Below are 57,671 nucleotides of genomic sequence, written 5' to 3'. Positions count from 1 at the left end.
TGGAACTCGTCTCGAAGGTTCCGGCGGAATTCACGCTCAACGCGCGCAACCCCGAGCGCACCGTGCGCGTCGGCGGCAAGAACTCGATCTTCGTGCCGATGTATGGCGCGCCCTATATCCGCGACCTCGACAACAAGCGCCGTTACGGCACGCTCGCCGACCTCAACAATTTCCACAAGATGGCCTACATGGCGCCGGCGCTGCATTCGTCGAGCTCGGTCATCTGCGAGCCGATGGAAATCGCCGTGCCGAAGCGGCATCTGCACATCATCAATTCGGCCCTGAAACATTCCGACAAGCCGTTCATGGGCATCGTGACGTCGAAGGAACGCGCCGAGGACACGATGGCGATGGCTGGCATCGTCTTCGGCGAGGACTTCGTGCGCGACAACCCTGTGCTGGTGGCGATCACCAACTGCAATTCGCCGCTGGTGTGGGACGCCACCATGATCGACGCCATGCGGGTCTATGCCAGCCACAATCAGCCGCTGATCCTGGCGCCCTTCGCGCTGTGCGGCGCGTCGACCTCGGCCTCCGCCGTCGGGGCTGTGGCGCAAGTCAACGCCGAGGCGCTTGCCGGCGTGGCCCTGACCCAGCTCATCCGCCCGGGCTCGCCGCAGATCTACGGCCAGTTCATGGTCACCGTCGACATGAAGACCGGCGCTCCGATGGGCGGCACGCCAGAGGCGGCCCAGATGATGTATCTGATGGGCGCGCTGGCCAGGAAATACAAATTGCCCTGGCGCACCTCCGGCTTCCATGTCGGCTCCAAGCTCAACGACGCGCAGGCCGGCTATGAGGCGAACATGCTGATGCATGCCGCGATCCTGTCCGGCGCCAATTACATCTGGCATTCCGCCGGCTGGCTGGAAGCGGGCCTCACCTGCGGCTATTCGAAATTCGCCACCGACTGCGAGCAGCTCGTCGGCTGGTATAAATATGCCGGCGGCGTGCCTTTCGACGATTTCAAGGAAGCGATGGCGGCGATCCGCGAGGTCGGTCCGCAAGGGCATTTCCTCGGCACGCAGCACACGCTCGAGCATTTCGAGAGCGCCTTCTTCATGCCGAACATCATGGACTTCAACTCCTTCGAGCAATGGAACGCCGAAGGGGCGAAGGACCATGACACGCGCGGTCGCGAAAAGGCGCGCGCCATGCTCGCCGACTACCAGGAACCGAAGCTCGACGAGGGCATCGCCGAGGGTCTCGCGGATTTGATCGCGCGGCGTGAGGAAAAGCTGCCGGACAGCGTTAGTTGATGGATAGCAGCGTTAGTTGACACCAACCGGGCGAAGACCTGAAGAAATCAATGGGAGAATGAGAATGACACTTTTCAGAAGCAATGGTGACCGGGTCCCGGCCGCTATCGAAGCGATGGCAGAGGAAGCGCGGGCGGGTCGTGTCGACCGGCGCGAATTCCTGGCTCTGGCGAGCGCCTTCGGCGCGTCGACGGCTTTCGCCTATGGCATGCTCGGCCTTGCCGCGCCGACCAAGGCACTCGCCGATGAGCCCAAGAAGGGCGGAACGCTGCATGTCGCGATGTCGGTCAAGGCGCAGAAGGACCCGCGCACCTATGACTGGACGGAGATGGCGAACATCACCCGCACCTGGCTGGAGCCGCTGGTGCGCTACACGCACCAATTCACCTTCGAGCCGGTGCTGCTCGAAAGCTGGGACGTCAATGACGACGCCACCGAATACACGCTGCATCTGCGCAAGGGCGTCACCTGGAACAATGGCGATGCCTTCAACGCCGACGACGTGGTCGCCAATCTGAACCGCTGGTGCGAGAAGGGGGCGTCCGGCAATTCCATGGCCGCCCGTGTCGGCGCGCTGATCGACGCCAAGACCGGCAAGGCCAAGGATGGCGCGATCACCAAGGTCGACGACCACACGGTCAAGTTGAAGCTCAACGAAGCCGATATCGCCATCATCCCGGGCCTCACCGACTATCCGGCCCTGGTCGTCCACCGCGACTTCGACAAGGATGGCGCCGATCCGATCAAGAAGCCGATCGGCACCGGAGCCTTCGAGCTGGTGTCTTATTCGGTGGGGTCGAAAGCGGTCGTCAAGCGCCGCGAGAACGGCAAGTGGTGGGGCGGGGAAGCACCGCTCGACGGGGTCGAGTTCATCGACTACGGCACCGACTTCAACGCCACGCTGAATGCCTTCGATTCCGGCGAGATCGATCTCGATTTCGAGACGCCGGCCGACTTCATCGACCCGCTCGACAAGATGGATCTGGTGAAATCGGAGGTGGCGACGGCAACCACGCTCGTTGCCCGCACCAACGTCACGCACAAGCCCTATGACGACAAGCGGGTGCGCAACGCGCTGCAAATGGCGGTCGACAACAACCAGGTGATGCAGCTCGGCTACAATGGGCGCGGCACGGTCGGCGAGAACCACCACGTCAGCCCGATCCATCCCGAATACTACCCGCTGCCCAAGAAGGAGCGCGATGCCGCCGGCGCCAAGAAGCTGATGGCCGACGCTGGCCAGGCCGACTTCGAGCATGAGCTGATCACGGTCGAGGACGAATGGCAGAAGAACACCGGCGACGCGATCGCCGGCCAGTTGCGCGACGCCGGCATCAAGGTGAAGCGCACGGTGCTGCCGGGCTCGACCTTCTGGAACGACTGGACGAAATATCCTTATTCCATGACCATCTGGTACATGCGCCCGCTGGGCGTCCAGGTGCTGGCGCTCGGCTACCGCACCGGCGAGGCTTGGAACGAAACGGCTTATTCCAACCCGGATTTCGACGCCAAGCTCAAGGAGGCGCTGTCGCTCATCGATGTCGCCAAGCGCAAGGAGGTGATGAAGGACGTCGAGACGATCCTGCAGGACTCCGGCGTCATCGTCCAGCCCTTCTGGCAGAAGCTCTACTGCCATATGAACAAGAAGGTGAAGAACTACACGATGCACCAGACCTACGAAATGGACTTCCAGAACGTCTGGCTGGATGCCTGAGCGCGCCTGGACTTCATGAGCCGCAAAAAAGCCGATATGCAGGATGCGTGGTGGCGATCTTGCCACCACGCCGCCGAACCTCCGGAGATCCTGCATGAAGCCGATAGTGCTTGCCGCTGCCATGTCGATTGCGTTGCCCGGCGCCGCGCTTGCCGGGCCGGCATCCAACGCCGTGAAGTTCTTCTACGTGCCGGAAGTGAAGTTCGAGGCGGACGCCAAATATCGCGACCGCTTCACCGAGCCGGTCACCAGGCTGTTCGAAGCCAACGACAAGGCGCAGAAGGAGAAGCCCGACGAGGTGTCCTGCATCGATTTCGACCCGGGCCTCGACGCCCAGGATTTCGATCAGAAGACCCTGTCGAAGACGCTGAAGCTCGCCGAGACCGTCAATGGCGACACCGCCGAGGTGACGGCGAACTTCAATCTTTTCCCGGAAGGCGATGACTCCAAACGCGAAATGGTGTGGTCGCTGAAGAAAGTGGACGGCAAGTGGAAGATCGCCGACATCACCTCCAAGACCAGCGGCTGGAAGCTCAGCGCGCTGGAATGCGGCGCCTCGACGGAGTAATGCCGTGCTTCGTCGTCTCGTCCTTGCGCTGTCGAGCTTGTCGATGCTGGCCGCGGGGCTGAACGGCGGCGCCTGTGCGCAGGGGCTCTTCGGCGCGCCGCCGCCGAGCGCGTCCTCGGGCGACAATGCGCCGGCGGATAACACTTCGCCTCCGGCGGTCGACAAGTCGCCGCCTGCGGTCGATACCTCGCCGCCCGCCGCAACCCAGGCGCCGGAAAGCAAGCCGGTCGAACTGCCGCCGCCCGCGCCTGTCCTGCCTGGATCGCCGACGGCGGTGGTCAAGCCCTTCTACGAACATCTCGGGCTCGAGCTCGATCCGGTCCAGCGCAAGAACTTCGTAGATCCGGCGAAAACCGTGCTCGACAAGAGCGACGCGCTGCGCGCCTCGGGGCAGGGCGAATGCCTGGATCCCAACATGGCGCTCGACAATGCAGATTATGACAAGCTCGCCATCGACAAGAGCCTGCGCACCATCGAGGCCGTCAACGGCGATCAGGCCAAGGTGGTCGTCGCCTTCGTCGTCGAAGGCCATCAGCATCGCCTCGAATGGAAGCTGAAGAAGATCGGCAGCGGCTGGAAGATCTCCGATCTTCTGTCGGTGACCGGCGAATGGGCGCTCAGTCAGTACCAGTGCGAGTGATGGCGATTAAAGATCAGCGCCGGCAATCCTTCGCGCCCCCCTCCGTCCTGCACAGAGAGGGGCGCTGTACTGCCGGCTTCTCGCAACAAATTTCAGCCCCTTCCGCGATAAGACGCGACGCCGGTATCCGGCAGCCATACGTCCTTGGGCGGCGCGCCGGTCTGCCAGAAGACATCGATGGGGATGCCGCCGCGCGGGAACCAGTAGCCGCCGACGCGCAGCCAGAGCGGCTTCGTCGCCTCGACGATGCGGCGGCCGATCATCACCGTGCATTCCTCATGGAAGGCGCCGTGGTTGCGGAACGAGGTCATGAACAACTTCAGCGACTTCGATTCCACCAGCGTCCGGTCGGGTGCGTAGTCGATAACGATGTGGGCGAAGTCGGGCTGGCCGGTGACCGGACAGAGCGAGGTGAATTCCGGGCAAGTGAAACGCACGATCGCCGGCGGGCCGTCGCCGCGCTGGAACGGCACGGTCTCCAGGACCGCCTGTTCGGGGCTCTGTGGCGTCTCGACGTGCTTGCCGAGCTGGGTGAGGTTCTTGGCGTCGGTCATGGGCAACTCCTTGCTGCCGCCGACGGTTCGACGGGCGGCAGCGCGATCATCTGGCGCCGCGTTCAATCGGGCGCGGCGCGCTCATTAGCACAATTTGATTTTGAAACGGCAGGAAGAAGATGACCAGCAGCGACCCGCTTCTCCAACCTTACCAACTCAAGCACCTGACGCTGAAGAACCGGGTGATGTCGACCAGCCATGAGCCGGCCTATTCCGAGGACGGCATGCCGAAGGAGCGCTACCGGCTCTACCACGCCGAAAAGGCCAAGGGCGGCATGGCGCTGACCATGACAGCGGGCTCGGCGATCGTTTCGCGCGACAGCCCGGCCGCCTTCGGCAATCTGCATGTCTATGACGACCGCATCGTGCCGTGGCTGGCTGAGCTCGCGGATGCCTGCCATGAGCATGACTGCAAGGTGATGATCCAGATCACCCATCTCGGTCGCCGCACGGGCTGGAACAAGGCCGATTGGCTGCCGGTGCTGTCAGCCTCGCCGGTGCGCGAGCCGGCGCATCGCGCCTTCCCGAAGACCATCGAGGAGTGGGACATCGAGCGCATCGTCGCCGACTATGCTTCGGCCGCGCAGCGCTGCCAGGCGGCCGGCCTCGACGGCATCGAATTCGAATCCTACGGCCATCTGATGGACGGCTTCTGGTCGCCGCTCACCAACCATCGCGACGACGAGTTCGGCGGCTCGCTCGACAATCGGCTGCGCTTCACTGACATGGTGCTCGACGCCGTGCGCGCCGCGGTCGGTAAAGAATTCATCGTCGGCATCCGCATGGTCGCCGACGAGGATATCGAAAAGGGCATCTCGAAGGAAGTTGGCGTCGAGATCGCCAGGCGCTTGGCCTCATCCGGCAAGGTCGATTTTCTCAACATCATCCGCGGCACGATCGAGACCGATGCGTCGCTGACCAAGGTCATCCCGGTGGCCGGCATGCGATCCTCGCCGCATCTCGATTTCGCCGGCGAGGTGAGGGCGGCGACGAAATTCCCGACCTTCCATGCAGCGCGCATTTCCGATGTCGCCACGGCTCGCCACGCCATCGCCACCGGCAAGCTCGACATGGTCGGCATGACCCGCGCCCATATCGCCGATCCGCATATCATCCGCAAAGTGATGGAAGGCCGCGAGCACGAGATCCGCCCCTGCGTCGGCGCCACCTATTGTCTCGACCGCATCTATGAGGGCGGCGAGGCGCTGTGCGTCCACAACGCCGCGACCGGCCGCGAGGCGACCATTCCGCACGTCATCGCCAAGAGCGAGGGACCGAAGAAGAAAGTCGTGGTGGTGGGCGCTGGCGCCGGCGGCCTGGAGGCCGCCCGCGTGGCGGCCGAACGCGGTCATCAGGTGACGGTGCTGGAAGCCTCAAGCCAGGCCGGCGGCCAGGTGAGGCTCGCAACCCAGAACCCGCGTCGCAAGGAACTGATCGGCATCATCGACTGGCGGCTCGCCGAATTGGATAGGCTCGGCGTCGAGATCCGCTACGATACCTGGGCCGAGAGGGACGATGTGCTGGCGCTGGCGCCGGATGTGGTGATCGTCGCCACCGGCGGCCTGCCGCAGAACCCGCCGCTGACGGCCGGCGACAATCTCGTCACCTCGAGCTGGGACATCATGGCCGGCAGCGTCAAGCCGGCCGAGAACGTGCTGCTTTACGACGACAATGGCGGCCATCAGGGCATGGGCGCCGCCGAGCTCATCGCCAACAGCGGCTCCAGGCTGGAGCTTGTGTCGCCCGAGCGCTTCTTCGCGCCGGAAATGGGTGGCCTGAACCACGTGCCCTACATGCGCGCCTTCCATGAAAAGGGCGTCACCGTCACCATCAACACGCGCCTGCGCTCGGTGCGGCGCGAGGGCAACCAACTCATCGCCGAGCTGGCATCGGACTTCGCCGATGGCTGGCGCGGCGAGCGGCGCGTCGACCAGGTGGTGGTCGAGCATGGCACCGCACCGCTCGACGATCTTTATCTGTCGCTCAAGCCCCTGTCGAAGAATGGCGGTGCGGTCGACTATGAGCGGCTGGTGAGCGGCAGCGACATCTTCCCCGCGCGCAATGCCGAAGGCGGCTTCGTGATGTTTCGCATCGGCGACGCGGTCGCCTCGCGCAACATCCACGCCGCCATCTATGACGGCATCCGCTTCGGGATCCGGATCTGATTGGCCGGGGCATGATCCCCGAGATCATGCTCAAAAACAGGCGCGCAACGGACCTTTGCAAGGAGAGCCACCTGCCGCTTCGGTCCGTTGCGCGCCGCGCCCGGTCGGTTTCGCCGGCCGTGCGATTTCAAAATAGCTTGGCAGTCGCCATGCAAAACACGGTGATGACCAGCAGCCCGCCGGCGATGCGTTCGCCTCTGGTCATTTTCGCCCGCAACTGGGTCTGCGTGGCTTGATCGGCCCCAGCCAGCTGCCTGCTGGCGGAGGCAACAAGCGCGCCCTGCACGCCGGCGGCGATCAGCGCCGTCAAAATGCCGAGCGCCAGCACCTTCTCCATCGGGCCGAACGCGCCCTCATGGAAGAAATACCAGAGCAGTATGCCGGTCAGGAAAACTATGCCGGAGGCGCCGAGCTGCGGCCGGATGAAACGCTCCGCTTTGATCTCCGGATCGCGGGCGACAGCGATGGTCGTGCCGGCCCAGAACACGCCGGCCATCACGTGCAGGCCGATGGTGACGATATAGACATATTGCATGACCGCATTCCTCTCTGCCGGCCGCCGCGCCGCAGCTATGTCACGGCGCCATCAGTAAGACAAAGTTAGATATCTAACGATTAGATGTCAACGCATGAAGCCGAGTTCCACCTTGCCATTGCGTGCTCTACTGTCAGGTCATGACACCGTTTGACCGTCCGCCCGTCGGCATGAATCTCGCCCGCACCTCGAAAGTGGTGGCGCAGGCTTTTGATGCCGCGATGGTCGAGGCCGGCGGCACGCTGCCGATCTGGGTGACCCTGCTCTCGGTCAAGTCGAAGGAACTGGCGAACCAGCGCGAGCTTGCCGGGATGATCGGCATCCAGGGCGCGACGCTTACCCATCACCTCAACGGCATGGAGGCGCAAGGGTTGCTGACACGCCGCCGCGATCCGGAAAACCGCAGGGTCCACCAGGTGGCGTTGACGGAAGCCGGCGAAGCGCTGTTCGAAAAGTTGCGCCTCGCGGCGGTCGCCTTCGACAAGCGTCTGCGGGCTGGTATCCCCGATGACAAGCTCGCCGAATTCACGGAGGTGCTTGCGGCACTTAGGCGCAACGCTGAGCCGTCTCAGTCGTAACCCGTTATCGCGCCGAAGGCGTAGTGGCGCAGCTTGAGCGCCGCGATCAACGCCGTCAGCTTCGCCTTGCCGTCGAAGGTGTCCTGGAACATCTCGTCATGCCACGTCACTCAGGAATGCTTCGGCCGGCGAAGGCCGGAAGCGCAGGAAGCCGCCATTTGCAGGCCGGCCTCACCTGAATATCGGCGCATCTCAAGCCAAGCTGCCTTGCAGCACTTTCAGCTTCGCCTTTTTCGGGCTGCGCGCCAAAAGCCATTCGCGCGCCTTGTCCTGCGGCATCGGGAAGGCGATCGAATAGCCCTGCACCTGATCGCAGCCGATCGCCATCAGCGAGTCGAGCTCGGCTTCAGTCTCCGCACCCTCGGCGACGATCGAGATGCCGAGCCCGCGAGCAAGCTCGGTGATGGCGCGCACGATCTTGGAATTGTCGCCGTTCTCGTTGATGTTCTGGACGAAGCGGCGGTCGATCTTCAGCCGGTCGATCTCGTTCGGGTTGACGTGGCTGAGCGAGGCATAGCCGGTGCCGAAATCGTCAAGTTCGAGATGCACGCCCGCGGCGCGGATGTGGCGGAGCTTCGCGGCGATGCCGGTCTTCTCGTCGTCGAGGATGACGGATTCGACAATTTCCAGCGCCAGCTTCTGCGGCCGCAGCCCGGCACGCTCCAGCGTGCCGAACAGGAAGGTGTCGAAATCGGACTCGCGCAGCTCCGTGCCCGAGACATTGACGGCGATGCGCCCGAAATCGATGCCGGCGCGGTCCCATTCGGCGGCTTCCTCGATCGCCTTGCCGATGACGATGCGGCCGATATCCGGCATGAAGCCGCATTTCTCGGCGACCGGAATGAACTCGCCAGGCGAGATCATGCCGCGCGTCTCGTGCTTCCAGCGCACCAACGCTTCGATGCCGCTGATCTTGCCGCTGGTCAGCGACACCTGCGGCTGGAAATAGACCTCGAAGCTCCTGTTGGCGATCGCCGTACGGATGTCCTGTTCGAGCTGCTTGCGATAGTCGAGTTCGCGGCGCAGTTCCTCGGAGAAGAAGGAGAAATTGCCGCCGCCGAGCTTTTTGGCGGAATAGAGCGCGAGATCGGCATGGACGAGCAGATCCTGCGCGTTGTCGGCGTCGACCGGATAGACCGCTATGCCGGCGCTGGCTCCGGGCATGATGGTCGTGCCCTGGAACGTGATCGGCTCGTTGATCTCATCGAGGATGCGTTTGGCCAGCGCATGGATGTCCTCGGTGGTGCCGGCGCCGTTGAGGATCATGACGAACTCGTCGCCGCCAAGCCGTGCGCAGAGATCCGACGCGCGGCAGGAATCGCGCATGCGCTGCGCCGTCACCACCAGCACATAGTCACCGGCGGCATGGCCAAGCGTGTCGTTGATCTGCTTGAAGCGGTCGAGATCGAGCTGGATCACCGCAAGGCGCTCGCGGCGGCGGTGCGCTCCCTTGATCAGCGTTTCGAAATGGTCGGTGAGGAAGGTACGGTTGTGCAGCCCTGTCAGGCCGTCATGCACGGCGATGAAGGCCATCGAGTTGCGGGCATCGACCAGCTCGCGCGTCTTGCGCAGGATGGCGTTGGACATCGGCCGGAAGATGAACAGCGCCACCAGCACGATGACGCCGAGCGTGGCGAAGAACAGCGTGCGATGCAGGTCGAGGATGTTGCTGGATTTTTCGTCGGCGAAGGCGCTGATGCGCTGGCCGAGCGCGGCATAGCCGGACATCGTCGCGTTGGCGACGGAGGCGTCGAGGCCGACGCGTTCGCCGCTGCCCTTGTAGCCGTCGTTCTGCATGCCAAGCTGCGACGCGAAGGACGAGACCAGCCTGTCGCCATTGGCGACGAGGCCGATCGAGAAGTAATCGAGGTGGAAAGGCTTGCTGAAGAGGACGTATTCGATCGACTTCGGGTCGTTGCGCGCCGGCGAGAGCGGGTCGGCGCCGGTCTCCTTGAGCAGCCGGTCGTAGTTGGTCTCGAACTCGCCCGTCGCCTGCTTGAGCGCGGTGACCAGTGCCGGCTGCTTGTCGCGCGAGGCGGCGCCGGTGGCGCTGGCCAGGAAGACGATGCGCTGCGACAGCGCCTTCTGCGTCGAGACGATATCGAGCAGCGCATGATTGTGCTGCTGCTGCGCCATCAATTGCTGCAGAAGAACGAAGGAGGCCACCACCATGGCGGCGATGATCGCCAGCGCCAGCCAGTAGCCGGTCTTGATGAGCAGGATCAGCTTGCGCGAAACGCTATGCACTGGCTGCTGCGACATAACTGGGTGACCCCTCCGGTCGACGGGTTTCTGCCTGGATTCGTGGCGGGAAAACGCTTGCCTTGAAAGGGTTAACAGGTCGGCAAGGGACGCTGGCGGCATGCGCGGCGGTGCGGCAAAGCTCGCAAGATGGTTATCATGTCCTTTCCCGCTCACCCCATTTTTGATCGTATCGCCGCCGCGCCTTCGCAAAGAATTGCGACCGGGCTTTCGCGGCGCCACCGAAGCGGTCGCTTTTGCGATGGATTTTTTGCAGCCATGGCGCGACAGTCCGGCCTCGAACCGAACAGGGCCGGACCATGAGCAAAGCATTCCTTTCCCACATCGACAGCGAGCTCCAGGGCCTCAAATCGGCCGGGCTCTACAAGTCCGAGCGGGTGATTTCCTCGATGCAGTCCGCCGAGATCGAGGTCGGCGGCGAAAAGGTGCTGAACTTCTGCGCCAACAACTATCTCGGCCTCGCCGATAGCCCGGATTTGCGCGACGCGGCAAAGCACGCGCTCGACCGCTACGGCTATGGCATGGCCTCGGTGCGCTTCATCTGCGGAACGCAGGAGGAGCACAAGCAGCTCGAGGCGACGATCTCGTCTTTCCTCGGCATGGACGACACCATCCTCTACTCCTCCTGTTTCGACGCCAATAGCGGCCTGTTCGAGACGCTGCTCGGCGAGGAGGACGCCATCATTTCGGACGCGCTGAACCACGCCTCGATCATCGACGGTGTCCGGCTCTCCAAGGCCAAGCGCTTCCGTTACGCCAACAACGACATGGCCGACCTCGAAGTGCGGCTGAAGGAGGCGAAGGACTGCCGCTTCCGGCTGATCGCCACCGACGGCGTGTTCTCGATGGACGGCATCATCGCGAATTTGCACGGCGTCTGCGACCTCGCCGAGAAATACGACGCCATGGTCATGGTCGACGACAGCCATGCGGTCGGCTTCGTCGGCAAGAACGGCCGCGGCTCGGCCGAGCATTGCGGCGTCGAGGGCAGGGTGGACATCATCACCGGGACGCTCGGAAAAGCGCTGGGCGGCGCCTCCGGCGGCTACACGTCGGGCAAGAGCGAGGTGGTCGACTGGCTGCGCCAGCGCTCCCGACCCTATCTCTTCTCCAACACGCTGATGCCGGCGATCGCCGGCGCCTCGATCAGGGTGTTCGACCTGATCCGTCATGGCGACGCGCTGCGCCAGCGCCTATATGCCAATGCGGACCGGTTCCGCTCCAAGATGGGCAAGCTCGGCTTCACGCTGGCCGGCGCCGATCATCCGATCATCCCGGTGATGCTGGGCGACGCCGCACTGGCGCAGGAGATGGCCGCGCGCATGCTGAAGCGCGGCATCTACGTCATCGGCTTCGCCTTCCCGGTGGTGCCGAAGGGCCAGGCCCGCATCCGCACGCAGATGTCGGCCGCCCATTCCAGCGCCGATATCGACAGGGCGGTCGCGGCCTTCGGCGACGTGGGAAAAGAACTGGGTGTAATCGCTTGACCCACGCCGAGGAAAACAGAAGTCGGCCATGACGATCGATGTCACGAGCAGGATCGAGATCGCCAGGCCACGCGCGGTCGTCGCCGCCTTTTCCGCCGATCCGGACAACGTGCCCCGCTGGTACGTCAATATCAAATCGGTCGAATGGAAGACGCCCCGACCCGCGCAGGTAGGATCGAGAATTGCATTCGTGGCGCAGTTCCTCGGACGGCGGCTTGTTTACACCTACGAAATTGTAGATCTCGTGCAGGGCGAGCGGCTGGTGATGCGAACTGCCGAAGGACCGTTTCCCATGGAAACGAGTTATGCATGGCGCGATACCCGAGAAGGCGCTACCCATATGGCGCTCCGGAACCGCGGCATCCCGACAGGCTTTTCCCGTCTCGTGGCACCGTTTATCGCCCTAGCCGTTCGGCGTTCGACCGATCGAGACTTGCTCCGGCTGAAGAACATTCTGGAGGCGGCGCACTGATGAAACCGATCCATCGAGACAGGCAAGATTTTTGAGGAGCGTCTGATGTCCAACATGATGAAGGCGCTGGTGAAAGCCAAGGCCGAGCCGGGCATCTGGATGGAAGAGGTGCCGGTGCCGGAGATCGGCCCCAACGATGTGCTGATCAAGGTCAAGAAGACCGCGATCTGCGGCACCGACGTCCATATCTACAATTGGGACCAGTGGGCGCAGAAGACGGTGCCGGTGCCGATGGTGACGGGCCACGAATTCGTCGGCACCGTTGCCGACTACGGCGCCGCGGTCACCGAATATAAGGTCGGCCAACGCGTCTCGGGCGAAGGCCATATCGTCTGCGGCCATTGCCGCAACTGCCGCGCGGGCAGGGGGCATCTCTGCCGCAACACGCTGGGCGTCGGCGTCAACCGCCCCGGCGCCTTCGGCGAGTATCTGGCCATCCCGCAGCACAATGTCGTGCCGATCCCCGACGACGTGCCGGACGAGATCGCGGCGATCTTCGATCCGCTCGGCAATGCGGTACACACCGCATTATCCTTCGATCTCGTCGGCGAGGACGTGCTGGTCACCGGCGCCGGGCCGATCGGCATCATGGGCGCGCTGGTCGCGCAATGCGTCGGCGCGCGCAAGGTCGTCATCACCGATATCAACCCGGTGCGGTTGGATCTGGCGCGAAAACTCGGCGTCCAGCACGTCGTCGACGCCTCGAAGGAAAAGCTACGCGACATCATGCCGTCGATCGGCATGACCGAAGGTTTCGACGTCGGGTTGGAGATGTCGGGTGCCGCGCCTGCCTTCCGCGACATGATCGACACCATGAACAATGGCGGCAAGATCGCCATCCTTGGCATCGCGCCCACCGGCTTCGAGATCGACTGGAACAAGGTGATCTTCAAGATGCTGCATCTGAAAGGCATCTACGGCCGCGAGATGTTCGAGACCTGGTACAAGATGATCGCCCTGGTGCAAGGCCCGCTGGATGTCTCGGGGCTGATCACCCATCGTATCGGCATCGACGACTATCAGGCCGGGTTCGATGCGATGCGCAGCGGCAGTTCGGGCAAGGTGGTTATGGATTGGTAGGGGCCTGTGGAGAGATGTCGAGTTCCTTCGCCCCCCTCTCTGTCCTGCCGGACAGAGAGGGGGGCCTCGCGCTAGCGTCTATTTCCATTCAGATGCCAGACTGGTCTCCAGCGCAGCCACGCCCCTCACAATCGCCGTCCGCTCCTCCTCGCTCAGCTTCCCCAGCAACTCCCTTTCAAACGCCTTCGCCAGCGGCACCATCTCGCGATAGACGGCGAGCCCAGCCCTGGTCAGCGCTAGATGCTCGACGCGGCGGTCGTTCTCGTCCGGCGTTCGCGTCAGCCAACGCCGTCGCTCCAACTCGGCCACCGCGCGCGACACCTTGGTCTTGTGCATGGCCGACTGCTCGCCGAGCTCCGTCGCCGTCATCGTGCCGCGCTGGCCGAGGCCTGACAGCGTGCGCCATTCCGGCCGGGTCAGCCCATGGCGTTCCTTGTAGACGCGCGAGAATTCGCGGCTGACGGTGTCGGCCAGCCGGTAGAGCCGGTAGGGCAGGAAGCTTTCCAGCTCGAGGATTTCGCGGTCGTTGGCCGCGTCGCTTCCGTTTATCATGTCCCGCGTCTCAGCGTTGCCATTGATAGTTACATTTTCAATGGTTACAAATGAAACCAGTTTGGTCAATCCGGGAGGAACCGATGGCCTTTTCCTACATGCCGGGCTTCGGCAACGACTTCGAAACCGAGACGCTGCCCGGATCGCTGCCGCAGGGTCGCAACTCGCCGCAGCGGCCGGCCTACGGCCTCTATGCGGAGCAGCTTTCGGGCTCTCCGTTCACCGCTCCGCGCGGCACCAACGAGCGCTCCTGGCTCTACCGCATCCGTCCGAGTGTGAAACACACCGGCCGCTTCAAGGGGGCGAGCTATCCCTTATGGAAGACCGGGCCGAATATCGGCGACCACGAGCTGGCGCTCGGCCAATATAGATGGAATCCGACGCCGATGCCCGGCGAACCGACGGACTTCATCTCCGGCATGCGCACCTTCACCACGGCCGGCGACGCGGTCGGCCAGTCAGGCATGGCCGCGCATGTCTATGTCGCCAACCGCTCGATGGAGGACGACCATTTCTTCAACGCCGACGGCGAATTGCTGGTCGTGCCGCAGCTCGGCGCGCTGCGCTTCGTCACCGAAATGGGCGTGATCGAGCTTCGGCCCGGCGAGATCGCCGTGCTGCCGCGTGGCCTCGTCTTCAAGGTCGAGCTCGCCGATAAGGAAGCGCGCGGCTATGTCTGCGAGAATTACGGCGCCAAGTTCACCATGCCCGACCGCGGCCCGATCGGCGCCAATTGCCTGGCCAATCCGCGCGACTTCAAGACGCCCTGCGCCTGGTTCGAGGAGAAGGAGACGCCCTGCCGGCTGATCGTCAAATGGTGTGGCTCTTTCCATGTCACCGAGCTCGGCCATTCGCCGCTCGACGTCGTCGCCTGGCACGGCAACTATGCGCCCTACAAATATGATCTGGCGACGTTTTCGCCGGTCGGCGCCATCCTGTTCGACCATCCCGACCCGTCGATCTTCACGGTGCTGACGGCGCCGAGCGGCGAGGAGGGCACGGCTAATGTCGACTTCGTCATCTTCCCGCCGCGGTGGCTGGTGGCGGAAAACACGTTTCGGCCGCCCTGGTACCACCGCAACATCATGAGCGAGTTCATGGGCCTGATCCACGGCCAGTACGACGCCAAGGAGGAAGGTTTTGTCCCCGGCGGCATCAGCCTGCACAACCAGATGCTGGCGCACGGGCCGGACGCCTTCGGCTTCGAGAAAGCGACGCGAGCGGACTTGAAACCGGTCAAGCTCGACAACACCATGGCCTTCATGTTCGAGACACGCTTTCCGCAGATGCTGACGCGCTACGCTGCGGAACTCGGCACCTTGCAGGAGAACTACATCGACTGCTGGGCCGACCTGAAGAAGCGTTTTAACGGCACGCCCCAGGGCGACTGGTCTTGAGTACCGAAAAGCTTGATCGGCTGGTCGTGCTTGGCTCAAAGGGCGGCCCAGCGGTCCGGCCGGGCGGACCTTGGCCGAGTTCGTCGCTGGTGGAGATCGGCGGGCGCAATATCGTCGTCGATTGCGGGCTGGGCGTCACGCGCGGCCTGGTCGACGCCGGCATGAGCCTCAAGGCGCTCGACCTGATCTTCATCACGCATCTCCATTCCGACCATCTTCTTGAGCTCGGGCCGCTGATCCACACCGCATGGACGGCGGGTTTGGCGACACCGGTGACGGTCTACGGGCCGTCAGGCACCCACGACCACTGGCTGCATTTCTGCCGGGCGATGGAGTTCGACATCGAGATCCGCATCGTCGACGAGGGGCGGCCAGATATTCGCGAACTGGTCTCCGTCAAGGAATTTGGCGAGGGGACCATCCTGGCGGAGGGTGGCCTGACGGTGACGGCGCTGCGCGTCGACCATCCGCCGGTGATCGACTGTTTCGCGCTGCGTTTCGAGCATGGCGGCAGAAGCGTGGTGTTTTCCGCCGACACGGCGTTCTTTCCGCCGCTGGCTGACTTTGCCAAAGGGGCCGATGTCCTCGTCCACGAGGCCATGTTGGAGGAAGGTTTGGAAAGGCTGGTCGCTAGGACCGGCAATGGCGCTCGGCTGAAAGAGCACCTTTTCGCCAGCCACAGCCTCGCCGAGGAAGCGGGTCACATCGCCAGCGATGCCGGCGTGAAGCGACTGGTGCTCAACCACCTCATTCCAGCCGACGATCCCGCGATCGGCGAGGCCGACTGGGTCGCCGCTGCTAGGAAATCGTGGGCCGGTGACTTGACGATTGCCCGAGACGGCCTTGTTGTGGAGTTAAGCGGTCAGAAGGCCGCGTCAGGAGAGGAAACCGCATGAAGCTTGCCACATTGAAGAACGGGACGCGCGATGGAAAACTGGTCGTCGTCTCGCGCGATCTGACCCGGTTCACCGACGCTTCGTTCCTGGTGCCGACGCTGCAGGCCGCGCTCGACGATTGGCGCCGCATCGCCCCGCATCTGGCGGCGATGGCGGAATCGCTCGAGACCAATGCGGTGCCGTCGGCGCGCTTCCACGAGCATGACGCGCATTCGCCATTGCCGCGCGCCTATCAATGGGCGGACAGCTCGGCCTATGTGAACCATGTCGAACTGGTGCGCAAAGCGCGCGGCGCCGAGATGCCGGCAAGCTTCTGGACCGATCCGCTGATCTACCAGGGTGGCTCCGACTCCTTTATCGCGCCGCGCGACCCGATCCGTATGGCCGAGGAAGCCTTCGGCATCGATATGGAGGCGGAGATCGCCGTCATCGTCGACGACGTGCCGATGGGCGCCGGGCTGGACGCGGCAAGAGAGGCGATCCGGCTGGTGATGCTGGTCAACGATGTCACGCTGCGCGCCATCACCGGACCGGAACTGGCCAAAGGCTTCGGCTTCTTCCAGTCGAAGCCATCTTCGGCCTTCTCGCCGGTCGCGGTCACGCCGGACGAATTGGGCGACGCCTGGGACGGCGGTAAGGTCAGCCTGCCGCTGCTCACCGATCTCAACGGCAAGCCATTCGGCCGCGCCAATGCCGGCATCGACATGACTTTCGATTTCCCGGCGCTGATCGTGCATGCCGCCAAGACGCGGCCGCTCGCCGCCGGCACCATCATCGGCTCGGGTACCGTCTCCAACAAGCTCGATGGCGGCCCGGGGAAACCGGTTTCGGCGGGAGGCGCCGGCTATTCCTGCATCGCCGAGCTGCGCATGATCGAGACCATCGAGGGCGGCGAGCCCAAGACGCCTTTCCTGCATTTCGGCGACACGGTGCGCATCGAGATGAAGGACAAAGCCGGACATTCGATCTTCGGCGCCATCGAGCAGAAGGTCGAGAAATACGAAAGGTAACCGATGCCTGGCGAAGCGCTCTATGTGCTGTTCGGGCACTGGGCGCTGGCCATGCTGGTGGTCTTCGTCCAGGCGACGCGGCTGAGCTACCGCATCGAGGCGCGTTCGCGCCTCGACAGCGATGTGGTCGCCTGCTTCCGTGCCGGCGGACCGGGCTGCCAGAGCCGGATAAACGAGATTCTGCGGAAGGCCGCCGGCCTTTAGGATAGCCGGCGGTTTGGTCCTTCGGCTGGCTATGCCGCCTTGCCGTCCAGCTTGATCACGCCACGCTTGATCTGGTCCTGCTCGATCGACTCGAACAGCGCGCGGAAATTGCCTTCGCCAAAGCCTTCGTCGCCCTTCCTCTGGATGAACTCGAAGAAGATCGGCCCGATGACGGTCTTGGAGAAGATCTGCAGCAGGATCTTGGTCGTGCCGCCGTCGACGACGCCTTCGCCGTCGATGAGGATGCCGTGCTTCTTCATGCGCTCGATCGGCTCGTCGTGGCCGTTCACGCGGTCATGCGACATCTCGTAATAGGTGTCGGGTGGGCCGGGCATGAACTTCAGCCCGTTGGCGGCGAGCTTGTCGGTGGCCTCGTAGATGGCGTCGGTGCCAACCGCGATGTGCTGGATGCCCTCGCCATTGTACTTCTTGAGATACTCGGCGATCTGGCTGGTCTCGTCCTTGGACTCGTTCAGCGGAATGCGGATCTTGCCGCAGGGCGAGGTGATGGCGCGGCTGACCAGGCCGGTGATCTTGCCGTCGATGTCGAAGAAATGGATCTGCTTGAAGCCGAACAGGTCGCGGTAGAAATCCCACCACTTGTCCATGTTGCCGCGATAGACATTGTGGGTGAGGTGGTCGAGGAAATAGAAGCCGACGCCTTCGGGCTTCGGGTCGCGCTCGGCCAGCCATTCGAACTCGGCGTCATAGGCCGAGCCCTTCTCGCCATAGGCCTCGATGAAATAGAGCAGCGAGCCGCCGATGCCGACGATTGCCGGTACGTCCAACGCCTTGTCGGCGCCTTCATAGGGTGTGGCGCCCTTCGACACGGCGTGGTCGAAAGCATGCTTGGCATCGACCACGCGCCAGGCCATCGAGGCGGCGCAGGGGCCGTGCTTTTCGACGAACTTCATCGCGTGCGAGCCGGGCTCGGCATTGACGACGTAGTTGATGTCGCCCTGGCGCCAGACGGTGATGTCCTTGCTGCGATGCTTGGCCACCGCGACATAGCCCATTCGGGTGAAAAGCTCGGCGAGTTTTTCGGGCTCCGAATGCGCGAACTCGACGAATTCGAAACCGTCTGTGCCGGCGGGGTTTTGCTTGTTGATCTTGGCGGGTGGGGCGTCGTGCGGGAAGGGGCCCATGGCAGTCCTCCGAAAGCTGTTGCGACCGTGCTTGGCCAACTTTCACGATGATAGCGCGGAGCGTCCGCACGGTGCTTGCATTCAACCGCTTGAAATGCTCATCATGCGCGCAAATTGTGCATGATTGGAGAAAAATCCATGGATGATGCGCGCCTTGACCAATTTGACCGCAAGATATTGGCGCTTTTGCAGGATGATGCGCGATTCACCAACAACGATCTGGCAGAGCGGGTGAACCTCTCGCCATCGCAATGCTCGCGCCGCCGCCTGCGGCTGGAGGACGATGGCTATATCAAGGGCTACCGCGCCGTGCTCGACCGCGATCGCCTGGGCTTTTCGCTGGTCAACGTCATCTCGGTGACTTTGGCCACCCACAACCGCGACAACGCGCGGCGCTTCGGCGAACTGGTGGCGCGCCTGCCCGAAGTGCAGGAGGCGCACGCGCTGACCGGCGAGATGGATTACATCCTGAAGGTGGTGACGCCCGACCTCAAATCATTGTCCGAGTTCGTCAACGGCGTGCTCCTGCCGCACGAATCGGTACAGCACGTGAAGACGGCGATCGTGCTGGAGACGCTGAAGGAAACCGGCGCGCTGCCGATATAGGAAAGCGGATTTCGCGGATTGGCATCGTGCCAACGCGCTAAGCCTCAGTCTCTCTGCTGCTGGATCAGCCCGTAAAGGTTGGTGCAGCGCGCCCCTGAACGGCAATAGGCGAACACCGGGCCTTCGAGTTCGTCGAGCGCCTGGGCCTGGTCCTCGACATTGTCCATGGTGATCTGGCCGCTGATCACCGGGATATAGCGGAAGCCGAGCCCGGCTGCCTCGGCCGCCGCCTGGACGCTCCCGGCGGAAGGCTGGCCGGGCTGCTCGTCGTCCGGCCGATTGCAGATCACGCTTTTGAAGCCGGCGTCCTTGATGGCGGCAATGTCCTGCGGCTGGATCTGGCCGGAGACTGAATAGTCGTCGCTGATCTGGCGGTATTCCATGGTGTCGTCCTCGCAATCTCTTTGGCCGCAGTCTTGCCACTCCGGGTGAGGGGCGGCAATCCGCGTTGAAGGAATTCCCTGCCAAATAGACATAGCCGGCTGGAAAATCCAACTAGGCCAATTTTGACCCGGTTGGGAACGCGCCTGGATCCGCAGCAGAGCGTGGCATGCCGGGCTATTGGCACAACTCAATCTTCTTGCGCGCCGCATGGATTTGGCGACCCGGCCTTGCCCGGAGTTGGAAGCGACTTTAAACAGGCGCGACCCTCAAACGAAGGAACCTCCAATGAGCATTCGTCGCATCGATGTCGGCCCGCGCATGAGCCAGATCGTCATTCATGGCAACACCGTCTATCTGGCCGGCCAGGTCGGCGAACCCGGCGGCAACGTCGCATCGCAGACCCGCGACATCCTGAAGACCATCGACGAATTGCTGGCCAAGGCCGGCACCGACAAGACCAAGATCGTCCAGGCGATCATCTGGCTGGACGACATGAAGACCTTCGCCGAGATGAACGCGGAATGGGACAAGTGGGTGCCGCAGGGCCACACGCCCGCCCGCGCCACCGGCGAAGCCAAGCTCGCCACCCCGGAATATCTGGTCGAAATTATAGTGACGGCGGCGCTGTAAGGGCGCGGCGCCGGAACTGCCAATCTCCCCCTTGTGGAGAGATGCCCGGCAGGGCAGAGGGGGGCGCTGTCCCGCCACGCCACCGCGATCGTCATCCTCGGGCTTGACCCGAGGATCCATGCCGTGACCTCTGACGTGGGGCGCAATGGTGCAGAATTCTGTAAACGTTGCAAAGCCTTAGCGTCACGGCATGGATTCTAGGTTCTGCGCGCGTCGCTTCGCTCCTTGCTTCGCCCTAGAATGACGACAGCGATGGGCGGGGATCACTCACCCCTGCGACGGCGTGAACCGCGCCACCAGCGTGTGGCTCTCGGCCGGATAGACAAAGCGCACATGCGTCACCGGGTGCTCGGCGCTCCAGGTCCGGCGTTCGACCACCAGGCAGGGCGCGCCCGGGTCGATGTCGAGCGCGTCGGCGATTGTCTCGTCGGCGGCCATGGCGCGGATGCGGTGCTCGGCCTCGCTCCACGGCACGCGGCCGATCAGCCAGGGGCCCGGCGCGATCTCGAGAAATTCCTCCTCGCTGGCTTCGGCCACGGCTGAGAGATTGATCAGCCGCTGCTCGAGCGCGAATGGCCGCTCGCCGGCGAAATGCAGACCTTCCAGCGCCAGCACCTGACCTGATGCGGAAAGCCCGAGCAGCGCGCGGTCCTCGGCGCTGCTGCGCCGCTTGAGGCGTTCCAGCCGCTCATAGCGATAGGGCAGGCCGAGCGCCTCGACCTCGATCCGGATATCGTGCAGTTCCAGCACCGCTGCCTGTGACTGCGGCTGGCGCACGAAGCTGCCGGAGCGGCGGCGGCGCTCGATCAGCCCGGCCTTGGCGAGTTGCGACAGCGCCTTGTTCACCGTCATGCGCGAGCAATTATAGTGAGCCGTCAGCTCATGCTCGAAGGGGATGCGATGGCCCGGCGCCCAGGCGCCCGAGAGGATCTTTTCGCGGATGTCGGACAGGATGCGCTGATGCAGCGAGAGGATCTCGCCGCCCTCGACATCATCCGTTTCGACAACGCTCATCGGATGTTTCCTGTTCAGCTCTGCGAGAGCGCGGTCATGACATCGCGGAACCGCTTGGCAACCGCCTCGCGCCTCGCATGCTTGCCGCCGCTGACCTGCTTTTTGCCATGCACCCAGACGCAATCGACATTGCTGCCATTGGCAAAGATCCAGGCGTCGAGGATCGCGTCGCCCGCCTTGCCGGCCAGCGATGGATGGTTTTGGTCAAGCGAAACGAGATCGGCAGGGCCGCCGGCGGCAATTCGCGACGGGCCGGCGCCAAGCGCCTGGCTGCCGCCGTCGAGCGAAGCGTCGAACAGCGCGCGTCCCGTGGATCCGCCGGCGCGGGCCAGCACATTGCGGGCACGGTGGACGAGGCGCTGCGAATATTCGAGCTGCCTCAACTCGTCCGGCAGACCGATCAGCACATTGGAATCGGAGCCGACGCCGAAGCGGCCGCCATGCTCGATGAACAGCGGCGCGGCAAATGTGCCATCACCGAGATTGGCCTCGGTGATAGGGCAGAGCCCGGCGATGGCGCCGCTTTTGGCCATGGCGATCGTTTCGGTCTCGGTCATATGCGTGGCGTGGATCAGGCACCAGCGTTTGTCCACCGTGGCGTTGGTAAGCAGGAATTCGACCGGACGCTTGCCCGACCAGGTAACGCAGTCCTCGACTTCCTTCACCTGCTCGGCGACATGGATATGGATCGGCCCGTTCGGCGCCATCGCCGCGACGGCATTGAGCTCGTCCGGCGTTGCGGCGCGCAGGCTGTGCGGCGCGACTCCGACGACAGCCTGCTCCAATGGGCGAACGCCCTCGCGAGCTTTCTCAAGCAATCGCCCAAAGCGCTCGACATCATTGATGAATCGCCGCTGGCCTTCGTTTGGTGCGGCGCCGCCGAAGGCTGAATGAGCATAGAAGACCGGCAGCAGCGTCAGCCCGATGCCGGTGTCGGCGGCCGCGGCGGCGATCCGCTCCGCCATCTCCGCGATATTGGCGTAAGGCTGTCCGTCGCGGTCGTGATGCAGGTAATGAAATTCGCCAACGCGCGAGAAGCCGGCCTCCAGCATTTCGACATAAAGCTGTGACGCGACCGCCTCGACCTGGTCCGGCGTCATCGACAGCGCGAAGCGGTACATCACCTCGCGCCAGCTCCAGAAACTGTCGGCCGAAGGGCCGCGCAGTTCGGCAAGACCCGCCATGCCGCGCTGGAAGGCGTGGCTGTGCAGGTTGGGCATGCCGGGCAGGACGATGGCATGACGCTCGTCGCCGGCTTGCGCAAAAGCGCCGGCCTCGACCGTGGAGATGCGGCCGCCGTTGAAAGCGATCCTCACATTGCCCTGCCAACGGCCGGGCAGCAGCGCCTGTTCCGCAAAGATCGCCGTCACCTTTATCTCCGAATCTCGATGCGAGAGCGACATTACCACTTGCGCCGCTTTTCAATATGTATATACATAATCGTCATCCAAGCAAACGGAAAAGATGATGGGTGGAGCAAACGGAAAGAGCGGCCATCGGGTCTGGCGCAATGCGCGCCTGGCGACCATGGCTGAGGGGGCGGCCGGGCTCGGCATCGTCGAGAAAGGCGCGGTCGCCGCGCGTGATGGGCTCATCGTCTATGCCGGCCCTGAGGCCGATATGCCGGCCGCTGCCGGGCAGGGCGCCGAGACCGTCGATTGCCATGGCCGCTGGATCACGCCCGGCCTGATCGACTGTCATACACATCTTGTCTATGCCGGAAACCGCGCCAACGAGTTCGAGATGCGGCTGGCCGGCGCCACGTATGAAGAAGTGGCGCGCGCTGGGGGCGGCATCGTTTCCTCGGTCAAGTCGCTGCGCGCCGCCAGCGAGGACGAACTCGTCGCTGAGACGCTGCCGCGCCTCGACGCGCTGATGGCCGAAGGCGTCACCACCGTCGAGGTGAAATCGGGCTACGGCCTCGACCTCGAGAACGAGAAGAAGTCGCTGCGCGCCGCCCGCCGGCTGGGCAATGAGCGCCCTGTCACGGTCCGCACGACTTGTCTTGCCGCGCACGCGCTGCCGCCCGAAGCCAAGGGCGACAAGGACGCTTTCATCGATCTCGTCTCCGGCACGATCCTGCCGGAAGTCGCCGCCGAAAACCTCGCCGACGCCGTCGACGGTTTTTGCGAGGGCATAGCTTTCTCGCCGGAGCAGATGGCGCGCGTCTTCGACAAGGCCAAGGCGCTTGGCCTGCCTGTAAAACTGCACGCCGACCAGCTTTCCAACCTGCATGGCGCGGCCCTTGCCGCCCGCTATGGCGCGTTGTCGGCCGACCATCTCGAATATACGGACGAGGAGGGAGCCGTGGCGATGGCCAAGGCCGGCACCGTGGCGACGATCCTGCCCGGCGCCTACTACTTCATCCGCGAGACCAAGAAGCCGCCTGTCGACCTGTTCCGCCGGCACGGCGTGAAGATGGCTGTCGCCACCGATTCCAATCCCGGCACCTCGCCGCTCACCTCGCTGCTGCTCACCATGAACATGGCCGCGACACTGTTCGGCATGACTGTCGACGAATGCCTCGCCGGCGTCACCCGCGAGGCCGCGCGTGCTTTGGGCTTGCTTGAAAAGACCGGTACTTTGGAAACCGGCAAATCGGCCGATCTCGCCATCTGGGATATCGAGCGCCCGGCCGAACTCGTCTACCGCATGGGCTTCAATCCGCTCCATGCCCGTATCTGGAGAGGACAATGACCGAACTGACCCTGATGCCCGGCAACGCGACACTTGCCGACTGGCGCGCCATCTATCGCGGCGCCGTGCCGAAGCTTGACGCCGCTTGCCGGCCGAAGATCAAGGCCAGCGCCGAGGCGGTCGCCCGCATCGTCGCCAAGGGCGAGCCCGTCTATGGCATCAACACCGGCTTCGGCAAGCTCGCGAGCGTCCGCATCCCGGCCGACGATCTCGAAACGCTCCAGCGCAACATCGTGCTTTCGCATGCCGCCGGCGTCGGCGAGCCGATGCCCGTCGCCGTTGTGCGGCTGATGATGGCGCTGAAACTCGCCAGCCTGGCCCAGGGCGCCTCCGGCGTGCGGCCTCAGACCATCGAATTGCTGGAAGCCATGCTCGCCAACGACGTCATCCCCGTCGTGCCCGCGCAAGGCTCGGTCGGCGCGTCCGGCGACCTCGCGCCGCTTTCCCACATGACGGCCGTCATGATCGGCGTCGGCGAATGTTTCACGCCGCATGGCCGTTTCCCGGCCAAGGTCGCCTTCGTCTCGCATGGGCTGGAGCCGGTGACATTAGGCGCCAAGGAAGGCCTGGCGCTGCTCAACGGTACCCAGTTCTCGACCGCCTATGCTTTGGCTAGCCTGTTCGAGGCCGAGGTTCTCTATCAGTCGGCGCTGGTCGCCGGCGCGCTGTCGACCGATGCGGCACGAGGCTCCGACGCGCCTTTCGATCCGCGCATCCATCTTTTGAGAAAGCATCGCGGCCAGATCGAAACGGCGGACGCGTTGCGCAATCTGATGGCCGGCAGCGCCATCCGTGAATCGCACCGCGTCGGCGACGAGCGCGTGCAGGACCCGTACTGCCTGCGCTGCCAGCCGCAGGTGATGGGCGCCGCGCTCGACGTGCTGCGCAAGGCCGCCGACACGCTTGAGACCGAAGCCAATGGCGTCACCGACAATCCGCTGATCTTCGCTGAGGACGACACCGCGCTTTCGGGCGGCAACTTCCACGCCGAGCCGGTGGCCTTTGCCGCCGACATGATCGCGCTTGCCGTCTGTGAAATCGGCTCGTTGTCGGAGCGGCGCATCGCCATGCTGGTCGATCCGGCGCTGTCCGGCATGCCGGCCTTCCTGACGCCCAAGCCCGGCCTGAACTCGGGTTTCATGATCCCGCAGGTGACGGCCGCGGCGCTTGTCTCGGAAAACAAACAGAAGGCCTATCCGGCAAGCGTCGATTCGATCCCGACCTCGGCCAACCAGGAAGACCATGTCTCGATGGCCGCGCACGGCGCGCGCCGGCTGCTCGGCATGATCGAGAACGCCACCGCCGTCATCGGCATCGAGCTGCTGGCCGCGGCGCAAGGTTGCGACTTCCATCAGCCGCTTGCGTCCAGCGAAGCGCTGGAAGCGGTGCGCAAGCTGGTCCGGGCCGAGGTGCCGCATCTCGACAATGACCGGCATTTCCATCCCGACATGGAAAAGGCCATCGCCATGGTGCGCAGCGGCGCCGCCGTGAAGGCGGCGAGCGCTGTCGCGCTGCCTTCGATTGCGGGAGCCGCATGATGGCGACGCCGTCCTGGCTCACCGTCACTCAAGGCACCGCGCCGCTGTTGGTCTCGATCCCGCACACCGGCATCGATCTTGCCGGCCTCGACAACCGGCTGGTCTCGACGTGGCTCGGCCAACGCGACTGCGATTGGTGGATCGACAAGCTCTATGATTTTGCGATCGATCTCGGCGCGACCGTCGTGCACACCGCGATCTCGCGCACCGTCATCGACGTCAACCGCGATCCGTCGGGCGTTTCGCTCTATCCCGGGCAGGCGACGACCACCCTTTGCCCCACGAATACCTTCGATGGCGATCCGCTCTACCGCATGGGCGAGGAGCCGACGCCGTCCGAGATCGACCAGCGCCGCGAGGCTTATTTCAAGCCTTATCACGCCGCCCTGCAGGCCGAGATCGATCGGCTGCGCGGCATGCACGACAAGATCGTGCTCTACGACTGCCATTCGATCCGCTCGGTGCTGCCGCGGCTGTTCGAAGGCACGCTGCCGGTCTTCAACCTCGGCACCAATGACGGCAAGAGCACCGATCCTGTGCTGCAGCAAAAGGTTGCCGCCATCCTCGCCGCGACCGGCGAGACCTGGGTTGTCAACGGCCGCTTCAAGGGCGGCTGGATCACCAGAAGCTTCGGCCGGCCCGAAAATGGCGTGCACGCGCTGCAGATGGAGCTCTCCAACCGCGGTTACATGCGTGAGCCGTCAGAAAGGGGTTCGCCGGAAAATTGGCCGGTGCCTTACGACGCCACCTACGCAGCGCCGATCCGCGCCACGCTGAAAACTATCCTCGAAACCGCCATTGAATGGGCCGGGCGCTGACGCGCCGCCTTACTCGAAAGGGACAATGATGAACGATCCCCGCCACAACATCCGCGAAGTGCGCAGCCCCCGCGGCGACAAGCTCAACGCCCGCTACTGGACGACCGAGGCGCCGCTGCGCATGCTGATGAACAACCTCGACCCGGAGGTCGCCGAGAATCCGAACGAGCTCGTCGTCTATGGCGGCATCGGCCGGGCGGCGCGCACCTGGAACGACTTTGACCGCATCGTCGCGTCGCTGAAGACGCTGGGCGAGGACGAGACGCTGCTGGTGCAGTCCGGCAAGCCGGTCGGCGTCTTCAAGACCCATTCCAATGCGCCGCGCGTGCTCATCGCCAACTCCAACATCGTGCCGCATTGGGCAACCTGGGAGAAGTTCAACGAGCTCGATAGGAAGGGCCTGATGATGTACGGCCAGATGACGGCCGGCTCCTGGATCTATATCGGCACGCAAGGCATCGTTCAGGGCACCTACGAAACCTTCGTCGAGGCCGGCCGCCAGCACTACAACGGCAACCTCAAGGGCAAGTGGATCCTGACCGGCGGCCTTGGCGGCATGGGCGGCGCCCAGCCTCTGGCCGCCGTCATGGCCGGCGCCTCCTGCCTTGCCATCGAATGCAACCCCGACTCGATCGATTTCCGCCTGCGCACCCGCTATCTCGACGAGAAGGCCGAGACGCTCGACGAGGCGATGGAAATGATCGACCGCTGGACCAAGGCCGGTGAGGCGAAGTCGGTCGGGCTGCTCGGCAACGCCGCCGAGATCGTGCCGGAAATGTTCAGGCGCGGCATCCGTCCCGATATGGTCACCGACCAGACCTCGGCGCACGACCCCATCAACGGCTATCTGCCCAAGGGCTGGACCATGGCCGAATGGCGCGAGAAGCGCGTCAGCGATCCGAAGGCTGTCGAGAAGGCCGCCCGCGCGTCAATGCGCGAGCATGTCGAGGCGATGGTGGCGTTCTGGAACGCCGGCGTGCCGACGCTCGACTACGGCAACAACATCCGCCAGGTCGCCAAGGACGAGGGTTTCGAGAACGCCTTCGCTTTCCCGGGCTTCGTGCCGGCCTATATCCGCCCGCTGTTCTGCCGCGGCATCGGTCCGTTCCGCTGGGCGGCACTCTCCGGCGATCCGGAAGACATCTACAAGACCGACGCCAAGGTGCGTGAGCTCACCCCCGGCAACACCCATCTGCACAACTGGCTGGACATGGCGCGCGAGCGCATCTCCTTCCAGGGCCTGCCGGCGCGCATCTGCTGGGTCGGCCTTGGCGACCGCCACCGGCTCGGCCTCGCCTTCAACGAGATGGTGGCCAAGGGCGAGCTCAAGGCGCCGGTCGTCATCGGCCGCGACCATCTCGATTCCGGCTCGGTCGCCTCGCCGAACCGCGAGACCGAAGCGATGAAGGACGGCTCGGACGCCGTTTCCGACTGGCCGCTGCTCAACGCGCTGCTCAACACCGCGTCGGGCGCCACCTGGGTGTCGCTGCACCATGGCGGCGGCGTCGGCATGGGCTTCTCGCAGCATGCCGGCATGGTGATCGTCGCCGACGGCACGGCGGATGCCGCCAAGCGCTTGGAGCGCGTGCTGTGGAACGACCCGGCGACCGGCGTCATGCGTCATGCCGATGCCGGCTACGACATCGCCATTGAGTGCGCCAAGGAGCACCAGCTCAACCTGCCGGGCATCCTGGGCTAGAGCATGATGCCGAAAAGTGTGAAGCGGTTTTCGGACAACATTATGCTCCCAACCAAAAAGACAGAGCCGGATGATTTCAGGTCGAATCGACTTGAAATCGTCCGGGGCTAGGCCGATGCGCATCCTTCGTGCCGCCGATTACCGCGTCATGCCGTGGAAGAATCGCGGCGGCACGACGATCGAAATCGCCGTTTCCCCGGCCGACGCCGGGCTCGAGGATTTCGACTGGCGCATCTCCATGGCCCGCGTCGAGACCAGCGGGCCGTTCTCCAGCTTCGCCGGCATTGACCGCACATTGTCGGTGCTGGAGGGCGAGGGGGTTATCCTCGACATCGCCGGCCAGCCGCCGGCGCGGCTGACCACGGCTTCAGTGCCGCTCGCCTTTCCGGGCGATGTGCCGACCGGGGCAGCGCTGATTGGCGGTCCGATTACCGATCTCAACGTCATGACCCGGCGTGGTCGCATGGCCCACAAGGTCGAGTGTCGGCCGCTTGCCAGTGAGATTCGCATCACGCCGCGCGCCGACACGACGCTGGTTCTGGCCGTCGGCGGAAGCTTCACGCTCTTCACGGGCGATGCGCCGAGCCTGGGACCGCTCGACACGCTGATCCTCGACCGCGACAGCCCGGAATTGCGGCTTCAACCCAAGGGGCAGGGCCGGCTTTTCGTGATCGAGCTCCATCGCCTCGCCGCCAACCATTAACGGCTGTTGCCAAACATGATCGCGGCTTGGGTGAATTATCGCCCGGCCCCTTGCATGTATCACGAAAAAGCCTGAATTCTTGCCCTGATCCAACCGGGGCGGAGAGCGAGGGGCGTTCGCCCACGAGCTGTCGAAAGGGCACGCCCTGTTGTGGTGCGCAAGACAAACTTTCGGCCAACCAGTCATGCAACCAATTGCAATTGAACCGGTTTTAGGGGCATTGCCGTGGCGGTGACGCCGCATTGCGCCCCCGCTTACGGAATTTTCAATGAACATTCAGACGAACCCGAACAAGATCGAACAGACAAGCGCCGGCTTCCCGGTGGTGACGGAAGCGCCGATACGCTCCAATTTCCTGCCCGAGGACCGGCTGCGCGCCTTGGGCGTTGCGCTCGCCAAGGGCGAAGTCAAGGAATTGTTCGGGCTCGCTCCGTTCGAGTTCCAGGCCCGCATCCGCGACAGCGCCAAGAAAATCCTCGAAGTCTACCGCTCGACCAACGCCGCCCAGGCCAAGGGCGAGACCATCACGCCGGCCGCGCAATGGCTGCTCGACAACAACTACCTGGTCGAAGAGACCATCTTCCAGGTCAAGCGCGACCTGCCGCGCCGCTTCTATCGCCAACTGCCGACGCTGACACTCGGCGACGGCACGGTGCTGCCGCGCGCCTTCGTCGTTGCCTGGGGCTATGTCGAGCATTCCGACAGCTCCGTCTCGGCCAATATGTTCAAGGCGATCGTCGAGGGCTTCCAGTCGGTCGAGCCGATGAAGATCGGCGAGCTCTGGGCGCTGCCCTCGCTGCTGCGCTTCGTGCTGATCGAGAACCTGCGTCGCATCGCCGTGCGCGTCGATCGCACCAGGCAGATGCGCCACATCGCCAACGAGGTCGCCGACCGCGTTCTGGCGACCGACGACAATGCCGACCGCACGAGGATCCTGTCCAACTACGGCACGCATGCGCAGGACACCACCTTCGCCACCCAACTGCTCTATCGCTTGCGCGACGGGTCGCAGAACGCCGGGCGCGCGCTGGAATGGCTGGAAGGCGAGCTCGAAAAAACCGGCTCCGACGCCGAGGAGATCATCATCTCCGAGCATCAGACGCTCTCCAGCGGCAACGTCACGACCGGCAACATCATCCGCGGCCTGCGCCTCATCAACGACGTCGACTGGACGGTCTGGTTCGAGGGCGTCAGCCGCATCGACACGCTGCTGCGCCAGAAGACCGATTTCGCCGACCTCGACTTCTTCTCGCGCGACCAGTACCGTACCGCGATCGAGCAGCTGGCGCGCCGCTCGGATCTGTCCGAATACCGGGTGGCAGAAAAGGCGATCGAGCTTGCCGGCCACACGCCCGGCGTCACCGACGCGTCCGGCGTGCCCGAAACCGCCGACCCCGACGTGCATACCGACGTCGGCTTCTTCCTGGTTGGCCCGCGCCGCCAGGAACTGGAAAAGGCGATCGGCTACCGGCCGCCTTTCTATGTGACCTTCAAGCGCGGCTTTGCCAGCGCCGGCTGGCTGGGCATCGTCGTACCGGTCTTCCTTTTGACGGCGCTGCTGCTCGTGCTGTCGGGCAGGGCGCTCGCCAATCTCGGCCTGTCGGTGGAATCGATCACGCTGATGCTGGCGCTGTTCGCGGTGCCGGCAAGCGAAGGCGCTCTAGCCTTCTTCAACACCGTGGTGGCACTGTTCCTGAAACCGACCAGGCTTGTCGGCTACGACTACAACAAGCACGGCATCCCGACTGAATCGCGCACTCTGGTCGTGGTGCCTTCGCTGATCGGGTCGCGCGACGACGTCGAGGAAAATATCCGCAACATCGAGGTGCATCACCTCGCCAACACGGCCGAGGAGATCCACTTCGCGCTGTTGTCCGACTGGCCGGATTCCAAGACCGAGATCGACGCCGCCGATATCGAGATCCTGCAATATGCCCGCGACGAGATCGCCAGGCTGAACGCCCGCTATCCGTCGGAAGGCTCGCCGCGCTTCTATCTCCTGCATCGCCGCCGGCTCTACAATCAGGCGCAGGGATGCTGGATGGGCTGGGAGCGCAAGCGCGGCAAGCTGCATGAACTGAACCTCCTGCTGCGCGGCGACAGCGACACCACCTTCCTGCCGCTCAACGTGCCGCTGCCGGAGAATGTCGTCTATGTGATGACGCTCGACGCCGACACGCGCACCACGCGCGATGCGGTTTCGGACCTGGTCGGCAAGCTTGCCCACCCGCTCAACCGCCCACATTTCGATCCGGTCAAGCGCGTTGTCACCGCCGGCTACACCATCCTGCAGCCGCGCATCACCGCCTCGCTCACCAGCGGCGACGACGCCTCCTTCTTCCAGCGCGTCTTCTCGGCCAATCGCGGTCTCGACCCTTATGTGTTCGCCGTTTCCGACGTCTATCAGGACGTCTTCGGCGACGGTTCCTTCACCGGCAAGGGTCTCTACCATGTCGACGCCTTCGAGGCGGCGCTGAAGAACCGCATCGACGAAAACACCATCCTCAGCCACGATCTGCTCGAAGGCGCGCTCGCGCGGGCCGCGCTGGTGACGGATGTCGAACTGGTCGAGGACTATCCGACACGCTACTCGGTCGACGCCTCGCGCCACCATCGCTGGGCGCGCGGCGACTGGCAACTGCTCGGCTACATCTTCGACCCGCGCTCCGGCGTGCCTGCGCTGTCGCGCTGGAAGATGGTCGATAATCTGCGCCGCTCGGTCACCCCGATCTTCTGGGTGATGGCCTGTATCGCCGGCTGGACGCTGCTGCCCTTCACCCAGGCGGCGCAGTGGCAGGCCCTTCTGATCCTCAGCCTGTTCATGGCGCCGACCTTCGACATCGTGAACGGCATCCTGCCGAAGAGCGGCGACCAGACGCCGCGTGGCCATTTCTCCGCCTTGGCGCGCGACACCGTGTTCGGCACCGCGCTTGTGGCGCTCAAAGTGCTGTTGATGGCGCATCTCGCCTGGATGATGGGCGATGCCATCGTCCGCACCATCTACCGGCTCTTTGTCAGCCGTCAGAACCTGCTCGAATGGCGCACCGCCTCGCAGGCCGCCAAGAACAGCGGCAGCGATCTCGGCGCCTATTATGGCATGATGTACGGCGCGGTGATCATCGGCGTCGTCGGCCTCGCGATTCCGGTGCTGGCCGATTCCACCGGCGCGTTCGTCGCTTTCTTCTTCGCCATCTTCTGGATCGCTTCGCCGGCCGTCGCCTGCTGGATCAGCCGCTCGGCCGAAACCGAGGACAGGCTGCGCATCTCGAGCGCCGACATCCACGCGCTGCGCACCTTCGCGCGCCGCACCTGGCATTATTTCGAGACCTTCGTGACGGCCGAGCAGCATCATCTGCCGCCGGACAATTTCCAGGAAAGCCCGGCGCCGGTGGTGGCGCCGCGCACCTCGCCGACCAATATCGGCGTCTATCTGCTTTCGGTGGTGTCAGCGCGCGATTTCGGCTGGATCAGCCTGTCGGACGCCATCACCCGCATCGACGCCACGATGACGACCATCGAGAACATGCCGCGCGATCGCGGCCATCTCTACAACTGGTATGACACGACGACGCTGAAGCCGCTCTATCCGCTCTACATCTCCGCTGTCGACAGCGGCAATCTCGCTGGACATCTGGTTGCGGTGGCCGCCTCCTGCGCCGAATGGGCCGAAGCGCCGTCGGTGCACCTGCAGGGCGATTTCGAAGGCATCATCGACACCGTCACCATTCTCGACGAAAGCCTGGACGAGCTGCCGGACGACCGTCGGCAACTGCGGCCGCTGCGCCAGCGCCTGGCCGACCGTCTCGACGGGATGCGTCGCGCGGTTGCGACCATCAAGGCACAGCCTGAGATGGCGTCGATCCGCACTATCAACCTTGCCGTGCTGGCTGGCGAGATCCGCAAGCTCGCCACCGCCATCCACACCGAGGCGGCCTCGCCGAAAAGCGATGTCATCGCCGACTGGGCGGAGCGGCTGGAAGCGACCTGCGAGGCGCATGTGCACGATTCGCACAATGACGAGAGCGCGGTCGCCGCTCTGCGCGCCAAGCTGCTTGCGCTGCGCGAGCGCTGCCGCCGCTATGCCTTCGAGATGGATTTCTCCTTCCTGATGCGCCAGGAGCGCAAGCTGCTCTCGATCGGCTACCGGGTCGAGGACCGCCAGCTCGACGAGAGCTGCTACGACCTGCTTGCCTCGGAAGCGCGGCTCACCAGCCTGTTCGCCATCGCCAAGGGCGACCTGCCGACCGAGCATTGGTTCCGTCTCGGACGGCCGATCGTCGAGATCGGCTTCCAGGGCGCGTTGATGTCCTGGTCGGGCTCGATGTTCGAGTATCTGATGCCGCCGCTGGTGATGAAGGAGCCGCAGGGCTCGATCCTCAACCAGACCAGCAAGCTCATCATCAAGCGCCAGATCCAGTATGCGCGTTCCAAGAACGTGCCCTGGGGCATTTCGGAAGCGGCCTACAATGCCCGCGACCGCGAGCTCACCTACCAGTACACCAATTTCGGCGTGCCCGGGCTCGGCCTGAAGCGCGGCCTTGGCCAGAACACCGTGATCGCGCCCTATGCGACGATCCTGGCCGCCCAGTTCAGTCCGCGCGAGGCGGTGCAGAACCTGCAGCGGCTGCGCTCGATCGGCGCGCTTGGCCGCCACGGCTTCTACGACGCGGTCGATTTCACACCGCAGCGCGTGCCTGAAGGCACCGACCACGCCGTGGTGCAGAACTACATGGCGCACCATTCCGGCATGTCGATCGCCGCGGTAGCCGACGCCATTTTCGAGGGCCGGCTGCGCGAGCGTTTCCACAGCGATCCGGTGATCGAGTCGGCCGAGCTTCTGTTGCAGGAGAAGGCGCCGCGCGACATTCCGACCGCAACCGTCAGGACAGAAGCGGACGAGCGATCCAAGGACGAAACCGAGACCGAGAGCCCCGATAGCCGCGTCATCCTCGATCCGATCAAGGCGCTGCGCGCGACCAACGTCATGTCCAACGGCCGCTATTCGGTCATGGTCACCGCGACGGGCTCCGGCTACAGCCGCTTCGGCGAGCTTGCCGTCACCCGCTGGCAGCCGGATCCGAGCGAGGACCGCCTCGGCTCCTACATCTTCCTGCGCGACACCGCGACGGGTGACTGGTGGTCGGCCACGGCGGAACCGAAGCGCGCCGAGGGCGAACGCGTCCAGACGCTGTTCGGCGACGACAAGGCGAGCTTCACCAAGACATTGGGCTCGCTGCGTTCCGAAGTCGAATGCATCGTCATTTCCGAAGGCAATGGCGAAGGCCGCCGCATCACCCTCTACAATGACGGCGCTGCCGACCGGCATATCGAGGTGACCTCCTTCGCCGAGCTGGTGCTCGGCAACGAAGCCTCTGACAACGCGCATCCGGCGTTCTCCAAGATGTTCGTCGAGACCGAGATCGCGCCGAACAACGGGGCGATCTTCGCCACGCGGCGCAAGCGCGACAAGAACGACCCCGACCTCACCATGGTGCATTTCGTCACCGACCCGTCGGGCCCGTCGCGCGATGCCGAGGCCGAGACCGACCGGCGCGCCTTCATCGGCCGTGGCCGCACCATCGCCGATGCCGTCGCCTTCGACCCCGGCGTCAGGCTTTCGGGCAGCCAGGGCTTCACGCTCGACCCGGTGGCAGCACTTCGCCGCCAGGTGCGCGTGCCGGCCAACAAGAAGATCTCGCTGACCTTCTGGACCGCCGTCGGCGCCAATCGCGCCGAGCTCGACGAGGCGATCGCCCGCCTCGACCACCAGGAGAGCTTCGCCCGCCAGGCCATGCTGGCCTGGACGCGGAGCCAGGTGCAGACGCGCCATCTGGGCCTCAGCCTCACCGACGCCGCCAATGTGCAGAAGCTGGCGCGCTACCTGATCTATCCCGATCCGTTCCTGCGCCTGCCGGCGGAATCCATCGCGTCGGGCCTCGGCCGCCAGTCGAGCCTGTGGCCGACCAGCATCTCCGGCGATTTCCCGATCTTCCTGGTGCGCATCGGCGACGTCGCCGATCTCGAGATCGTCGCCCAGGCGCTCCGTTTCCAGGAATATATGCGGGCGCGGGGCATGATGATCGACTTCGTCGTCGTCAACGAGCAGGCCTCGTCCTATGTGCAGGACCTGCAGCGCGCGGTGGAGACGCTGTGCGAGAACAGCCGCCTGCGCGGCCGCGAGCTCGGGCCGCGCCAGCACATCTTCGCGGTGCGCCGCGACCTGATGGATGAGCCGACCTACAAGACCTTGCTGTCGGTGGCGCGCGTCGTGCTGCACACGCGCAACGGCACGATCTTCGACCAGCTCGAACGCGCCGAGACCGCGGCCCTGCAGGCCCGCGATGCCTTGCTTCAGGCCGAGGGCGGCTCGCCGCGCGAACCTGTTCCGCCGCTGCCTTTGCCGGTGCCGGCAAGCCATGGTGGAAGTGATGTCGCCGCCGACGGCAGCGGTCTCAGCCTGTGGAACGGCTTTGGCGGCTTCGACGGTGACGGCCGCCACTATGTGACGCGGCTGACCGGACGGCGTTCGACGCCGCAGCCCTGGATCAACGTCATCTCCAACGCTGCCTTCGGCTTCCACGTCTCGGCCGAAGGCGCCGGCTTCACCTGGAGCCGCAACAGCCGCGACTACCAGCTGACGCCGTGGTCGAACGACCCGGTGTCCAACCGGCCGGGCGAGGGCTTCTATGTCTTCGACCACGCCAGCGGCAAGGCGTTCTCGCCGATGGCCGCGACGGTCCGCGATCCGTCGATGACCTATGAGACCTGGCACGGCCAGGGCTTTTCCACCTTCCGCTCGAAGCGCGGGCCTCTGTCGATGGACCTGACGCAGGTGGTCGATCCCGTCGATCCGGTGAAGATCACCCGGCTGCGCATCCAGAATTCGGGCTCCGTGCCGGCGCGCCTGCGTGTCTATGCCTATGCCGAATGGGTGCTGGGCGGCCACCGCTCGCGCACCGCGGCGACCATCGTGCCGACGCGGGACGCGGCGACAGGCGCGCTTCTGGCGCAAAACCCCTATGGCCTCGACTTCGGCGAGCGTGTCGCCTTCCTGGGGGCCAGCCATCCAATCCATTCGGTGACCGCCGACCGCTCCGAATTCGTCGGCAGGCACGGCACGACGGAGTATCCGCAAGCCGTGCTCGGCGGGCTTGCGCTTTCGGGGCGCATCGAAGCGGGCGACGACCCTTGCGCGGTTGTCGCCAGCGACATCGACATTCCGGCAGGTGGCGACGTGACGCTAATCTGGCTGCTTGGCGACGCGGCCACGCCCGCCGAGGCAAGCGCCCTGGTGCAGACCCATCGAGGCAAGGATTTCGACCAGCGCCTGGCCGACAATGAAAAGGCCTGGCGCGGCTTCCTCGACACCATCCAGGTCGAGACGCCCGACGAGGCGATGAACGCCATGGTCAACCATTGGTTGCCCTATCAGGCCGTTGCCTGCCGCATCCGCGCTCGCTCGGCCTTCTACCAGGCGAGCGGCGCTTTCGGCTTCCGTGATCAGTTGCAGGACACGCTCTCCCTTCTGGCGCACGACCCGAAGCTGGCGCGTGACCAGATCCTCAATGCCGCGCGCCGGCAGTTCCCGGAAGGCGACGTGCAGCACTGGTGGTTGCCGCGCACCGATGCCGGCGTGCGCACCATGATCTCGGACGACGTCGTCTGGCTGGCGCATGCGACGGCCCGCTACATCGAGGTGACCGGCGACGCCGCCATCCTCAAGGAGCAGTTGCCCTTCATCGACGGGCAGCAGCTCGGCGAGGACGAGCATGACGCCTTCTTCACGCCCGAGATCACCAAGAACACCGCGCCGCTCTATGACCATTGCGCGCGGGCGCTCGATCTGGCGATCAAGCGCAGCAGTCCTGCCGGCCTGCCGCTCATCCTCGGCGGCGACTGGAACGACGGCATGAACCGTGTCGGCGAGGGCGGCAAGGGCGAGAGCGTGTGGCTTGGCTGGTTCCTGCTGAAGACGCTCACCGACTTCGCGCCTGTCGCCAAGGGACAGGGCGACGCCAAGCGGGCGCAGGCGTGGCTGAAGCACGCGGACGCGCTGAAGCGGGCCCTGGAAAGCACCGCCTGGGACGGCCAGTGGTACCGGCGCGGCAGCTTCGACGACGGCACGCCGCTCGGCTCGCACAATTCGCACGAGTGCAAGATCGATTCCATCGCCCAGTCCTGGAGCGTGCTGTCGGGCGAGGGCGATCCCGCGCGCTCGACGACGGCCATGGAACAGGCGACCGAGATGCTGGTCGACGATGATCTCAAGATCGTCAAGCTGTTCACGCCGCCCTTCTCGAAAAGCGAGAAAGACCCCGGCTACATCAAGAGCTACCCGCCAGGCGTGCGCGAGAATGGCGGCCAGTACACCCATGCCGCCACCTGGTTCGTGATCGCGCTGGCCGAAATGGGGCGCACCGACGAGGCCTACCGCTGCTTCTCGATGCTGAACCCGGTCAATCATGCTGCTGACGAGGCAGCGGCCGAACACTACCGCGTCGAGCCCTATGTCGTGGCCGCCGACATCTATGCCGGCGAAGGCAAGGGCGGCCGTGGCGGCTGGACCTGGTATACGGGGTCGGCCGGCTGGCTTTACCGCGCCGCGGTGGAAGGCATCCTCGGCATCGAGCGGCGCGGCAAGGAGATCACGTTTAGGCCGAAGCTGCCCGCGCACTGGGACGGCTACGCCGCGACGCTCAAGATGTTCGACGGCGAAATCAAGCTTCGCGTCATCCGCGACAAAAAGACCAAGTCGATCTCGCTAGAAGTCGACGGTTCGAAGAAAAAATCGGCCTCTTTTGAGCCGAAGGCCGGCGGCAAGGCCGCGGTCGTCGTCAGGATACCAGCGTAAAATCAAAGGCTTGGCCTATCGGCCGCGCGTCCCTCGGGATGCGCGGCCGATCGCCGTTTTTTACTTGGCGAGGCTCCCGCGCCCGGGCGCGTGCCTTACTTTAGGGCAGGCTAAGCAAGAGCTTGTGATTAAAAATGTGGCAGCGCGGGGCAAGTGCCATTATTTTGCCGCAAGGCTGACATTTCACCTTTTATCTCAAACCGTTAGGCGATCACGTCAGATTTCGTACCGTCGTCATCTTTTGTTCGCTAAATGGGAACGGAAGGGATAGACGACGCATTGTTTCGCGACACATTAACCGATACGTGTCAAAAAATGGTGCGGTGCACAATACGGGCATTGAGCACGGACAAGAGTTTGGCGGAGTAGCTGAAGTGTCACTTCTGCAGATCTACTTTAGAGCGCTGGGTTATCTGGCGGCCGATAAGAAGCGCGTCGCGCTGATTTGCTGCGCCAATGTCGCGCTCGCGGCGATCGCAATCCTCGAGCCGATCCTGCTCGGCCGGGTGATCGGTGCCATCTCGGAAAAAGGCCCGGTGTTTTCGACGCTCGCCGTCTGGGCCGCGCTCGGCATCTTCAACGTCGTCGCGTTCGTGCTGGTGGCGCGCGGCGCCGATCGCTTCGCCCATGCCCGCCGCTCCGAAGTGCTGTGCCAGTCCTTCGAGCGCGTGATCACCATGCCGCTCGCCTGGCATCACCAGCGCGGCACGTCCAATTCGCTGCACACGCTGCTGCGCGCCGTTGAGACCCTGTTCAGCCTGTGGCTCGAATTCATGCGCGTGCATCTCTCGACCGCCATCGCGCTGGTGCTGCTGGTGCCCACCGCGCTTGCCATGGATATCCGCATGTCCATCGTGCTGCTCGGCCTCGGCGTGCTCTACGTTGGCATCGGCCGCATCGTCATGCGTCGCACCAAGTCGGGGCAGACGGCCGTCGAGCGCCACTACCACACCGTCTTTGCCCATGTCTCCGACAGTGTCAGCAATGTCGCCGTGCTGCAGAGCTACAACCGCATCGGCCATGAGACCGCGACGTTGAAGCGTTATGTCAAGGACCTGCTCGACGCGCAGAACCCTGTGCTCGACTGGTGGGCGATCGCCAACGCGCTGAACCGCCTGTCGTCGACCATCTCGATGATGATCGTGCTGTCGATCGGCGCCTATCTCGTTACCCAGGGCCAGCTCCGCGTCGGCGACGTCGTCGCCTTCACTGGCTTTGCCGGAATGCTGATCGCCCGTCTCGACCAGATGTCTGCCTTCACCACCCAGATTTCCGAGGCGCGCGCCAAGCTCGAGGACTTCTACCGCCTCGAGGACTCGGCCGCCGAAACCGTCGAGCCCGATGGCCTGCGCGAGCTCGCCAACGTCACCGGCCATGTGCGCTTCGAGGACGTCAGCTTCGAGTTCGCCAATTCCGGTCACGGCATCGAGGACGTCTCGTTCGAAGTCCAGGCCGGCCAGACGGTCGCCATCGTCGGTCCGACCGGCGCCGGCAAGACGACGCTCATCAATTTGTTGCAGCGCGTCTTCACCCCGTCCAGCGGCCGCATCCTGATCGACGGCGTAGACACCCGCACGGTGACCCGCAAGTCGCTGCGCCATTCGATCGCCACCGTCTTCCAGGATGCCGGCCTGCTCAACCGCTCGATCGAGGACAACATCCGCGTCGGCCGCGCCGATGCGAGCAATGACGAGGTGCACGCTGCCGCCAATGCCGCCGCCGCGCAGGACTTCATCCTCTCCAAGAGCTGCGGCTACGACACCGTCGTCGGCGAGCGCGGCGGCCAGCTCTCGGGCGGCGAGCGCCAGCGTATCGCCATTGCCCGCGCCGTGCTGAAGGACGCGCCGATCCTCGTGCTCGACGAGGCGACCAGCGCGCTGGACGTGGAAACCGAGGACCGCGTCAAGGAAGCGATCGACGAGCTGCGCCGCAACCGCACGACCTTCATCATCGCTCACCGCCTGACCACGGTCCGCGACGCCGACCTCGTCGTCTTCATGGACAAGGGCAAGGTGGTCGAGTCCGGTGGCTTCACCGAACTGTCGCTGCGCAACGGCCGCTTCGCCTCCCTGCTGCGCGCTGGCGGCCTGCTCAACGACGAAGAGGTCCGCCGCCTCAGCCGTCCGGTTACGGAAGCGGCGTGATCCTAGAGCTCCCCCTTCTCCCGCAAGGGGAGAAGGCAAGGGCGCGCTCCCGCCTGCGACATCCGTCCAATTGCCCCAAACCTCGTGCCGGTCTATTTAGGTCGGCATGAGCGACACCACCTCACGGCTAGCCGCCTGGACCGATCTCGCCAACCCGACGCGCTTCGTCGGGCTGGCGGACAAGATCATTCCGTGGCTGGCGGCGGTCGCGGCGATCCTGCTCGCCGTCGGTCTCTATATGAGCTTCACCGCGCCGGAGGATTTCCAGCAGGGCATCACCGTGCGCATCATGTACATCCACGTGCCTTTCGCCTGGCTGGCCATGATGTGCTACACGATCATGGCGATCGCGGCGCTGGGCACCCTTGTCTGGCGTCATCCGCTGGCCGACGTGGCGCTGAAATCGGCAGCCCCGATCGGCGCCACCTTTACGGCACTGGCGCTGATCACCGGCTCCATCTGGGGCAAGCCGATGTGGGGCACCTGGTGGGTGTGGGATGCGCGGCTGACCTCGGTCTTCGTGCTTTTCCTGATGTATCTCGGCATCATCGCGCTGACCCGGGCGCTGGATGATGCCGGCCGCGCCGCCTGGGCCGCCGCCATCATCACCCTGGTCGGCTTCATCAACATCCCGATCATCAAATTCTCGGTCGACTGGTGGAACACGCTGCACCAGCCTGCCTCGGTCTTCCGCCTCGGCGGCCCGACCATCGATCCCTCGATGCTGTGGCCGCTCGCCGTCATGGCGCTCGGCTTCACCGTGCTGTTCTTCGCGCTGCACCTGATGGCGATGCGCACGGAGATTTTCCGCCGCCGGGTGACCGCGATGCGCAGGGTTGCAGCGCGACAGGCGGAGCGGGCTTAACCTTCTCCCAAGGGGAGAAGGAAATGCGCTGCTCACCCCATCCGTCCCCTTGCCGCCACTGGCAGCGTTTCCAGCACCTTGTCGCCGTCGATCAGGTGCACCTGGTCGAACAAATTCGTCACCACGCAGCAATGATCGGGTACGACGCGCACGCGCTGGCCGATGCCAAGGCTCGCGCCGTCCGAGAGTGTCACGGTGCCATGCTCTTCGCTCAAGCCGGTGACCCGCGCGCCCGGCACCCCGAGCAGTTCGCCGAACTCCGGCAGCCCGAGCGTATCTGAAGACAGCGCCTTGCTGCCGCTGTCGAGGATGGCGCGGGTCGCAGTCGGATGGCTGACCACCGTGGCAAGCACCGTCAGCGCGCAATCGTCCAGCGTGCCGACGCCTTTGGCGACCTGGTAGCGGTCGAGATAGATATAGGTGCCGGGCCGGTATTCGGTGACGACGCTGTCTTCGCCGGAGCGCCACATGTCCGGCGTGCCGCCGCTGGAGATGCGCTGGCATTCAAGCCCGGCCGCGGCAAGCGCGTCGCGCGCGGTCTTCAGCCAGGCCTCCGCCTCGGCGGCGCGCCCTGCGGCCGGATAGGTCATCAGCCCGCCGAAGCTTAGGCCCTTGGCCTTGTCGATCACCTTCGCCAGCGCCAGCGCCTCGTCGGCGCTCTGCACGCCGCAACGGCCCATGCCGGTGTCGCACTCGACCAGCACGGATAGCTGATGGCCGGCATCGGTGAAAGCGGCGGCAAGACCTTCCAGCGTCTCGTGGCTGTCCGCCGTCACCGAGAGGGTGACACGGCCATGCAGCGCCTTCAGCCGCTCCAGCTTGGCGCGGCCGAGGATGTTGTAGGGCAGGAAAATGTCGGTCAGCCCGGCATCGGCCATCACCTCCGCCTCGCCGATCTTCTGGCAGGTGATGCCGACGGCACCGGCCGCCACCTGCTTCTTTGCCCAGTAAGGCAGCTTGTGCGTCTTGATATGCGGCCTGAGCTTCAACCCATGCGCGTCGGCATGCGCCTGCGCCTTTTTGATGTTGGCTTCGGCGCGGGCCGCATCGATGAGGATCGCCGGGGTGTCGAGGTCGTCTATGCTTGCCATGGGATCACCGTCCAAAGCATGTCTTCCGAGCGGCAACCGCCGCGGGATAAGACATTGCGTTAAAACAAATCAGTTGGGTTTATGGCCCCGAAAGCCGCCCATGTCACGGGGCCAACCCGTCAGTTTGCGTCGACAGCGGGCAGGCATTGGGCTATTCGGATGGGCAGATTTCAGCAGGCAACGGCCGGGAGGAAACACGACCATGAAGCGCTCCAAGATCAACGACATCATCCGCGAAGCCGACGCCTTCATCCGCTCCTTCGGCTATATCATGCCGCCCTTCGCCTATTGGTCGCCGGAAGAGATGAAGGCGCATAAGGGCGATTCCCCGGCCATCTTCACCTCGCGTCTCGGCTGGGACATCACCGACTACGGCCAGGAGAAGTTCGACGAGCTCGGCCTGTTCTTGTTCACCGTGCGCAACGGCCGTTACGAGGACATGAAGCTCGGTATGGGCATGCTTTATGCCGAAAAAATCATGATCTCGCGCAAGGACCAGCTCTCGCCGATGCATCGCCACAACATCAAGGCCGAGGACATCATCAACCGAGGCGGCGGCAAGCTGGTGCTGGAATTGTTCATGCACGACCGCGACGGCGGCATCGACCCCAAGGCCGAAGTCTCGGTGCCGGTCGACGGCACCATGACCAGACTGCCGGCAGGCGGGCTGCTGAAGCTCGATCCGGGCCAGAGCGTGACGCTGCTGCCCGGCGTCTGGCACGCCTTCTGGGCCGAGGGCAAGGACGTGCTGATCGGCGAGGTCTCGACCGTCAATGACGATTTGACCGACAATGTCTTCCGCGATCCGATCGGCCGCTTCTCCAACATCGACGAGGACGTCGCGCCGCTGCACCTCTTGGTGTCGGATTATGAGAAGTGGGTGGGGTAGGCGAGGGATGCTTCACTACCGAGCGTATTTATCCGCCTTGCGGTTCCCCAGCAGCAGCTTGCGCTCCAGATGCGCGCGCAGCTCGCCATAATAGGCGGTGAGAAAAGCCTTTGAATCGATCGGCTCGACCCTGGCGCCGATCTTGCGGCCGATTGTCTCCGCCACCGCCTTTAGCGCCGAATAATCGTCGCGGCGCAACACTTCCTCCAGCTTCTGCAGTTCGGCGATGCCATAGGCGTCGAGCTGTGCGGGGCTGAACTGGAAGCGGGCCGCGACCAGGTCCTTGCGCTGCGAAAGGTCTTCGACCAACGCCACTTTCGGCGCCTCGACCACCCAAGTGCCGGCGAGCAGGTCGCCGATCCTCAGCCGATCGCGGTTGAACAGCGGAAACAGCGAGAACAGCAGCGCCCATACCAGGCCGAAGATGGTCGTCAGCGTGTCGGCGACATCGGCGCTAGCGCGCGCGGCGAGGATCGACAGCGGCAGAAAAACTTCGATCTCGCGCATCAGATTGCGCGCGATGACCTGGTCGATGGTGAGGCCGGCGCCGCTGCGCGACGCGACCCTCACGCCAACCATGCGCTTGCCCGGCGTGGCTGCCCGCCGGCCCGCTTCGAAGGCGATGAAATAGACGTTGCGGAGGAAGAAGATGAAGATGATCCAGACGATGAACAGTGGCTGCGCATCCTGGATACCAAGCCCGGCAAGGCCGAAGATCATCACCAGCGAGACGACCACGGCCGCGACGACGATGATCACCACGTCGAGCAGGAATCCGGAAGCGCGGGTGCCAGCATCCGCCAGCTTGACCCGCAGGTCCACGCCTTCGGGTGTCACCAGCGGACGTATCAGCGCGGCAGGGTTCTTTGCCTTGGCTGTCCTAGCGGTCGCCATGCCGCACCATCCGCAACAGGTAGAAATATGAGATCCAGAGCGCCAGCATGCCGCCGCCGATCGAATAGCGGGCGAGGTCGCTGGTGATCGTCTGCCGGCCGATGCCTTCCAACAGTCCGGCGAAAAGCAGCATCACCGTGACGCCGATCATGGCGGTCGCCGCCACGCGCCCGGCTTGGGCGGCGGCGGCCATGCGGGTGAGTTCGCCGGGAAAGGCGATGCTGGTGCCGATGCGCATGCCGGCCGCGCCCGCAATGGCGATGGCGAACAGCTCCGTCGTGCCGTGGATCGACAACCAGCCGCCGAGCTCGAAGCCGAGCCCCTTGGCGGCATAGATCTGGAAAATGGCGCCGAGCATGCAGCCATTCATCAGGATGATCAGCACGCTCGGCACGGCGAACGCGAAGCCTAGCGCGAAGGCCAGGATCGACACCTGCGTGTTGTGGGTGAAGAGATAGGCGGCGAACCCCGACAGAAAATGGTCGCCGCCGCCGTAAAGCACGCTGCGCAGCGTTTCGGCCGACGAATCCGGGTTACGTCCGCCGGCCAGGCTCGGCGCGATGATGGCGTCGTACCAGCGCTTGTCGGAAGCGACCAGCCAATAGCCGGCAATTGCGCCGATCACCGTCAGCCCGACCGATGTCCACACTTCGCGCCACAGGTCGCGGATCGCCGCCGGCCAATCGTGCAGGAAGAAGTCGCCGATGCGCGTCCGCAGGCTCCGCCGCGCGCCATAGAGATAAAAATAGCCGCGCAGGCACAGCGCCTCGAGATAGGCGATCAGCGCGCTGTCGAGCGAGGTCGCGCGCGCCACCGAAAGCGAGGACAGCGCCGAGCGGTAGAGGAGCGGCAGCGACAGCAATTCGTCTTCCGATAGCGCGCGCGGCGCGCGCTTCTCGACGCGCGCCAGCAGCGCCTCGAAGGCTTTCCAGTCGGCTTCGCGCTCCTGGCGGAAGCTTGCCAGTGACTGGCGCACGGCATCGGTGCCGGCCGACAGCATCATAAGAGGTTCTCCTCCTTGAGCTGGATATAGCGCTCGACCAGCGCCGGGCCGAGCCGCTGATGGTCGGCCTCGATGACATGCGCACCGAGCAGGCGCAGGCGGCCGATCACCACCTGCCGCTGCCGCAGGAGGTCGCCGGCGGTGACGGAGCGGGCGACATCCTCGGGCGCCGCCGGCGCCATGTCGGCGAGCGTTTCAAGCTCGACGTCCTTCATCAGCATGAACAGCACCAGATGCCGCTCGGTCAGCCGGCCGACGGTGCGCAGCATCAATTCGGCGCTGATCGGATCGACGAAATCGGTGAAGACGATGACCAGTGAGCGCCGGTCCAGCTTGGCCGAAAGCGTGGTCAACGCCAGGGTGAAGTTGGTCTCCTCGGCCGAATAGTCGATCTCGGCGGCGCGCTTCTGGATCATGGTGAAGCTCGGCGAGCCGCGCACCGCGCCGCTGGAGACGCGCGGCCTGGCATCGAAGGAAAACAGGCTCACGAGATCGCCGCCCTTGAGCGCGATGAAGGCCGACAGGAGCGCCGCCGTCACTGCCCGGTCGACCTTCGGCACGCCATCGACCGGCTCGCACATCAGCCGGCCGCTGTCGATGGCCAGAACGATGTTGTTGTTCTCCTCGATCCGGAACTCGCGCGCCAAAAGCTTGCCATGGCGGGCGCTGCGCTTCCAGTCGATCATGCGCCGGCCCATGCCGGGCTGGTAATCCTTCAGCGCTTCGAACTCGCGGCCCTGGCCGGCGCGCTTCTGCGCATGACCATCGGCAAGAGCGGAGCGCTGCAAGAGCGTGATCGCCTCGTCGCGCGCGCTGCTGACATCGGGCAGCACCGCAACCTTGCGGTCGACGGGCAGCACGACTTGGTTCCAGATCAACCCGAATGGGCCCTGCCAGCGCAGCCACAGCCGGTCGAAACTGGCGATGCCGCGGCGGATGGCCTCGAATTCGAGATCGAGCGTGCCGCCATTGGCCGGCAGCGCGCCACCGGTGCCCGCGACCGGCTGCAGCCGCTGGTCATGTCCGACACGCGCCTGCAGGCGCCGCAGCTCGGCGCCGAAACCCGCCGCGATATGCAGCGTGAAGCGCCCGCCGACGCCGACCTGCGGCGGCGCCGTCAGCGTTGCGTTGAGCGAGGCGCGGCCTCTGCCCGCGGCCGCGTCCACCGCCAGGAAGGCGAGCAGCAGGCAGATCCACAACAGGCCGAGATACCAGACATGCGGCAGCGCGAGCGCGATCAGGAAGGCGGGGATCGCCCCCGCCGCCGCTGCCCAGACCGCTCGCCCGCTCGGATAGATCAACGCGGCGCTTCCGTATGGTCGACGAGGTCGGAGACGATCTGCTCGACCAGCCGCCCGTCGATCTGCGCCGCCGGCGAGAGAACCACACGGTGGCGCAGCGCCGGCACGGCCAGCGCCTTGACATCGTCGGGGATGACATAGTTGCGGCCGTCGAGCGCCGCCCTGGCGCGCGCGGCTCTCGCCAGCATGGCGCCCGCGCGTGGGCTGGCGCCGACCTCGAGGTCGGGGCTTTCGCGCGTGCCGCGCACAAGCGCCGCGATATAGCCGACGACATCGTCGACCAGCGTGACGTCGCCGACCGTGGCAAGCGCGGCTTCCAGCGTCTTGCGGTCGGTGCGCGCCTTGATGCCGTATTGCCCGATATCGTGCGAGGCAGAGCCGCCGCCGTGATGAACGATGATGGCGCGCTCTTCCTTGAGGTCCGGGTAGCTCACCCTGTGCTTGAACAGGAAGCGGTCGAGTTGGGCTTCGGGCAGCGGATAGACGCCCTGATGCTCGATTGGATTCTGCGTCGCCACCACCATGAAATTACCGCCGAGCGAATGCGTGGTGCCGTCGAAGGTGACGGCGTGCTCCTGCATGGCTTCGAGCAGGGCCGCTTGCGTCTTCGGCGGCGTGCGGTTGATTTCGTCGGCAAGCAGAAGATCGCAGAAGATCGGGCCGCGCGTCAGCGTGAACTGCCCGGTCTGGAAATTGTAGATGTTGGAGCCGACGATATCGCCGGGCATCAGGTCGGGCGTGAACTGGATACGGCCATAGGCGACGCCGAGCGCCTGCGCGAAGCAGCGCGCCGTCATGGTTTTGGCGGTGCCCGGCGGGCCTTCGAGCAGGATATGCCCGCCGGCAAACAAAGCCGTCAGCATCAGGTCGACGGTATCGCGCTGTCCGGTGATCGCTTTCGCGACTTCTTCCCTGATCGCGCCCGCCAGGGCTTTCACTTCATCGACGTTCACCGAGCCTCCTTGCCGTCCAGTCATGCAGCTGTTCGGCTGCTTCATGCATTGCGGCCAAATTGTTGGATTCGTTCGCGGCCTTGAAGCGCCGGCTGAAGCCATGCGTCTCGCCCTTGTCGCGGGAATCGAGCCAGTGGTCGAGCGCTTCGCCCTGCAGCCCGTGCGGCGCGCCGAGCAAGGCGCCAGCGCGCTGCCGCACCAGCGTTGCATAGCGGTCGCCAAGTTCTTGCAGCCGCCCGGCGCGCCTGAGCAGCATCGCCGTCGTGTCGACCAGCGCCTGCTTGCCGAAGGCGATGGCGCGGCCTTCCGCGCGCGGCGGGCCGAAGCGGCCGAGCCCATGCAGAAAGGCGAGCGCGGCCGCCACCAGCACCGACAGCGTCAGCGCCAGGAAGGGCGGTTCGACCAAAAGCTTGGCAAGATCGTATTTCTGGCCGATGCCGTGCAGTGTCAGGTCGAACATGACGGCGCCCTTGGCGGGCTCGATCATGGCGATCATGTCGAGCGCGGCGGCTGCCGTCCGCTCGTCCTTGAGCCCGGCATTGTTGATGAAATCGGGATCGGTGAGGATGTAGAAGGGTTCGTTGTCGAGCTCGGTCAGGATAGCCCTGCCGTTTCCGGCCGCGATCAGCGGATGGTCGTCCGCCACCCATTGCAGTTCCTCCGGCGCGGGCACCGTTCGGCCGGCGATATTGATCTGCGAGAGCGTGTTCTTCGCCTCGCCGAGCTTCGCCTTGGCGATGCGGCCGAGCCAGTCGTTGACGACCGTATTGGGCAGCCGCTCGACCTTGGTCTCCCAGCCGTCATGGCTGAACAAGGGAAAGGTCTGCCATTTCGGCAGGACGAAAAGCGTGTCCTTGCCGGAGCGCAGCTTGATGATGCGGTCGAGCGCGGCCGGGTCGCTGCCCGGCGCGATGGTGACGATGAGCAGAAAAGTCGAGGCCAGCGGCGACGCCAGGTCCTTCTCGCCGCGCTCCATCGGCGGCGCCTGTCCGTTGGCGAGCTTCAGCCATTCGACAAGCCCTGCATAGCCGGTGCCACCCTTCGAAAACGGCGTGGCGCCGCCCTCGGGCTGGCGGAAATCGGGCGCATAGGTGGACAAAAGGAAAAAACCGGCCGCCGCCAGCAGGCTGGCGAAGATGCCCCAGAACAGGGTTCTGCGGCTGAACGGCGCCTCGGTCGTCTCGGCGGGCTGCGCGCTCATGCCCAGGCATCCCGGAAGGCGAAACGCTCATAGGCGCCGCGCGCCTGCCGCCAGCCCTCGGCGCCGACGGGACGGCGGGCAAACAAGGCTGCCTCGACGATGCGGGCGATCTCGCTGAACGCGGCGCGGGGCCGCGTGGGGATAGAGCCCGCGGCGGCGATATCGCGCGCGGTGAGCGACGGGCGCAGGAAGTTGGGCAGCCGGGTGGCTATGTCGGCGACGCTGCGGCGCAACAGAAGATGCACCGCCTCGTCAAACTCGCCGCGCGCGGCGAGCGCATCGGCCTCGGAGAGCAGGATCTGGGCCGCCCCCGCGTCAGGGCGCCATTCTTCCCTCGCTTCGGTTTCTTCGCGTTTCCGCCGCCATGGCAGGCGCCAGGCAACGCCTTTGGCCTCGAGAAAAAGCAGGAAAGCAATGATCGCGACGCCGATGATTACCGCCCCCCAGAACAGATAGATCATGTAAGGGCCGAGCTTAGCTAGGCCCTCCAGCACAGGCTTCAGCCATTCGGGAGGCTCGGGCCGCACATAGGTCGGCAGCCCGAACTGGATCGAATCGTCGGCCAGCAGCTGCTTGTGCAACTGCGCCAGCCGTCCGGCCTCATCGGTCGCTGCGGCTGTCACCCGCTCGTTCCCCCTGCAACCTGCGGTTCGGGGCCGACACTGGCAATACGCCATGACAATTGCAAGCGCACTGGACTTAGCCCTTCAACCTTGGCAAATTTACTTTGAAGTCATCGGTCGGATACGGTGGTGACTCGGGGGAAATTATCATGACTGCTGCGACATTGGGACAACCCGGCAGATTCGAGATCGGCAGGGTATTCAGCAACACCTTCGGCGTGATTGGCCGAAACATCGGACTGTGCGTGGGCTTGGCGGCTTTGTTTGCGGGCCTGCCGGCATTGCTCGTCAGGCTGTGGACCCAGCCGCAGATCGACGCAATGATGCAGCGCGACCCCGCCACCATGGCCGACCCAGGCGCCATGTTTCGCAATTCCTACATCACCATCATCGCCGGGCTGATCTCCTTTGTGTGCGCGCTGCTGCTGCAGTCGGCGCTGGTGCGGGCGACCATCGAGGACCTCAACGGCAAGCGCCCGTCCTTCGGCGACTGCATCCAGATTGCGATCCGCTTTCTGCTGCCGACGCTCGGCATCGGCCTTCTCGTCGGTCTCGGCGCGGGTATCGGCCTGATGCTGTTGATCGTGCCAGGCATCATCCTCTGGCTCGGCTGGTCGATGTCGGTGCCGGTTCTCATCCAGGAGCGGCGCGGCGTGTTCGGCTCGATGTCGCGCAGCCGGGTTCTGACCAAGGGCAGCCGCTGGGCGCTGTTCGGCCTGTTCCTCATTCTCATCATCATCGCGATGATCATCCAGTGGGGAATATTGCTCGTTCTTGTGCTGTTCGGCGGCATCATAGCCGAGATCGGAGCCGCGCTGGTGCAGACCGTGGTGTCGATGGTGCTGTCGATCGCCACGGCGGTGAGCTACGTCGAACTGCGCCAGGCGAAGGAAGGTGCAAGCATCGACGAACTGGCGGAGATATTCTCGTAAGGAACGCTGCGGAGCTGCGCTCGATCGAGGGGCGCCGAACCTCCGCAGCCTCAATGACAACAGCAATGGTCTGCCTGCACGCTGGTCCGGCACAGGCACGACGAGGTTATCGCCACATCCGCCTTGGCAAGTGCTGCCGCGAGCTTCGCCTGCAACCCCGGCAATTCCTCTTTCTCGCCGCGTCGCTTCAGGCATTCGACCAGCCCGTGCAGCGCCCAGACATTGTCCGGGTGCTGGGCGCAGCGCTGCACGGCGCCGCTCAAGCCCAGATCGTCGCGATAGACCTGCTCGGCCTCCGCGGCGTGGCCCTGGTCGAGAAGGAGTGCCGCCAGCGCGTGGCGCGGCGGGTGCATCCAGGCCCACGGCTCGGTGTAGGAGAGATTGTCGTCGAGCTCGACCGCGCGCCGCAGATGCTCGTAGGCTTCATCATGCCGCCCCTGGTGATAGGCGAGTTCCCCATCGAGCAACGCCGCGCCCACGGCGAGCGAGGCTTTTGTCGGGTTGCTGAGGAAGCGGCGCTCCGGTGCAATGCCATCGATTTGCCGGCTAAATAGCTCGCGCTCGCGCTCGGCCGCCGCGAATTCGCGCAGCGTCGCATGCGCCACACCCTTGGCGTAGTGTTGCAATGCGGTGGTCACCACATAGAGTTCGGGGTCGCCATTCATCGGCTCGTCGATGATCTCGCGCCAGCGCCCGAAGCGCACTTGCACATGCGATTTCATCGCATGGTAGCCCTCGACCGTCTGCGTCAGTTTCGGCCGCCCGGCAATGCTGACGACGTCGCGCGTCACCAGGCTGCGCACCTTGTCGGCGGCCCACAAGGCAGGGCGGTACTGGCCAAGGAACATGCAGGTGAACATCATAAGATGCAGGTCGTGGCAGCATCCAAGCAGGTAATAGGTCGGCTCGCCGGCATAGGCGAGGTAGAGATCGTTGGCGCGCACCGCCTTCTCGCTGGCGATCTTCGCCTTCTCATACTCGCCGCAGAGCACGTAGATATGTCCGGGCATGTGGTTCATGTGGCCGGCATCGGGACACATCGTGCCCAGCCGCTCCGCCGAGCGCATGCCGCGCTCGGGCTGCGTCGACATTTCGAGCAGATGGATGTGAAGATGCAGCGCCGCCGGATGCGGCGCGGCACCTGCCTCGTCCGAGAGCCGGATCGAACGTTCGCAGATCTCCAGCGCTTCGAGCACGTCGGAATTCGGTGCCGGCGCGCCGGTCTTGAGGTTCCACAGGCGCCGCACCGTGCGCATCATCAGCGCCTCGACCGTCAGCGCCATCACGTCATGGTCGTCTGGAAAGTCGAGATAGACCTTTCGCATCGCGGCCGCATAGGCGTCGTCCCATTTTTCGAACTCGGCCGCGCTCACGCCATGCGGCTGCTGGAAGCGGGCGGCCAGCGCCTCGATCAGCCGCTGCTCGACGGGGCTTGCTTGGGCCGCGCTGGCTTGTGCAAGCCGCGCATGCTCGAAGCAGCGCCTGGCGACATGGTCGGCCTCGGCCTTGCCATGTTCCTTCCAGGTCAAATTGTAGAAAGGCCCGGCGGCATAGGCGATGCCCCAATGCACGAAGGCGCAGCCGGGATCGGTTTCCAGCGCCTTCTCGAAGCACTTTATACCCTCCTCATGGTTGAAGCCGTAGCACCAGTTCAGCCCGATATCGAACCAGCGCTGCGTCTCGGCCGACGATGTGGAGATGGGGCGGCGATAGGTGCCGAGGTCGAACTGGTCCATATGCCCCGAGACTCCAAGTTTAGCCGAGGATGGGAGGGTTGTACTCTGCGCCTGTTGTCTAGCGCTTTTCCACAGCTAAGCCACTCACGTGTTTCGCTTTCGTCATGCTGCTCAGACAAAAAGGAAAGTGGGCAGGGCGCGAAATCGAAGGAGGATTACCGTGAACCAGCATGTTAATTGCACCTCCCCGCTTGCCAACCTTATCGAAGCTGATCAGGTTGGAGACACCCTTTTAAGCGCAATCCACAACGCTAGGTCTGGCCTTGAAGAGCCCAGCCTTGATGGACAAGACAGTGGGTCGGGAGCGACTTCAACGAACGCGAACTACCGTTCAGCGCTAGAGGTTCTTCGTACGTGGGATAAGCCCGCTATGACATTGAAGAGTGCAATCGAAGCGGTTCGTTTTGCGCTCGATGAGGTGCGCGACTTCGAGGCTCCTCCCATTGTGTTCCCGATGCTCGCGGCGGCCACATCGTACTTCGACCAGAGCAATTGCTCCGAAATCGAGCTTCTCCCTGAAGGCGAAATCATTTTGAGACTGGCATCCGAACTTAAGGTTCTGGAAGATCGCTACATTTCACTGGACGAGGAGGCGACCACAAAACGAAACGGTGGTGAACCTTCATTCTACAAGACCTATCGCGACAGCGAGATGCGTCATGTATTTGATCGTATTTTGATCATCCGAGAAGCAATAGGCGTTATAGAGGCAGATTCTGTCAAGTCAGCAGTAGTTCAACTTGCCGTCGCGAACACGGTTGTGGCCGATATAACAGATAGCGAACACACGGATTACGAAATGGGGAGATTGAAACGAACGTACGATAGGTTAATTCATTCGGCTATGTCGGTTCTGTTGAGGCAGGCGACATTGGAGAAAAGCGCTTACGCAATCGACCACATGATGGCGTTCTATCGCAACCCGTGGGAGCCCTATGAGGCTCGCGTTAGAGCGATTGATGAAAAGCACGCGGGATTTCCATCTAACTAGCTTATGACGCAGTTAGTGCTGTGATCATGCCGGCGCGGCTTTGAACGCCGCGCCGGCCACTCTGTCCTGGGAGGATCAGGACTCCAGCCACACCTTCTCGAAATGCTGCTCGAGCGCCTGGTGCTGTTCGCAACCCTGCACGCCCTTGCGGTAGGTGCGGTAGACCGAGCGCCAATAGGGCTGGATGATGATGCCGGAGTCGCGCAGATTGGTCTCGATCTTGGCCATGATCTCCTTGCGCGCCGCCGCGTCGGGCGTTGCCAGCGCCTTGTCGAGAAGCTCGTCGAACTCCTTGTTCGAATAGGCGCTTTCGTTCCAGGCCGCGCCGGACTTGTAGGCTAAAGCCAGCACCTGGACGCCGAGCGGCCGGCCGAGCCATTCGGTGCAGGAATAGGGGAACTTGCTCCAGTCGTTCCAGAAAGTCGCGGCCGGCAATACCGTGCGCTTGACCTTGAGGCCCGCCTCGCGGATTTGCGCCGCGATCGCATCGGCGGTGTTCTTTTGCCATTCGATGTCGACCGAGATGAGCTCATATTCGTGGTCGGTCTTGCCGGCTTCGGCGAGCAGCTTCTTCGCAGCATCCACATCGCGCTTTGCCGGTCCGATATCGGCGAATTCCGGATGCATCGGGCCGACATGGTGGTTGTCGGCGGGCTTGCCCCTGCCGTCGATGCCGAGCTTCAGCACGGCCGCATTGTCGACGGCAAGCTGGGCGGCGCGGCGCACCTTGACGTCGTCATAGGGCGCGTTGGAGACATTGAAGCGCGCGACGATGGTCGAGCCGGTGGCGATCTCGGAGTTCTGCAGGCCCATCTGGTCGGTCTGCGACACGGCGTCCGAAGCGGTCTCGTGATCGGTGTCGATCTCGCCGGATTCGAAGGCCGACAGCATGGCGTTGGGGTCCGAGCCGTAGTCGACCCATTTGATGCCGTCGAGATAGAATTCGCCCTTCCACCAGGGCTTGTCCTTGCGCTTCACCTCCGCGCCCGTCTCGGCGTCCCAGCTCACCAGCTCGCATGGGCCGGTGGTGATGGCCAAAGCCTTCTTCGGGTCGGCATCGCCCTCATAGGAGCGGTGCATGATCAGCGCCGGATAATCGGCCATGCCGGCGATCAGCGAGATGTCGGGCTTCGGCAGGTTGATCTTGACGGTATGGTCGTCGATCTTCTGGATACCGCCGTCGACCGGCTTCTTGGTGTCGGCGTTGACCAGCGCGCCCATGCGCGCGGCAACCGAATTGCCGGCGACCGAGGCGTCGCACCAGCGGTTGAGGTTGTGGATCACATCGTCGGCGTTGAAAGTGTCGCCGTTCGACCAGGTGATGCCCTTACGCACGTGAAGCGTGATCGTCTTGGCGTCATCGCTGGTTTCCCAGCTTTCCAGCAGCCAGGGCTCGAAAGAAAAGTCGGTGTTCCAGCGCACCAGATATTCGTTGCACTGACGCGCGACATTCGACATCTCGACGCCGTCGAAGGTGCGCGGGTCTTTAAAGCCTTTGACGTTCATCGCCACACGCAGCACGCCGCCCTTTTTCGGCTCGGCGGCCCGGGCAGGCGAGGGAGCGATCCCGCCCAGCGCCATCGCGCCGGCGGCGCTGATGCCAAAGCCGGCCATCAAAGCCAGATATTCGCGCCGGCTGATCGCGCCCTTCCTGAAATCGTCGGCGATCGGCCTGGCGCGCGGGTGCAGTTTTCTGTCGGTCAGCATGAACTTCATCGTCGTTCCCTCTGTTGTTGGGCGCCCCGGGGACGCCATGCGCGGGGGCGGATGCGACCGCCGGAGCGCCATTGCCTGCGAAGGATGATAGGTCCGCTTTCCGCCGCGAAATGGTTGGGTTTCCGCAGTTCTTGTGCGCTGTTCCGCAGAGGGTACAGCCAATCTCCCCCCTCGTGGGGGAGATGCCCGGCAGGGCAGAGGGGGGCGCTGTCCCGCCGGCGTTTCGGCAGTCAGCGCTACCTTCTCAAGTCGTTCAGATGATCAGAAGTCCGAGGAGCCGCGTTTCTTCGCGCCCCCCTCTGGCCTGCCGGCCATCTCCCCCACGAGGGGGGAGATTAGCGCTCCATCGCCGGCGCTCAGCTTCGAGATGTCGCTGATGATCCTCTGAAACGCCTCCGCCGCGCGCGGCACCGTCGGGCGCGCCCGCAGAAAGCTGTGCACCAGCCGCGGCTCCTCGCGCCACATCGCCTGCCCACCGGCGGCGAGGATGCGGTCGCGATAGGTCTCGCCCTCCGACGACAGCGGATCGCATTCGGCGGTGACGATCACTGTCGCCGGCAGACCGGAGAAATCACGAGCCATGAGTGGAGAAAGGGTCGGGTCCTCAGGCGATTGCCCAGGCGCCGAGCGGACGCGGCGGTAGAACTCGATGTCGGCGAGCGTCAGCAGCGGCGCCTCGGCGTGCTCGACATAGGAACGCCCGCTCCCGTCGCCGCCCAGGCCGGGATAGATCAACATCTGGCCGATGGCATGCCGCGCATGATGTCGCGTCGCTTGCGCCACCGCGGCGGCGAGGTTGCCGCCGGCGCTCTCACCACAAAGCAAGATCGGCAGCGTGCTGGTCGCGGCGACCCATTCGAACACGGCAAGAGCATCGTCGAAGGAGGCTGGATGCAGATGCTCCGGCGCCAGCCGATAGTCGGCCGAGACCACCTCGAAACCGGTGCCGGCGCAGATTTCGGCACAGATGTCGTCATGGCTGTCGAGATCGCCGAGCACGAAGCCGCCGCCATGATAATAGACGACGATCGCCGCTGCCGCCTTGCCCGCCATGCGGTAGAGCCGAACCGGAATGGCATGCGCCGCCGTGGCGACAAGACCGTCGCTGGTCGTCACGCCTTCGGGATGTCCTTGATGGAAAGCCACGCACATTTTGTCGTACACGGCGCGCTGGTCGGCGATCGGCGCGGCCACGATCTCCGGCGGGTACCAACTGTCGACCTTGTCGATATAGTGCCACAGCTCCGGGTCGAGCCGATCGGCATAGTTGCCGCGCCTCGCCGAATTGCTTGGGTTACTGGCCACTGCCGTCAGAGCTCGGCGTAAAGCCGCGCCGCGTTCTCGAAGGTGAAGCGCAGCGGCACCGAGCCCTCGACCTGCCATATGCTTACCGTATCGCCTGCCATCAGCCGGCAGGCATCGAGCGTGTTGACGACGGCGCCGCCATAGAGCCGGTTGGCGAGGTTGAGGATGCCGGTCTGATGCATGGCCGCACTTGCGCTGCCGCAGGCGTCCTTGACCAGCAGCACGCGAAAACCGCGCGCCACCGCGTCCTTCACCGTGGCGTCGATGCAGGCCTCGGTCCAGACGCCGGCGATCACCAGCCATCCGATGCCGGCTGCCTTGAGCTTGTCGCCGAAATCGTTCTTGCCGAAGGCGCTGGCTTCCTGCTTGATCAGAGTGGCTTCGCCGTTTTGCGGTGCCACCTCATGGCAGATCGCCGTCAGCGGATCGTCCTTGTCCGAGAAGGCCGACTTGCCGCTTTCGTCCACCGGGTGGAAAGGCCGCGCCTCGGCAAGATCCACGATATAGGCCCAGTGGTGGAGCGGCACGAAATTGCGCCGCGCCGCCTCCTGCAGGCGCTGCACATTGGCGAGGATGTCGGCAAACCCCTCGACCAGATAGCGTCTGTCCTTGCGATGCTCCTCCTGGAGATCGATGAACACCGCGGCCACCGTGCCGCGTCGAATGGAAATGGGCGCTTTCATGCGTATGCTCAAACTTCGTCATTCCAGGGCGAAGCAGCCGCGCAGCGGCGTCGCGAAGACCCTGGAAGCCATGCCGTTACCGTGATCGTCAATTGCTGCCTAACAGAATTCCGCACCGCGGCGAAGCGGAGACGGAACGGCATGGATTCCAGGGTCTGCGCCGCGTCGCTTCGCTCCTTGCTTCGCCCTGGAATGACGACGGCACAGGTGTTGCGGCCAATCGCCAAGGCTTGCGATGCCGGACCGGCGCTCATCGTGCTTGCCTGCATCAAACCTGCGGCTCCAGAAACTCATCCTCATAAGGAAAGCGCGAGAGCAGTTCGGTGCCGGTCTCGGTGATCAGGATCTCGTCCTCGAGCTTGACGCCTTCGCGGCCGCCTTTCTCGCCGATATAGCTTTCCACGCTCACCACCATGCCAGGCACGATGATGCCGTCGCGGCCATAGGTCTCGTAGTCCATCGAGTGCGCGATGAAAGGCGTTTCGCCATGCATGCCGACGCCGTGCATGACCGAGGTGTAGCGCTGGTCGACGAAGCGATCGGGGATTTTCCAGGCCTTCTCGGCAATCTCGCGGAACGCCATGCCGGGCTCCACGATTGAGATATTGTGCTGCACCTGGTCGTGCGCCATGCGGTAGAGCGATTTCTGATAGGGCGTCGGCTTGCCCGGGCCGCAGCGGAAGGTGCGCGAGAAGTCGGAATAATAGCCGTAGCAGCCGATCGTGTCGGTATCGAGCGCCAGCAACTCGCCCGGTCTGATTTTGCGGCCGCTCGCCTCGTTGAACCATGGATTGGTGCGCTGTCCCGAGGTGAGCAACCGGGTCTCGATGAACTCGCCGCCTTGCCGGATCACCTCGCCATACATGATGGCGAACAGGTCGTTTTCGGAGACGCCGGGCTTGATCGCTTCGCGCACAGCCGCCACCGCGGCTTCGGCGCCCGCCATCGACACCTGCAGGCATTTGACTTCCTCCGGCGTCTTCACCGCGCGCACGGCGAGAATCTCGCCCTGGCAATCGCGCACCTCGCAGCCGCGCCTTTCCAGGGCCAGCGCCTGGAGATGGCTGCAGCGGTCGAGACCGAGCTTCATCGATCCGCCGCCATACTTCTTCAGAAGCTCGGTGATCTCGTCGGCGAACGGCCCGGCAGTCTCGTCATCGCGGCCGGAGACGGAGGACCAGACGAGCTTGGAAGGCCGCGCCTCGTCGATGGTGTCGAGCACCATGGAGACGTGGTAGCTCTGCGGGTATTCGAACAGCACGACCGGCCCTTCGGTCGGGATGAAGAAGTAGCGCGTCGAATTGCGCAGGAAATAGCCGAACATGTTGCGCGAGCCGGTGGCGTAGCGCTGATTGTAAGGGTCGAATAGCACTACGCCGCCATAGCCCGCCTCGCGCATCCAGGCGCGCAGCTTGGCGAGCCGCCCCTTGCGCAGCGCGTCCGCGTCGATGAAGGACGGCTCGGTGTCGGAAAGCCACATGCCGCCGGCGGGATCGGCCGCGGCCGGATGGCGCATGCGGTCCTTGAAGTCCACATCCTCGGTGCTGTCGGGGTCGAAAACGACGATGCTCATGGCGGGGTCTCCTGTTGCGGAGACCATAGCCGGACGCTGTAAGATCGCTGTGCGGAATTCCGCAGATGTCGTGCCGGGTGCCGCAGGCGAACGGGCAACGCCGTGATCCTTCGCGCCCCCCTCTGTCCTGCCGGACATCTCCCCCACAAGGGGGGAGATCAGATGTCGCGCATCGCTTCGCCAATCTCCAACGTCGAAAGGACGCGTTGGCGCCGGAACTGCCAATCTCCCCCCAAGTGGGGGAGATGTCCGGCAGGACAGAGGGGGGCGCTGTCCCGCCAGCGTTTCATCGCGTCAGCGCGCACAAACACAC

46 protein-coding genes (1 of these 46 running past the window's edge) are annotated in these 57,671 nt (G+C 64.4%); 26 read left to right on the top strand and 20 right to left on the bottom strand.

Annotation, left to right across the window (positions count from 1 at the left end; all coding sequences use genetic code 11):
* From FJ417_RS11485 to FJ417_RS11470, 4 genes are all read left to right on the top strand, one after another.
* Positions 1-1,259, top strand: partial view of a trimethylamine methyltransferase family protein gene (locus FJ417_RS11485; protein WP_140783489.1) — the 3' portion only. Its footprint begins 292 nt before the window's first position; 1,259 of the gene's 1,551 nt are visible here — the last part of the coding sequence; its start codon lies beyond the left edge, outside the window; it ends in the stop codon at positions 1,257-1,259.
* A 64-nt stretch (positions 1,260-1,323) separates the two neighbouring features.
* Positions 1,324-2,973: an ABC transporter substrate-binding protein gene (locus FJ417_RS11480; protein WP_140783488.1), complete on the top strand. Its 1,650-nt coding sequence runs from the start codon at positions 1,324-1,326 to the stop codon at positions 2,971-2,973.
* Positions 2,974-3,067: 94 nt separating this feature from the next.
* A complete protein-coding gene (locus tag FJ417_RS11475) occupies positions 3,068-3,541 on the top strand; it encodes a DUF3828 domain-containing protein (RefSeq protein ID WP_140641227.1) in 474 nt (157 codons plus the stop codon).
* Between the two features lie 4 nt (positions 3,542-3,545).
* On the top strand, positions 3,546-4,181 hold the full coding sequence (locus FJ417_RS11470; RefSeq protein WP_140783487.1) for a hypothetical protein: 636 nt from the start codon (positions 3,546-3,548) through the stop codon (positions 4,179-4,181).
* A gap of 92 nt (positions 4,182-4,273) precedes the next feature.
* On the opposite strand, the gene queF is transcribed toward FJ417_RS11470, so the two are convergent.
* Positions 4,274-4,735, bottom strand: coding sequence for a preQ(1) synthase (gene queF, locus FJ417_RS11465; protein WP_140783486.1), 462 nt, complete (start codon positions 4,733-4,735; stop codon positions 4,274-4,276).
* A gap of 119 nt (positions 4,736-4,854) precedes the next feature.
* Here queF and FJ417_RS11460 point away from each other — a divergent pair, with 119 nt between their 5' ends.
* Positions 4,855-6,900, top strand: a complete 2,046-nt coding sequence (locus FJ417_RS11460) for an NADH:flavin oxidoreductase (protein ID WP_140783485.1) — start codon at positions 4,855-4,857, stop codon at positions 6,898-6,900.
* 127 nt (positions 6,901-7,027) lie between these two features.
* Here FJ417_RS11460 and FJ417_RS11455 read toward each other — a convergent pair whose 3' ends face one another.
* Positions 7,028-7,435, bottom strand: coding sequence for a hypothetical protein (locus FJ417_RS11455; RefSeq protein ID WP_140783484.1), 408 nt, complete (start codon positions 7,433-7,435; stop codon positions 7,028-7,030).
* 140 nt (positions 7,436-7,575) lie between these two features.
* Here FJ417_RS11455 and FJ417_RS11450 point away from each other — a divergent pair, with 140 nt between their 5' ends.
* A complete protein-coding gene (locus FJ417_RS11450) occupies positions 7,576-8,013 on the top strand; it encodes a MarR family winged helix-turn-helix transcriptional regulator (RefSeq protein WP_140783483.1) in 438 nt (145 codons plus the stop codon).
* 192 nt (positions 8,014-8,205) lie between these two features.
* On the opposite strand, the gene FJ417_RS11440 is transcribed toward FJ417_RS11450, so the two are convergent.
* Positions 8,206-10,275 (bottom strand): EAL domain-containing protein, encoded by a 2,070-nt coding sequence (locus FJ417_RS11440; RefSeq protein ID WP_140783482.1) that lies wholly within the window; start codon positions 10,273-10,275, stop codon positions 8,206-8,208.
* Between the two features lie 299 nt (positions 10,276-10,574).
* Between FJ417_RS11440 and FJ417_RS11435 the strand changes: the two genes are divergently transcribed.
* From FJ417_RS11435 to tdh, 3 genes are read left to right on the top strand one after another with little or no spacing between them, the layout of a single operon-like run.
* Positions 10,575-11,762, top strand: a complete 1,188-nt coding sequence (locus FJ417_RS11435; protein WP_140783481.1) for a glycine C-acetyltransferase — start codon at positions 10,575-10,577, stop codon at positions 11,760-11,762.
* A 28-nt stretch (positions 11,763-11,790) separates the two neighbouring features.
* A complete protein-coding gene (locus tag FJ417_RS11430; RefSeq protein WP_140641242.1) occupies positions 11,791-12,234 on the top strand; it encodes an SRPBCC family protein in 444 nt (147 codons plus the stop codon).
* A 45-nt stretch (positions 12,235-12,279) separates the two neighbouring features.
* Positions 12,280-13,314, top strand: a complete 1,035-nt coding sequence (tdh, locus tag FJ417_RS11425) for an L-threonine 3-dehydrogenase (RefSeq protein WP_140783480.1) — start codon at positions 12,280-12,282, stop codon at positions 13,312-13,314.
* Between the two features lie 78 nt (positions 13,315-13,392).
* On the opposite strand, the gene FJ417_RS11420 is transcribed toward tdh, so the two are convergent.
* Entirely contained in the window at positions 13,393-13,866 is a 474-nt protein-coding gene (locus FJ417_RS11420; RefSeq protein ID WP_140783479.1) for a MarR family transcriptional regulator, read from the bottom strand.
* A gap of 83 nt (positions 13,867-13,949) precedes the next feature.
* Here FJ417_RS11420 and hmgA point away from each other — a divergent pair, with 83 nt between their 5' ends.
* The 4 genes from hmgA to FJ417_RS33495 are packed head-to-tail and all read left to right on the top strand — an operon-like array spanning position 13,950 to position 17,373.
* A complete protein-coding gene (gene hmgA, locus FJ417_RS11415; protein WP_140783478.1) occupies positions 13,950-15,263 on the top strand; it encodes a homogentisate 1,2-dioxygenase in 1,314 nt (437 codons plus the stop codon).
* Entirely contained in the window at positions 15,260-16,159 is a 900-nt protein-coding gene (locus tag FJ417_RS11410; protein ID WP_140783477.1) for an MBL fold metallo-hydrolase, read from the top strand. The genes hmgA and FJ417_RS11410 overlap by 4 nt, the downstream gene beginning before the upstream one ends.
* Entirely contained in the window at positions 16,156-17,169 is a 1,014-nt protein-coding gene (locus tag FJ417_RS11405; protein ID WP_140783476.1) for a fumarylacetoacetate hydrolase family protein, read from the top strand. Before FJ417_RS11410 ends, FJ417_RS11405 begins: the two co-directional genes overlap by 4 nt.
* 51 nt (positions 17,170-17,220) lie before the next feature.
* Positions 17,221-17,373, top strand: a complete 153-nt coding sequence (locus FJ417_RS33495) for a BrnA antitoxin family protein (RefSeq protein WP_348639928.1) — start codon at positions 17,221-17,223, stop codon at positions 17,371-17,373.
* A gap of 29 nt (positions 17,374-17,402) precedes the next feature.
* Here the strand turns inward: FJ417_RS33495 and hppD are convergent, their stop codons facing one another.
* Complete coding sequence (gene hppD / locus FJ417_RS11395; RefSeq protein ID WP_140783475.1) at positions 17,403-18,518, bottom strand: 4-hydroxyphenylpyruvate dioxygenase; 1,116 nt, start codon at positions 18,516-18,518, stop codon at positions 17,403-17,405.
* Between the two features lie 138 nt (positions 18,519-18,656).
* On the opposite strand from hppD, the gene FJ417_RS11390 reads away from it, so the two are divergent.
* A complete protein-coding gene (locus FJ417_RS11390) occupies positions 18,657-19,124 on the top strand; it encodes an Lrp/AsnC family transcriptional regulator (RefSeq protein ID WP_140656389.1) in 468 nt (155 codons plus the stop codon).
* 44 nt (positions 19,125-19,168) lie between these two features.
* Here FJ417_RS11390 and FJ417_RS11385 read toward each other — a convergent pair whose 3' ends face one another.
* Complete coding sequence (locus FJ417_RS11385) at positions 19,169-19,507, bottom strand: TIGR01244 family sulfur transferase (protein WP_140704126.1); 339 nt, start codon at positions 19,505-19,507, stop codon at positions 19,169-19,171.
* A gap of 286 nt (positions 19,508-19,793) precedes the next feature.
* On the opposite strand from FJ417_RS11385, the gene FJ417_RS11380 reads away from it, so the two are divergent.
* Positions 19,794-20,138, top strand: coding sequence for a RidA family protein (locus tag FJ417_RS11380; RefSeq protein WP_112098006.1), 345 nt, complete (start codon positions 19,794-19,796; stop codon positions 20,136-20,138).
* Positions 20,139-20,405: 267 nt separating this feature from the next.
* Here FJ417_RS11380 and hutC read toward each other — a convergent pair whose 3' ends face one another.
* Both hutC and FJ417_RS11370 read right to left on the bottom strand, forming a co-directional pair.
* Complete coding sequence (hutC, locus tag FJ417_RS11375) at positions 20,406-21,152, bottom strand: histidine utilization repressor (protein WP_140783474.1); 747 nt, start codon at positions 21,150-21,152, stop codon at positions 20,406-20,408.
* A 14-nt stretch (positions 21,153-21,166) separates the two neighbouring features.
* Positions 21,167-22,522 carry a formimidoylglutamate deiminase gene (locus FJ417_RS11370; protein ID WP_140783473.1) on the bottom strand — a complete coding sequence of 452 codons (1,356 nt, stop codon included), beginning with the start codon at positions 22,520-22,522 and terminating at the stop codon, positions 21,167-21,169.
* A gap of 97 nt (positions 22,523-22,619) precedes the next feature.
* On the opposite strand from FJ417_RS11370, the gene hutI reads away from it, so the two are divergent.
* The 8 genes from hutI to FJ417_RS11330 all read left to right on the top strand — a co-directional run bounded on the left by hutI (position 22,620) and on the right by FJ417_RS11330 (position 40,467).
* Positions 22,620-23,849 carry an imidazolonepropionase gene (gene hutI / locus FJ417_RS11365; protein WP_181183200.1) on the top strand — a complete coding sequence of 410 codons (1,230 nt, stop codon included), beginning with the start codon at positions 22,620-22,622 and terminating at the stop codon, positions 23,847-23,849.
* On the top strand, positions 23,846-25,387 hold the full coding sequence (hutH, locus tag FJ417_RS11360) for a histidine ammonia-lyase (protein WP_140783471.1): 1,542 nt from the start codon (positions 23,846-23,848) through the stop codon (positions 25,385-25,387). Before hutI ends, hutH begins: the two co-directional genes overlap by 4 nt.
* Positions 25,387-26,205, top strand: a complete 819-nt coding sequence (hutG, locus tag FJ417_RS11355; protein ID WP_140783470.1) for an N-formylglutamate deformylase — start codon at positions 25,387-25,389, stop codon at positions 26,203-26,205. The genes hutH and hutG overlap by 1 nt, the downstream gene beginning before the upstream one ends.
* Positions 26,206-26,230: 25 nt before the next feature.
* Entirely contained in the window at positions 26,231-27,904 is a 1,674-nt protein-coding gene (gene hutU, locus FJ417_RS11350; protein WP_181166972.1) for a urocanate hydratase, read from the top strand.
* 115 nt (positions 27,905-28,019) lie between these two features.
* Entirely contained in the window at positions 28,020-28,607 is a 588-nt protein-coding gene (locus FJ417_RS11345) for a HutD family protein (protein ID WP_140783469.1), read from the top strand.
* Positions 28,608-28,875: 268 nt separating this feature from the next.
* On the top strand, positions 28,876-37,458 hold the full coding sequence (locus FJ417_RS11340) for a glucoamylase family protein (RefSeq protein ID WP_140783468.1): 8,583 nt from the start codon (positions 28,876-28,878) through the stop codon (positions 37,456-37,458).
* A 374-nt stretch (positions 37,459-37,832) separates the two neighbouring features.
* Positions 37,833-39,602 carry a glucan ABC transporter ATP-binding protein/ permease gene (locus tag FJ417_RS11335; protein WP_140656366.1) on the top strand — a complete coding sequence of 590 codons (1,770 nt, stop codon included), beginning with the start codon at positions 37,833-37,835 and terminating at the stop codon, positions 39,600-39,602.
* 106 nt (positions 39,603-39,708) lie between these two features.
* Positions 39,709-40,467, top strand: coding sequence for a heme ABC transporter permease (locus tag FJ417_RS11330; RefSeq protein WP_140641277.1), 759 nt, complete (start codon positions 39,709-39,711; stop codon positions 40,465-40,467).
* Between the two features lie 32 nt (positions 40,468-40,499).
* On the opposite strand, the gene FJ417_RS11325 is transcribed toward FJ417_RS11330, so the two are convergent.
* Positions 40,500-41,558 carry a D-TA family PLP-dependent enzyme gene (locus FJ417_RS11325; protein ID WP_140783467.1) on the bottom strand — a complete coding sequence of 353 codons (1,059 nt, stop codon included), beginning with the start codon at positions 41,556-41,558 and terminating at the stop codon, positions 40,500-40,502.
* A gap of 202 nt (positions 41,559-41,760) precedes the next feature.
* Here FJ417_RS11325 and FJ417_RS11320 point away from each other — a divergent pair, with 202 nt between their 5' ends.
* A complete protein-coding gene (locus FJ417_RS11320; protein ID WP_095767778.1) occupies positions 41,761-42,447 on the top strand; it encodes a D-lyxose/D-mannose family sugar isomerase in 687 nt (228 codons plus the stop codon).
* A gap of 15 nt (positions 42,448-42,462) precedes the next feature.
* On the opposite strand, the gene FJ417_RS11315 is transcribed toward FJ417_RS11320, so the two are convergent.
* From FJ417_RS11315 to FJ417_RS11290, 6 genes are read right to left on the bottom strand one after another with little or no spacing between them, the layout of a single operon-like run.
* On the bottom strand, positions 42,463-43,341 hold the full coding sequence (locus FJ417_RS11315; protein WP_140783466.1) for an RDD family protein: 879 nt from the start codon (positions 43,339-43,341) through the stop codon (positions 42,463-42,465).
* Positions 43,328-44,344: a stage II sporulation protein M gene (locus FJ417_RS11310; RefSeq protein ID WP_140783465.1), complete on the bottom strand. Its 1,017-nt coding sequence runs from the start codon at positions 44,342-44,344 to the stop codon at positions 43,328-43,330. The genes FJ417_RS11315 and FJ417_RS11310 overlap by 14 nt, the downstream gene beginning before the upstream one ends.
* Positions 44,341-45,645 carry a DUF58 domain-containing protein gene (locus FJ417_RS11305; RefSeq protein ID WP_140783464.1) on the bottom strand — a complete coding sequence of 435 codons (1,305 nt, stop codon included), beginning with the start codon at positions 45,643-45,645 and terminating at the stop codon, positions 44,341-44,343. Before FJ417_RS11305 ends, FJ417_RS11310 begins: the two co-directional genes overlap by 4 nt.
* Positions 45,642-46,598 (bottom strand): MoxR family ATPase, encoded by a 957-nt coding sequence (locus FJ417_RS11300; RefSeq protein ID WP_140783463.1) that lies wholly within the window; start codon positions 46,596-46,598, stop codon positions 45,642-45,644. The genes FJ417_RS11305 and FJ417_RS11300 overlap by 4 nt, the downstream gene beginning before the upstream one ends.
* The gene (locus FJ417_RS11295) at positions 46,585-47,799 is read right to left on the bottom strand and encodes a DUF4350 domain-containing protein (protein WP_140783462.1); all 1,215 of its coding nucleotides are present in this window, start codon (positions 47,797-47,799) and stop codon (positions 46,585-46,587) included. The genes FJ417_RS11300 and FJ417_RS11295 overlap by 14 nt, the downstream gene beginning before the upstream one ends.
* Positions 47,796-48,422, bottom strand: a complete 627-nt coding sequence (locus tag FJ417_RS11290) for a DUF4129 domain-containing protein (RefSeq protein WP_246677179.1) — start codon at positions 48,420-48,422, stop codon at positions 47,796-47,798. Before FJ417_RS11290 ends, FJ417_RS11295 begins: the two co-directional genes overlap by 4 nt.
* A 149-nt stretch (positions 48,423-48,571) precedes the next feature.
* Between FJ417_RS11290 and FJ417_RS11285 the strand changes: the two genes are divergently transcribed.
* Entirely contained in the window at positions 48,572-49,354 is a 783-nt protein-coding gene (locus FJ417_RS11285) for a hypothetical protein (protein ID WP_140783461.1), read from the top strand.
* A 50-nt stretch (positions 49,355-49,404) separates the two neighbouring features.
* Here the strand turns inward: FJ417_RS11285 and FJ417_RS11280 are convergent, their stop codons facing one another.
* Entirely contained in the window at positions 49,405-51,090 is a 1,686-nt protein-coding gene (locus FJ417_RS11280) for a tetratricopeptide repeat protein (RefSeq protein ID WP_140783460.1), read from the bottom strand.
* A gap of 160 nt (positions 51,091-51,250) precedes the next feature.
* Between FJ417_RS11280 and FJ417_RS11275 the strand changes: the two genes are divergently transcribed.
* Positions 51,251-52,081, top strand: coding sequence for a hypothetical protein (locus tag FJ417_RS11275; RefSeq protein WP_140783459.1), 831 nt, complete (start codon positions 51,251-51,253; stop codon positions 52,079-52,081).
* A 75-nt stretch (positions 52,082-52,156) separates the two neighbouring features.
* Here FJ417_RS11275 and FJ417_RS11270 read toward each other — a convergent pair whose 3' ends face one another.
* From FJ417_RS11270 to FJ417_RS11255, 4 genes are all read right to left on the bottom strand, one after another.
* On the bottom strand, positions 52,157-53,797 hold the full coding sequence (locus tag FJ417_RS11270; RefSeq protein WP_140783458.1) for an ABC transporter substrate-binding protein: 1,641 nt from the start codon (positions 53,795-53,797) through the stop codon (positions 52,157-52,159).
* Positions 53,798-54,058: 261 nt separating this feature from the next.
* On the bottom strand, positions 54,059-55,102 hold the full coding sequence (locus FJ417_RS11265) for an alpha/beta hydrolase (RefSeq protein ID WP_246687430.1): 1,044 nt from the start codon (positions 55,100-55,102) through the stop codon (positions 54,059-54,061).
* Between the two features lie 5 nt (positions 55,103-55,107).
* Entirely contained in the window at positions 55,108-55,785 is a 678-nt protein-coding gene (locus FJ417_RS11260) for an isochorismatase family protein (protein WP_140783456.1), read from the bottom strand.
* 268 nt (positions 55,786-56,053) lie between these two features.
* Complete coding sequence (locus FJ417_RS11255; protein ID WP_140783455.1) at positions 56,054-57,358, bottom strand: Xaa-Pro peptidase family protein; 1,305 nt, start codon at positions 57,356-57,358, stop codon at positions 56,054-56,056.
* Positions 57,359-57,671: the final 313 nt, after the last annotated feature.

Source organism: Mesorhizobium sp. B3-1-7 (assembly GCF_006439385.1).
Lineage (GTDB): Bacteria > Pseudomonadota > Alphaproteobacteria > Rhizobiales > Rhizobiaceae > Mesorhizobium.
The sequence above is the reverse complement of the archived record's forward strand: the minus strand, read 5'-3'. Positions and strand labels throughout refer to the sequence as shown.

What these genes read in the sequence shown, in the direction of transcription:
- FJ417_RS11480 (WP_140783488.1), top strand. Translation starts at nt 1,324, where the DNA reads ATGACACTTTTCAGAAGCAATGGTGACCGGGTCCCGGCCGCTATCGAA.
- FJ417_RS11475 (WP_140641227.1), top strand. Translation starts at nt 3,068, where the DNA reads ATGAAGCCGATAGTGCTTGCCGCTGCCATGTCGATTGCGTTGCCCGGC.
- queF (WP_140783486.1), bottom strand. Translation starts at nt 4,735, where the DNA reads ATGACCGACGCCAAGAACCTCACCCAGCTCGGCAAGCACGTCGAGACG.
- FJ417_RS11460 (WP_140783485.1), top strand. Translation starts at nt 4,855, where the DNA reads ATGACCAGCAGCGACCCGCTTCTCCAACCTTACCAACTCAAGCACCTG.
- FJ417_RS11455 (WP_140783484.1), bottom strand. Translation starts at nt 7,435, where the DNA reads ATGCAATATGTCTATATCGTCACCATCGGCCTGCACGTGATGGCCGGC.
- FJ417_RS11450 (WP_140783483.1), top strand. Translation starts at nt 7,576, where the DNA reads ATGACACCGTTTGACCGTCCGCCCGTCGGCATGAATCTCGCCCGCACC.
- FJ417_RS11440 (WP_140783482.1), bottom strand. Translation starts at nt 10,275, where the DNA reads ATGTCGCAGCAGCCAGTGCATAGCGTTTCGCGCAAGCTGATCCTGCTC.
- FJ417_RS11435 (WP_140783481.1), top strand. Translation starts at nt 10,575, where the DNA reads ATGAGCAAAGCATTCCTTTCCCACATCGACAGCGAGCTCCAGGGCCTC.
- FJ417_RS11430 (WP_140641242.1), top strand. Translation starts at nt 11,791, where the DNA reads ATGACGATCGATGTCACGAGCAGGATCGAGATCGCCAGGCCACGCGCG.
- tdh (WP_140783480.1), top strand. Translation starts at nt 12,280, where the DNA reads ATGTCCAACATGATGAAGGCGCTGGTGAAAGCCAAGGCCGAGCCGGGC.
- FJ417_RS11420 (WP_140783479.1), bottom strand. Translation starts at nt 13,866, where the DNA reads ATGATAAACGGAAGCGACGCGGCCAACGACCGCGAAATCCTCGAGCTG.
- hmgA (WP_140783478.1), top strand. Translation starts at nt 13,950, where the DNA reads ATGGCCTTTTCCTACATGCCGGGCTTCGGCAACGACTTCGAAACCGAG.
- FJ417_RS11405 (WP_140783476.1), top strand. Translation starts at nt 16,156, where the DNA reads ATGAAGCTTGCCACATTGAAGAACGGGACGCGCGATGGAAAACTGGTC.
- FJ417_RS33495 (WP_348639928.1), top strand. Translation starts at nt 17,221, where the DNA reads ATGCTGGTGGTCTTCGTCCAGGCGACGCGGCTGAGCTACCGCATCGAG.
- hppD (WP_140783475.1), bottom strand. Translation starts at nt 18,518, where the DNA reads ATGGGCCCCTTCCCGCACGACGCCCCACCCGCCAAGATCAACAAGCAA.
- FJ417_RS11390 (WP_140656389.1), top strand. Translation starts at nt 18,657, where the DNA reads ATGGATGATGCGCGCCTTGACCAATTTGACCGCAAGATATTGGCGCTT.
- FJ417_RS11385 (WP_140704126.1), bottom strand. Translation starts at nt 19,507, where the DNA reads ATGGAATACCGCCAGATCAGCGACGACTATTCAGTCTCCGGCCAGATC.
- FJ417_RS11380 (WP_112098006.1), top strand. Translation starts at nt 19,794, where the DNA reads ATGAGCATTCGTCGCATCGATGTCGGCCCGCGCATGAGCCAGATCGTC.
- hutC (WP_140783474.1), bottom strand. Translation starts at nt 21,152, where the DNA reads ATGAGCGTTGTCGAAACGGATGATGTCGAGGGCGGCGAGATCCTCTCG.
- hutI (WP_181183200.1), top strand. Translation starts at nt 22,620, where the DNA reads ATGGGTGGAGCAAACGGAAAGAGCGGCCATCGGGTCTGGCGCAATGCG.
- hutH (WP_140783471.1), top strand. Translation starts at nt 23,846, where the DNA reads ATGACCGAACTGACCCTGATGCCCGGCAACGCGACACTTGCCGACTGG.
- hutG (WP_140783470.1), top strand. Translation starts at nt 25,387, where the DNA reads ATGGCGACGCCGTCCTGGCTCACCGTCACTCAAGGCACCGCGCCGCTG.
- hutU (WP_181166972.1), top strand. Translation starts at nt 26,231, where the DNA reads ATGATGAACGATCCCCGCCACAACATCCGCGAAGTGCGCAGCCCCCGC.
- FJ417_RS11345 (WP_140783469.1), top strand. Translation starts at nt 28,020, where the DNA reads ATGCGCATCCTTCGTGCCGCCGATTACCGCGTCATGCCGTGGAAGAAT.
- FJ417_RS11340 (WP_140783468.1), top strand. Translation starts at nt 28,876, where the DNA reads ATGAACATTCAGACGAACCCGAACAAGATCGAACAGACAAGCGCCGGC.
- FJ417_RS11330 (WP_140641277.1), top strand. Translation starts at nt 39,709, where the DNA reads ATGAGCGACACCACCTCACGGCTAGCCGCCTGGACCGATCTCGCCAAC.
- FJ417_RS11325 (WP_140783467.1), bottom strand. Translation starts at nt 41,558, where the DNA reads ATGGCAAGCATAGACGACCTCGACACCCCGGCGATCCTCATCGATGCG.
- FJ417_RS11320 (WP_095767778.1), top strand. Translation starts at nt 41,761, where the DNA reads ATGAAGCGCTCCAAGATCAACGACATCATCCGCGAAGCCGACGCCTTC.
- FJ417_RS11315 (WP_140783466.1), bottom strand. Translation starts at nt 43,341, where the DNA reads ATGGCGACCGCTAGGACAGCCAAGGCAAAGAACCCTGCCGCGCTGATA.
- FJ417_RS11310 (WP_140783465.1), bottom strand. Translation starts at nt 44,344, where the DNA reads ATGATGCTGTCGGCCGGCACCGATGCCGTGCGCCAGTCACTGGCAAGC.
- FJ417_RS11295 (WP_140783462.1), bottom strand. Translation starts at nt 47,799, where the DNA reads ATGAGCGCGCAGCCCGCCGAGACGACCGAGGCGCCGTTCAGCCGCAGA.
- FJ417_RS11285 (WP_140783461.1), top strand. Translation starts at nt 48,572, where the DNA reads ATGACTGCTGCGACATTGGGACAACCCGGCAGATTCGAGATCGGCAGG.
- FJ417_RS11280 (WP_140783460.1), bottom strand. Translation starts at nt 51,090, where the DNA reads ATGGACCAGTTCGACCTCGGCACCTATCGCCGCCCCATCTCCACATCG.
- FJ417_RS11270 (WP_140783458.1), bottom strand. Translation starts at nt 53,797, where the DNA reads ATGAAGTTCATGCTGACCGACAGAAAACTGCACCCGCGCGCCAGGCCG.
- FJ417_RS11260 (WP_140783456.1), bottom strand. Translation starts at nt 55,785, where the DNA reads ATGAAAGCGCCCATTTCCATTCGACGCGGCACGGTGGCCGCGGTGTTC.
- FJ417_RS11255 (WP_140783455.1), bottom strand. Translation starts at nt 57,358, where the DNA reads ATGAGCATCGTCGTTTTCGACCCCGACAGCACCGAGGATGTGGACTTC.